General features: G+C 30.5%; 60 protein-coding genes and 1 pseudogene (1 of these 61 running past the window's edge). 40 read left to right on the forward strand and 21 right to left on the reverse strand.

All coding sequences use genetic code 11. From position 1 onward, the window contains the following. Positions 1–448 precede the first annotated feature (448 nt). Positions 449–592, reverse strand: coding sequence for a hypothetical protein (locus LQ609_RS07095; RefSeq protein ID WP_182476958.1), 144 nt, complete (start codon positions 590–592; stop codon positions 449–451). Between the two features lie 505 nt (positions 593–1,097). After that, complete coding sequence (locus tag LQ609_RS07100; RefSeq protein WP_107509494.1) at positions 1,098–3,020, reverse strand: ABC-F family ATP-binding cassette domain-containing protein; 1,923 nt, start codon at positions 3,018–3,020, stop codon at positions 1,098–1,100. Positions 3,021–3,182: 162 nt separating this feature from the next. On the opposite strand from LQ609_RS07100, the gene LQ609_RS07105 reads away from it, so the two are divergent. The 7 genes from LQ609_RS07105 (at position 3,183) to LQ609_RS07135 (ending at position 9,244) form a co-directional block, all read left to right on the forward strand. Then, positions 3,183–3,815: a redox-sensing transcriptional repressor Rex gene (locus LQ609_RS07105; protein WP_078358294.1), complete on the forward strand. Its 633-nt coding sequence runs from the start codon at positions 3,183–3,185 to the stop codon at positions 3,813–3,815. An 11-nt stretch (positions 3,816–3,826) separates the two neighbouring features. Then, complete coding sequence (locus LQ609_RS07110; RefSeq protein WP_239734516.1) at positions 3,827–4,051, forward strand: twin-arginine translocase TatA/TatE family subunit; 225 nt, start codon at positions 3,827–3,829, stop codon at positions 4,049–4,051. 72 nt (positions 4,052–4,123) lie between these two features. Continuing rightward, entirely contained in the window at positions 4,124–4,906 is a 783-nt protein-coding gene (tatC, locus tag LQ609_RS07115) for a twin-arginine translocase subunit TatC (protein WP_078358291.1), read from the forward strand. A 125-nt stretch (positions 4,907–5,031) separates the two neighbouring features. Then, positions 5,032–6,099, forward strand: coding sequence for a YeeE/YedE family protein (locus LQ609_RS07120; protein WP_078358290.1), 1,068 nt, complete (start codon positions 5,032–5,034; stop codon positions 6,097–6,099). Between the two features lie 18 nt (positions 6,100–6,117). Beyond that, a complete protein-coding gene (locus LQ609_RS07125; RefSeq protein WP_239734517.1) occupies positions 6,118–6,342 on the forward strand; it encodes a sulfurtransferase TusA family protein in 225 nt (74 codons plus the stop codon). Between the two features lie 170 nt (positions 6,343–6,512). Further along, positions 6,513–7,994, forward strand: a complete 1,482-nt coding sequence (locus LQ609_RS07130; RefSeq protein ID WP_078358285.1) for a sucrose-6-phosphate hydrolase — start codon at positions 6,513–6,515, stop codon at positions 7,992–7,994. 209 nt (positions 7,995–8,203) lie between these two features. Then, the gene (locus tag LQ609_RS07135) at positions 8,204–9,244 is read left to right on the forward strand and encodes an SdrH family protein (protein ID WP_239734518.1); all 1,041 of its coding nucleotides are present in this window, start codon (positions 8,204–8,206) and stop codon (positions 9,242–9,244) included. A gap of 162 nt (positions 9,245–9,406) precedes the next feature. Here LQ609_RS07135 and LQ609_RS07140 read toward each other — a convergent pair whose 3' ends face one another. Next, the gene (locus LQ609_RS07140; RefSeq protein WP_239734519.1) at positions 9,407–11,107 is read right to left on the reverse strand and encodes a M3 family oligoendopeptidase; all 1,701 of its coding nucleotides are present in this window, start codon (positions 11,105–11,107) and stop codon (positions 9,407–9,409) included. A 112-nt stretch (positions 11,108–11,219) separates the two neighbouring features. Here LQ609_RS07140 and LQ609_RS07145 point away from each other — a divergent pair, with 112 nt between their 5' ends. After that, on the forward strand, positions 11,220–12,650 hold the full coding sequence (locus tag LQ609_RS07145; RefSeq protein WP_078358279.1) for a phosphate--AMP phosphotransferase: 1,431 nt from the start codon (positions 11,220–11,222) through the stop codon (positions 12,648–12,650). Between the two features lie 42 nt (positions 12,651–12,692). Here the strand turns inward: LQ609_RS07145 and mroQ are convergent, their stop codons facing one another. Next, positions 12,693–13,463, reverse strand: coding sequence for an intramembrane glutamic endopeptidase MroQ (gene mroQ, locus LQ609_RS07150; protein ID WP_078358277.1), 771 nt, complete (start codon positions 13,461–13,463; stop codon positions 12,693–12,695). A 174-nt stretch (positions 13,464–13,637) separates the two neighbouring features. Here mroQ and groES point away from each other — a divergent pair, with 174 nt between their 5' ends. The 6 genes and pseudogenes from groES (at position 13,638) to LQ609_RS07180 (ending at position 18,980) form a co-directional block, all read left to right on the forward strand. After that, on the forward strand, positions 13,638–13,922 hold the full coding sequence (groES, locus tag LQ609_RS07155; protein WP_078358274.1) for a co-chaperone GroES: 285 nt from the start codon (positions 13,638–13,640) through the stop codon (positions 13,920–13,922). A gap of 42 nt (positions 13,923–13,964) precedes the next feature. Further along, entirely contained in the window at positions 13,965–15,590 is a 1,626-nt protein-coding gene (gene groL / locus LQ609_RS07160; RefSeq protein ID WP_078358271.1) for a chaperonin GroEL, read from the forward strand. A 212-nt stretch (positions 15,591–15,802) separates the two neighbouring features. Beyond that, positions 15,803–15,982: pseudogene (locus LQ609_RS07165) on the forward strand (Abi family protein); the annotation flags it as partial. A gap of 101 nt (positions 15,983–16,083) precedes the next feature. Further along, complete coding sequence (locus LQ609_RS07170) at positions 16,084–16,818, forward strand: ABC transporter ATP-binding protein (RefSeq protein ID WP_078358270.1); 735 nt, start codon at positions 16,084–16,086, stop codon at positions 16,816–16,818. Beyond that, positions 16,808–17,902, forward strand: coding sequence for an ABC transporter permease (locus LQ609_RS07175; protein ID WP_239734520.1), 1,095 nt, complete (start codon positions 16,808–16,810; stop codon positions 17,900–17,902). The genes LQ609_RS07170 and LQ609_RS07175 overlap by 11 nt, the downstream gene beginning before the upstream one ends. Positions 17,903–18,416: 514 nt before the next feature. Further along, positions 18,417–18,980 carry a GNAT family N-acetyltransferase gene (locus tag LQ609_RS07180; RefSeq protein ID WP_208143666.1) on the forward strand — a complete coding sequence of 188 codons (564 nt, stop codon included), beginning with the start codon at positions 18,417–18,419 and terminating at the stop codon, positions 18,978–18,980. Positions 18,981–19,011: 31 nt separating this feature from the next. Here the strand turns inward: LQ609_RS07180 and LQ609_RS07185 are convergent, their stop codons facing one another. Then, positions 19,012–19,524, reverse strand: coding sequence for a methylated-DNA--[protein]-cysteine S-methyltransferase (locus LQ609_RS07185; RefSeq protein WP_208143667.1), 513 nt, complete (start codon positions 19,522–19,524; stop codon positions 19,012–19,014). 224 nt (positions 19,525–19,748) lie between these two features. Here LQ609_RS07185 and rsgA point away from each other — a divergent pair, with 224 nt between their 5' ends. Continuing rightward, positions 19,749–20,798, forward strand: coding sequence for a ribosome small subunit-dependent GTPase A (gene rsgA, locus LQ609_RS07190; RefSeq protein ID WP_078358265.1), 1,050 nt, complete (start codon positions 19,749–19,751; stop codon positions 20,796–20,798). Positions 20,799–20,832: 34 nt separating this feature from the next. Here rsgA and LQ609_RS07195 read toward each other — a convergent pair whose 3' ends face one another. Beyond that, entirely contained in the window at positions 20,833–21,009 is a 177-nt protein-coding gene (locus tag LQ609_RS07195) for a hypothetical protein (RefSeq protein ID WP_170167693.1), read from the reverse strand. Positions 21,010–21,175: 166 nt separating this feature from the next. Between LQ609_RS07195 and LQ609_RS07200 the strand changes: the two genes are divergently transcribed. The 12 genes from LQ609_RS07200 to LQ609_RS07255 all read left to right on the forward strand — a co-directional run bounded on the left by LQ609_RS07200 (position 21,176) and on the right by LQ609_RS07255 (position 32,245). Beyond that, a complete protein-coding gene (locus tag LQ609_RS07200) occupies positions 21,176–22,459 on the forward strand; it encodes an aminotransferase class I/II-fold pyridoxal phosphate-dependent enzyme (RefSeq protein WP_239734521.1) in 1,284 nt (427 codons plus the stop codon). A gap of 332 nt (positions 22,460–22,791) precedes the next feature. Next, positions 22,792–23,169 (forward strand): PSM export ABC transporter transcriptional regulator PmtR, encoded by a 378-nt coding sequence (pmtR, locus tag LQ609_RS07205; RefSeq protein WP_078358546.1) that lies wholly within the window; start codon positions 22,792–22,794, stop codon positions 23,167–23,169. Next, entirely contained in the window at positions 23,153–24,046 is an 894-nt protein-coding gene (gene pmtA / locus LQ609_RS07210; protein ID WP_107509888.1) for a phenol-soluble modulin export ABC transporter ATP-binding protein PmtA, read from the forward strand. The genes pmtR and pmtA overlap by 17 nt, the downstream gene beginning before the upstream one ends. After that, a complete protein-coding gene (locus LQ609_RS07215) occupies positions 24,047–24,703 on the forward strand; it encodes an ABC-2 transporter permease (RefSeq protein ID WP_078358544.1) in 657 nt (218 codons plus the stop codon). After that, complete coding sequence (gene pmtB / locus LQ609_RS07220) at positions 24,700–25,365, forward strand: phenol-soluble modulin export ABC transporter permease subunit PmtB (protein WP_078358543.1); 666 nt, start codon at positions 24,700–24,702, stop codon at positions 25,363–25,365. The genes LQ609_RS07215 and pmtB overlap by 4 nt, the downstream gene beginning before the upstream one ends. 17 nt (positions 25,366–25,382) lie before the next feature. After that, positions 25,383–26,252 carry a phenol-soluble modulin export ABC transporter ATP-binding protein PmtC gene (pmtC, locus tag LQ609_RS07225; protein ID WP_107509886.1) on the forward strand — a complete coding sequence of 290 codons (870 nt, stop codon included), beginning with the start codon at positions 25,383–25,385 and terminating at the stop codon, positions 26,250–26,252. Next, a complete protein-coding gene (locus LQ609_RS07230; RefSeq protein ID WP_078358541.1) occupies positions 26,252–26,980 on the forward strand; it encodes an ABC transporter permease subunit in 729 nt (242 codons plus the stop codon). Before pmtC ends, LQ609_RS07230 begins: the two co-directional genes overlap by 1 nt. Positions 26,981–27,041: 61 nt before the next feature. Then, positions 27,042–27,245 carry a hypothetical protein gene (locus LQ609_RS07235; RefSeq protein WP_078358540.1) on the forward strand — a complete coding sequence of 68 codons (204 nt, stop codon included), beginning with the start codon at positions 27,042–27,044 and terminating at the stop codon, positions 27,243–27,245. 47 nt (positions 27,246–27,292) lie between these two features. Then, positions 27,293–28,483, forward strand: a complete 1,191-nt coding sequence (locus LQ609_RS07240) for an amidohydrolase (RefSeq protein ID WP_078358539.1) — start codon at positions 27,293–27,295, stop codon at positions 28,481–28,483. Positions 28,484–28,621: 138 nt separating this feature from the next. Continuing rightward, positions 28,622–29,329: a GntR family transcriptional regulator gene (locus tag LQ609_RS07245; protein WP_115337250.1), complete on the forward strand. Its 708-nt coding sequence runs from the start codon at positions 28,622–28,624 to the stop codon at positions 29,327–29,329. Positions 29,330–29,338: 9 nt separating this feature from the next. Then, positions 29,339–30,874: a gluconokinase gene (gntK, locus tag LQ609_RS07250; RefSeq protein ID WP_208143670.1), complete on the forward strand. Its 1,536-nt coding sequence runs from the start codon at positions 29,339–29,341 to the stop codon at positions 30,872–30,874. Between the two features lie 12 nt (positions 30,875–30,886). Continuing rightward, a complete protein-coding gene (locus LQ609_RS07255; RefSeq protein ID WP_078358536.1) occupies positions 30,887–32,245 on the forward strand; it encodes a gluconate:H+ symporter in 1,359 nt (452 codons plus the stop codon). Positions 32,246–33,667: 1,422 nt separating this feature from the next. On the opposite strand, the gene LQ609_RS07260 is transcribed toward LQ609_RS07255, so the two are convergent. Then, positions 33,668–34,219: a thioredoxin family protein gene (locus tag LQ609_RS07260; protein ID WP_078358456.1), complete on the reverse strand. Its 552-nt coding sequence runs from the start codon at positions 34,217–34,219 to the stop codon at positions 33,668–33,670. A gap of 79 nt (positions 34,220–34,298) precedes the next feature. Continuing rightward, positions 34,299–35,336, reverse strand: a complete 1,038-nt coding sequence (locus tag LQ609_RS07265) for a S66 family peptidase (protein WP_078358457.1) — start codon at positions 35,334–35,336, stop codon at positions 34,299–34,301. Between the two features lie 154 nt (positions 35,337–35,490). Here LQ609_RS07265 and LQ609_RS07270 point away from each other — a divergent pair, with 154 nt between their 5' ends. Both LQ609_RS07270 and LQ609_RS07275 read left to right on the forward strand, forming a co-directional pair. Next, on the forward strand, positions 35,491–36,036 hold the full coding sequence (locus LQ609_RS07270; protein ID WP_078358458.1) for an HAAS signaling domain-containing protein: 546 nt from the start codon (positions 35,491–35,493) through the stop codon (positions 36,034–36,036). Then, entirely contained in the window at positions 36,036–36,875 is an 840-nt protein-coding gene (locus LQ609_RS07275; RefSeq protein WP_078358459.1) for a DUF4097 family beta strand repeat-containing protein, read from the forward strand. The genes LQ609_RS07270 and LQ609_RS07275 overlap by 1 nt, the downstream gene beginning before the upstream one ends. Positions 36,876–36,945: 70 nt before the next feature. On the opposite strand, the gene LQ609_RS07280 is transcribed toward LQ609_RS07275, so the two are convergent. Both LQ609_RS07280 and LQ609_RS07285 read right to left on the reverse strand, forming a co-directional pair. Then, positions 36,946–37,983 (reverse strand): C45 family autoproteolytic acyltransferase/hydolase, encoded by a 1,038-nt coding sequence (locus LQ609_RS07280; protein ID WP_481817187.1) that lies wholly within the window; start codon positions 37,981–37,983, stop codon positions 36,946–36,948. A 655-nt stretch (positions 37,984–38,638) separates the two neighbouring features. Further along, on the reverse strand, positions 38,639–39,613 hold the full coding sequence (locus tag LQ609_RS07285; protein ID WP_239734522.1) for a bile acid:sodium symporter family protein: 975 nt from the start codon (positions 39,611–39,613) through the stop codon (positions 38,639–38,641). Between the two features lie 226 nt (positions 39,614–39,839). Between LQ609_RS07285 and LQ609_RS07290 the strand changes: the two genes are divergently transcribed. Together LQ609_RS07290 and LQ609_RS07295 are read left to right on the forward strand one after the other, a co-directional pair. Further along, positions 39,840–40,028, forward strand: coding sequence for a hypothetical protein (locus LQ609_RS07290; RefSeq protein WP_088369014.1), 189 nt, complete (start codon positions 39,840–39,842; stop codon positions 40,026–40,028). Between the two features lie 71 nt (positions 40,029–40,099). Then, the gene (locus LQ609_RS07295) at positions 40,100–40,687 is read left to right on the forward strand and encodes a hypothetical protein (protein ID WP_239734523.1); all 588 of its coding nucleotides are present in this window, start codon (positions 40,100–40,102) and stop codon (positions 40,685–40,687) included. Here LQ609_RS07295 and LQ609_RS07300 read toward each other — a convergent pair. Next, positions 40,656–41,591: an LPXTG cell wall anchor domain-containing protein gene (locus tag LQ609_RS07300; RefSeq protein WP_239734524.1), complete on the reverse strand. Its 936-nt coding sequence runs from the start codon at positions 41,589–41,591 to the stop codon at positions 40,656–40,658. The two genes, LQ609_RS07295 and LQ609_RS07300, sit on opposite strands and share 32 nt — an antisense overlap. 234 nt (positions 41,592–41,825) lie before the next feature. Here LQ609_RS07300 and LQ609_RS07305 point away from each other — a divergent pair, with 234 nt between their 5' ends. After that, positions 41,826–42,044 carry a hypothetical protein gene (locus LQ609_RS07305; RefSeq protein ID WP_078358464.1) on the forward strand — a complete coding sequence of 73 codons (219 nt, stop codon included), beginning with the start codon at positions 41,826–41,828 and terminating at the stop codon, positions 42,042–42,044. Positions 42,045–42,143: 99 nt separating this feature from the next. Here the strand turns inward: LQ609_RS07305 and agrA are convergent, their stop codons facing one another. From agrA to LQ609_RS07325, 4 genes are read right to left on the reverse strand one after another with little or no spacing between them, the layout of a single operon-like run. Then, positions 42,144–42,860, reverse strand: coding sequence for a quorum-sensing response regulator AgrA (gene agrA, locus LQ609_RS07310; protein ID WP_078358465.1), 717 nt, complete (start codon positions 42,858–42,860; stop codon positions 42,144–42,146). Then, entirely contained in the window at positions 42,857–44,173 is a 1,317-nt protein-coding gene (gene agrC / locus LQ609_RS07315) for a quorum-sensing sensor histidine kinase AgrC (protein WP_239734525.1), read from the reverse strand. Before agrC ends, agrA begins: the two co-directional genes overlap by 4 nt. A 24-nt stretch (positions 44,174–44,197) precedes the next feature. Next, positions 44,198–44,338 (reverse strand): cyclic lactone autoinducer peptide AgrD, encoded by a 141-nt coding sequence (gene agrD, locus LQ609_RS07320; RefSeq protein ID WP_239734526.1) that lies wholly within the window; start codon positions 44,336–44,338, stop codon positions 44,198–44,200. Then, positions 44,335–44,910: an accessory gene regulator AgrB gene (locus tag LQ609_RS07325; protein WP_078358468.1), complete on the reverse strand. Its 576-nt coding sequence runs from the start codon at positions 44,908–44,910 to the stop codon at positions 44,335–44,337. Before LQ609_RS07325 ends, agrD begins: the two co-directional genes overlap by 4 nt. Positions 44,911–45,382: 472 nt before the next feature. Here LQ609_RS07325 and pglS point away from each other — a divergent pair, with 472 nt between their 5' ends. The 4 genes from pglS (at position 45,383) to LQ609_RS07345 (ending at position 48,915) form a co-directional block, all read left to right on the forward strand. Continuing rightward, positions 45,383–46,417 (forward strand): 6-phosphogluconolactonase, encoded by a 1,035-nt coding sequence (pglS, locus tag LQ609_RS07330; protein ID WP_239734527.1) that lies wholly within the window; start codon positions 45,383–45,385, stop codon positions 46,415–46,417. Between the two features lie 19 nt (positions 46,418–46,436). Then, the gene (locus LQ609_RS07335; protein ID WP_078358470.1) at positions 46,437–47,213 is read left to right on the forward strand and encodes a carbon-nitrogen family hydrolase; all 777 of its coding nucleotides are present in this window, start codon (positions 46,437–46,439) and stop codon (positions 47,211–47,213) included. 191 nt (positions 47,214–47,404) lie between these two features. Beyond that, positions 47,405–48,160 carry an ABC transporter ATP-binding protein gene (locus LQ609_RS07340; protein WP_239734528.1) on the forward strand — a complete coding sequence of 252 codons (756 nt, stop codon included), beginning with the start codon at positions 47,405–47,407 and terminating at the stop codon, positions 48,158–48,160. Then, on the forward strand, positions 48,157–48,915 hold the full coding sequence (locus LQ609_RS07345) for an ABC transporter permease (RefSeq protein ID WP_078358472.1): 759 nt from the start codon (positions 48,157–48,159) through the stop codon (positions 48,913–48,915). Before LQ609_RS07340 ends, LQ609_RS07345 begins: the two co-directional genes overlap by 4 nt. A 33-nt stretch (positions 48,916–48,948) precedes the next feature. Here the strand turns inward: LQ609_RS07345 and LQ609_RS07350 are convergent, their stop codons facing one another. After that, positions 48,949–50,328: an aldehyde dehydrogenase gene (locus LQ609_RS07350; RefSeq protein ID WP_481817188.1), complete on the reverse strand. Its 1,380-nt coding sequence runs from the start codon at positions 50,326–50,328 to the stop codon at positions 48,949–48,951. A gap of 117 nt (positions 50,329–50,445) precedes the next feature. Here LQ609_RS07350 and LQ609_RS07355 point away from each other — a divergent pair, with 117 nt between their 5' ends. Both LQ609_RS07355 and LQ609_RS07360 read left to right on the forward strand, forming a co-directional pair. Beyond that, positions 50,446–51,420: a Gfo/Idh/MocA family protein gene (locus tag LQ609_RS07355; protein WP_078358474.1), complete on the forward strand. Its 975-nt coding sequence runs from the start codon at positions 50,446–50,448 to the stop codon at positions 51,418–51,420. Then, on the forward strand, positions 51,413–51,715 hold the full coding sequence (locus LQ609_RS07360; RefSeq protein WP_239734530.1) for a hypothetical protein: 303 nt from the start codon (positions 51,413–51,415) through the stop codon (positions 51,713–51,715). The genes LQ609_RS07355 and LQ609_RS07360 overlap by 8 nt, the downstream gene beginning before the upstream one ends. A 681-nt stretch (positions 51,716–52,396) precedes the next feature. On the opposite strand, the gene LQ609_RS07365 is transcribed toward LQ609_RS07360, so the two are convergent. From LQ609_RS07365 to LQ609_RS07375, 3 genes are read right to left on the reverse strand one after another with little or no spacing between them, the layout of a single operon-like run. Beyond that, the gene (locus tag LQ609_RS07365) at positions 52,397–52,672 is read right to left on the reverse strand and encodes a GNAT family N-acetyltransferase (protein WP_078358185.1); all 276 of its coding nucleotides are present in this window, start codon (positions 52,670–52,672) and stop codon (positions 52,397–52,399) included. 21 nt (positions 52,673–52,693) lie between these two features. Next, on the reverse strand, positions 52,694–53,620 hold the full coding sequence (locus LQ609_RS07370; protein ID WP_078358187.1) for a manganese-dependent inorganic pyrophosphatase: 927 nt from the start codon (positions 53,618–53,620) through the stop codon (positions 52,694–52,696). Between the two features lie 59 nt (positions 53,621–53,679). Continuing rightward, positions 53,680–54,228 (reverse strand): cysteine hydrolase family protein, encoded by a 549-nt coding sequence (locus LQ609_RS07375; RefSeq protein ID WP_078358188.1) that lies wholly within the window; start codon positions 54,226–54,228, stop codon positions 53,680–53,682. An 88-nt stretch (positions 54,229–54,316) separates the two neighbouring features. Here LQ609_RS07375 and LQ609_RS07380 point away from each other — a divergent pair, with 88 nt between their 5' ends. Continuing rightward, positions 54,317–55,423 carry a glycosyl hydrolase family 28-related protein gene (locus LQ609_RS07380; protein ID WP_078358190.1) on the forward strand — a complete coding sequence of 369 codons (1,107 nt, stop codon included), beginning with the start codon at positions 54,317–54,319 and terminating at the stop codon, positions 55,421–55,423. 12 nt (positions 55,424–55,435) lie between these two features. Beyond that, positions 55,436–55,885 (forward strand): iron chaperone, encoded by a 450-nt coding sequence (locus tag LQ609_RS07385; protein WP_078358193.1) that lies wholly within the window; start codon positions 55,436–55,438, stop codon positions 55,883–55,885. A gap of 57 nt (positions 55,886–55,942) precedes the next feature. Here LQ609_RS07385 and LQ609_RS07390 read toward each other — a convergent pair whose 3' ends face one another. Both LQ609_RS07390 and LQ609_RS07395 read right to left on the reverse strand, forming a co-directional pair. Beyond that, the gene (locus LQ609_RS07390) at positions 55,943–56,752 is read right to left on the reverse strand and encodes a prephenate dehydratase (protein ID WP_078358196.1); all 810 of its coding nucleotides are present in this window, start codon (positions 56,750–56,752) and stop codon (positions 55,943–55,945) included. 14 nt (positions 56,753–56,766) lie between these two features. Continuing rightward, positions 56,767–57,671 carry the 3' portion of a nitric oxide synthase oxygenase gene (locus LQ609_RS07395; protein ID WP_078358199.1) on the reverse strand. Its footprint extends 154 nt past the window's final position, so the window shows 905 of its 1,059 coding nt (coding positions 155–1,059); its start codon lies beyond the right edge, outside the window; its stop codon occupies positions 56,767–56,769.

Below are 57,671 nucleotides of genomic sequence, written 5' to 3' on the forward strand. Positions count from 1 at the left end.
AGAAGTGTAAGTATGGATGTCTGTATTTACATAAGTAGAGAAAGGTGTGAGCAAGGGTGTCTGTATTCACAAAAGTCAGTAGAAGTGTAAGTAAGGATGTCTATGTTCACACAAGTCAGTAGAAGTGTAAGTATGGATATCTGTATTCACACAAGTAGAGAGAAATGTAAGCATGGGTGTCTGTATTCACAAAAGTCAGTAGAAGTGTAAGTATGGATGTCTGTATTTACATAAGTAGAGAAAGGTGTGAGCAAGGGTGTCTGTATTCACAAAAGTCAGTAGAAGTGTAAGCAAGGGTATCTGTATTCACACAAGTGGAAAGCATGCGCATAAAAAAATGCCAACAAAGTTTTAAACTTTGCGGGCAATCTGATGGTAGTTTTATGAGCTACCAAAATGATTTTTATAAAATTTCTAGGACAATTATGTCTCAGTCATTTTAATGTGTTCATTTTCTAGTGTACTTTCCTTCACTGTTTGTGTAATCAGTGTAGTCTTTAATACGTTGTTCATATTCTTCTTTAGTTATAATCTTATGCTCTAGCAATTCTTTAGCTTTTGTTGTATAACTCTCAATGTTAGCGTTATTCATAAATCATCATCCCTTCTGTATAATACACAAGACCAATTAATCAATGAAATTTAACTCTAAGCACTTACTAAATTTAAATTTAGTAAGCAGTGTTTTCTTACTAAAGTGTACAAGACAAGAAAATTGGTTACATAAATTATAAAACTTTTTCAATATTAAAGCTAGTGAATTAATCTACTAGATTAATAATTTAAGATTAACTTCATTTTGATTTCACAATATTTACAAGTCACCAACAAAATGCATGAGATATTCATAAAGTCAATACAGAACGTTTGTACTTGTGCACAAGTTAATCACAAATTGTGGATAACCTAAGTATATCTTTTGTTTTATTTGTGGATAAGTTTTACGATGAATGGCTTGTTTTTACTTTTTACCTGTGGATAAGTAGGATAACTCTGTGGATGACTGTAAAACAAGTCTTTTTATTGTGAATAAAAGTGTGATTAATATTCGATATAAAAAATCACTAAGGTGTAAAACTTACCTTAGTGATTTATGATTAATTGAGCTTACTTTCTATTTCTTCCCATTTTTCCATGTTTTCTTCGAGCAAACGTTCTGTTTCTATTCTTAGATTATTAATTTCATTACTCTTCTCAATATCATTAAATATTTCTGGCAATGTAAGCTGATGCTCATAGTTTGTAATTTGTTCTTCATATGTAGAAATATTATTTTCAATTTCTTCTAATTGTCGCTCAAGTTTACGTTTTTCTTTTTTATGTTGTTTTTGATTTGTATAAAAATTATCATCTTTAGTTGTTTGAGTAGAGGAACTATCATTTTGTTCATAACTATTGATTGCATCACGTTGTTCTAGTTTTTCTAAATAATATTGATAATCTCCTTGGAAAAGCTCATTACCTTCATAAGTGATATGGAATACTTTATTAGCAAGTTCATTAATAAAATATCGATCATGTGATACAAAGAGTAGTGTGCCTTCATAGTTTTGTAGAGCTTGTTCTAACATTTCTTTAGAATCAATATCTAAATGGTTGGTAGGTTCATCAAGAATAAGAACGTTATTTTTTTCTAGCATTAACAATGCTAGTTGAAGACGTGCTTTTTCTCCACCTGATAAGTCATTAATTACTTTTTTGACTTCATCCTGGGTAAATAAGAATCTGCCTAAAATGGTTCTAATGTCTTTCTCTAGCATATGTGAGTATTGATTCCATACATAATCTAATATTGTCATATTGGATTTAAATTCTGCTTGTTTTTGGTCATAATAACCAATCTGAATATTAGAACCGAATAAGACATCTCCAGCTAATGCAGGAAGCTTTTGTGCGATTGTCTTAATCAAAGTAGATTTACCGATTCCGTTTGGACCGATTATAGCGATGCGATCATGACGTTTTACTTCTAAATTAATTGGTGAAGTTATGCTTTCAGAGTAACCAATTTCTAAATTATTAATTTTTAAAACATCTTCACCAGTAGCTCGGTTTATTTCGAAATTAATTTGTGCACTTTTTGCATCAAGTCTTGGCTTATCGATTCTTTCCATTCGTTCTAAGACTTTACGTCTACTTTTCGCCATACCACTTGTAGATGCGCGTGTTATATTTTTTTCAACAAATGTTTCTAATTTTTTAATCTCACTTTGTTGTCTTTCGTATTCAGCCATTACTTTTTCGTAATGTGCGTCACGTTCTTTCAAAAACTTACTATAGTTACCTACGTATTTTTTTACAGAACCTAAAGCAACATCGTAAACTTGGTTAACTATTTTATCTAAAAAGTATCTATCGTGACTGATTATAACGATAGCGCCTTTGAAATGTGTTAAATAGTTCTCAAGCCATTCTGTTGTATCCATATCTAAATGGTTAGTAGGTTCATCTAGTAATAACAAGTCTGGTTCACTTAATAACATCTGAGCCATCGATAATCTAGTCTTTTGACCACCACTGAATGATTGAATTTGTCTATCAAAGTCAGACTCTATAAAATTCAAACCCGTTAAAACAGTTTTAATTTTACTTTCATATTGATAGCCATCCAATGATTCGTATTGATTTGATAGTGTTTCATATTGAGATAACTTTTCTTGATAAGTATCGCTATCATAGTCATCTGCGTGTTTGCTTAACCAGTCTGTTAAAGATTTCATCTTTTCTTCAATTACTATTACATGTTCAAATGGTTTTTTCATTTCATTCATAACAGTATCATTTGAGTCTAATGTCATTTGTTGTGTTAAATATCCCATAGAAACTTGTTTACCTTTAGACATGTTTCCTGAATCATAACTTTCGACGCCGGCAATAATTTTCATGAGTGTTGTTTTACCTGCACCATTTCTTCCAACTATTGCAATTCTTTCACCTGTTTTAACTTCAAAATCAGCATCTGAAAAAATAACATCGCCATCAAAAGATTTTTCTAAATTATTTATTTGTAAAAGTATCATGTTTACACCTCTCTATTAGTTATTATTCTACATGAAAATGAACGATAATTGTATGTAAATGACATACAATATTTATATAGTTATTTTATGTGAAGTTTGTTATAATAAACCCATTAGATGTGAACGCAATCACATTATTTTATAGTGGAAAAGGTGAGGATTTTGGCAAAGAATGATGTGAAGATCCCTAAAGCAACTTTGAAACGTTTGCCTCTTTATTATAGATTTGTTAGTACACTTCATAATTCAGGCGTAGATCGTGTATCTTCAAAAGAATTAAGTGAAGGTCTTAAAATTGATTCAGCTACAATTCGCCGAGATTTTTCATATTTTGGTGAATTAGGAAAAAAGGGTTACGGATACAATATTAGTTATTTATTAAAATTTTTTAGAACAACCCTTGAACAAGATGATATGACTAAAGTCGCAATCGTTGGTGTTGGTAATTTAGGTACTGCACTTGTGAATTATAATTTTACTGTTAATGATAGAATGCAAATTGTCGCAGCTTTCGATCAATCTGAAAGTATATCTGGAAGTATGGTAGGTAAATTGACAGTTGATAGTATGGATGATTTTGAAAAAGTAGTTGAAGAAGTAGGTATACAAGTTGTAATATTGACAGTACCACAACAAGCAGCACAAAGAGTTGCTGATCGTATAACATCTGCTGGAATTACTGGTATTTTGAATTTTACACCTCAAAGAATAAATGTACCTGAGAAAGTGCAGGTTCATCATATAGATTTAGGAATTGAATTGCAATCTTTAATCTTCTTTATGAAGAATCAATAGGAGGGTATCAAATGGAAGCTTTAACGTTTATTAATACAGTCGGTATTTCAGGACCAGTTAGTTTATTATTTATAGGGGTAGTAGCATTAATTATATTTGGGCCAAAGAAATTACCACAGTTTGGTAGAGCGATGGGATCAACTTTGAAAGAATTTAAAGATGCTACAGATGGCATGACAAACTTTGATGAAAAGAAAAGTAGTCCTGAAGATAGCAAAGATAAAGAAGTTAAATAGAATTTTATTTAACAGATGTTCCCTTAAATGTGGCGGGTTTCCTGCCACATCTTTTTTTAGATTGGAGGTAAGATGGTGGATAAAGACAATTTAACTTTTGTCGAACACTTAGAAGAATTACGTGGTCGTATTATGATTATTGCATATTTTCTAATAGGTGGGCTCATTATTGGATTTTTCATTGCTAAACCAGTGATTTACTATATTACGAATGATGATTTTACCCAAACATTAGAATTGAATGCGTTTAGGATAACAGATCCACTCACAATATACATAGCAATGATTATCATTATTGCATTTATTATTGTATCACCAGTTATATTATATGAAATATGGGCATTTATATCTCCGGGATTACATCCAAAAGAACAAAAAGTTACACTAAGCTATATTCCATTTAGTTTGTTCTTGTTTGTAGGAGGTTTGTTATTTTCATACTTTATCATATTCCCATATTTAATAGCATTTACGATGGGACTAGCAGATGACATGGGTATAAAGCAGACCATTGGTATTAAAGAATATTTTAGTGAATTATTCAAATTTACGATACCTTTTGGTTTCGTATTTCAATTGCCAATTTTATTATTATTCTTAACAAGATTAGGGATTGTAACACCGATGTTCTTAAAGAAAAACAGAAAATATGCATACTTCATATTACTTGTCGTAGCAGCATTAATAGCTCCACCTGATTTTATGACACATATGTTATTTACAATTCCGATGATACTTTTATATGAGATTAGTATCATAATTTCTAAAATAGGTTATAAAAAATATTTAAAAGCAGAACAAAAATTAATGGAAGAAGAACTAGGTATGGATGAAGATGAAACGAAACAACCGTAAAAATTACGGTTGTTTTTTCTTTTTTTGAATTATCAAACTTTTGTAATGAAATGGTAACTTGAAAAAATGTGGAATATCATATATTATTATTCCTATCAAAGTAATAAGAATAAGGAGATGTAAACGTGATTTGGATGGTTATGAGTGGACTTATCGTCGGTATATTACTCGGCTTTGTTATGCAAAGAACACGTTTTTGTTTAACAGGCGGATTTAGAGATATGTATGTACAAAAAAATAATAAAATGTTTTATGCTTTATTAATAGCTATTTCTATTCAAAGTATTGGGTTATTTACTTTAGTAGGATTAGGCGTCTTTAAAATAGAAGCGGAAACATTTCCATTAGTAGGTACGATACTTGGATCATTTGTATTTGGTATTGGTATTATACTAGCTGGTGGGTGTGCAACTGGTACATGGTACAGAGCAGGTGAAGGATTAATAGGAAGCTGGATTGCATTAGTATTGTATGGTGTGACGGCCGCAATTATGAAATCTGGTCCTTTAAATCCTTTACAAGAAAATATAAATTCATATAGTGTAATGAATTCAAATATGTCTGAAACACTTAATATACCTGTTTGGTTATTAATTATAGTGTTAGTAATGATAACAGCATATTTTGTTACAAAAACTTTGAAAAAACCAAAAGTTGCTATACCTCAATTAAAACCGAAATATACGGGAATACGTCATATGTTATTTGAAAAAAGATACCATCCTTTTGTTGCGGCAGTTGCAGTAGGAGTTATTGCTTTAATTGCTTGGCCAATGAGCGCTTCAACTGGTAGAGTTGGAGGACTTGGTATTACAACTCCTTCAGCCAATATCGTTCAGTATTTAGTGACTGGAGATGTTTCATTAATAAACTGGGGTGTATTTTTAGTATTAGGTATTTTCGTAGGTTCATATATTGCAGCTAAAGGCTCAAGAGAATTTAAATGGAGAATGCCAGATACTAAGACAATTAGAAATAGTGTGATTGGTGGTGCTTGTATGGGTGTAGGTGCATCATTAGCAGGCGGTTGTTCAATCGGTAATGGACTAGTATCTACAGCAGCTATGAGTTGGCAAGGTTGGGTTGCCTTACCTTCAATGATTTTTGGTGCTTGGTTTATGAGTTACTTCATTTTTGTTAAACCTAGAAAAGCTAGACAAGCTAAAACACAAGTGAATACACAAAGTATTTAATAAAAGGAGCGTGTAATAATGGTACATGAATTAGGTACTGTTGGAATGGTATGTCCATTTCCATTAATAGAAGCACAAAATAAAATGGATGAAATACAAGTTGGAGAGCAACTAAAAATAGATTTCGATTGTACACAAGCAACAGAAGCACTTCCAAATTGGGCAGCGGATAATGGATATCCTGTTACTAATTATGAACAATTAGGCGATGCTTTATGGACTATAACAGTCGAAAAACAATAATATAAGTATTCAAACTGTCGACAAAACTTAACTTTGTTGGCAGTTTTTTTATTTGAAAGAAATGTGGTTTGAGAACAATCATTTTGAAACGAAGGATAAATTAGCTTATAAAATATGATAAAATAAGTATATTATGTAGCCGGTTAAAATGAGAAGTAAGGAGAATGATAATGGTAAATTGGACACGTGAAGAACAATACAAAAAACTATCAGACATATCTGAAGTTGAATATAATAAACTGCTAGAACAAGTTAACCAATCAAAATGGCGTCAAATCTTTCACATACAACCAAAGTCAGGATTATTAAACGATCCTAATGGAGTTATTTATCATAATGGTACATACCATATATTTCATCAGTGGTTTCCATTAGGAGCTGTACATGGATTGAAGTATTGGTATCACTATACAAGTAAAAACTTAACGAGTTTTAAAGATGAAGGAGTTGCTTTATCACCAGATACAGAATTCGATAGTCATGGAGTTTATTCTGGAAGTGCATTTGATTACGAAGGCAAATTACATTTAATGTACACAGGTAACGTTAGAGATAATGAATGGAATAGAAAATCAACACAAATGATTGCAGTTCAACAAGAAGATGGATCATTTAAGAAATTTGATAAACCTGTGATTCATGATGTTCCAAAAGGCTATACTGAACATTTTAGAGACCCTAAAGTATGGAAAGAAAAAGATAAGTACTATGCTATTTTTGGAATACAAAGAGAAAATGAAACGGGAAGTGCAGTTATTTATGAGTCTGTTAACATTAAAGATTGGACTTTAAAGGGTGAAATACATACTAAATTACAAGATTTCGGTTATATGTGGGAATGCCCAGACTTGTTCAAGCTGGATGAGAAAGATGTATTTATCTTTTCTCCACAGGGTATTGAACCTCAAAATAATCAATTTGAAAACATATATCAATCTGGCTATCTAATTGGTGATTTTAATATCGATACTTTAGAATTTGAGCATCATCATTTTATTGAACTAGATCAAGGCTTTGATTTTTATGCACCACAAACATTTTTAGACAAAAATGGTAAAAGAATTTTAATAGGTTGGATGGGACTTCCTGAAATTGATTATGCAACTGATGAAGAAGGTTGGGCGCACTGTTTAACAATTCCAAGAGAGTTAACAATCGAAAATAATAAACTAGTTCAAAGACCGATTAAAGCTCTAGAAAAATTAAGAACGAATAAAGAAACAGCAGAAGGTTATGCAAACAAACACTCTGTGAAATTACATCCATATGAAGGTAAACAATATGAGTTGATTATAGATATTATTGAAAATGAAGCGACAGAAATATATTTTGATGTAAGAGTTTCAAAAAAATGTTCTACTCAAATAATTTATAATACAAGAACAAAGCAGCTGACATTAGACCGTTTTGAAAGTGGTGTTGTGAGTGAAGCGGTTGATAAAGCAACACGTACAACAACTTTAAATAAGGATTTAGAACAGTTAAGAATTTATAGCGATACCTCAAGTTTAGAAATTTTCGTAAATGATGGAGAATGCGTATTTACAACTAGAATTTTTCCGGATGAAAATGCAGTAAACTTTAGAACTTCAACAGAATCAGGGCAAGTCTATTTGAAATTTACAAAATATAACTTGCAACTAAATAGTTAAAACATTAAAAGTCTCCCTATTCGAAATTCAATTTTTGGATAGGGAGTAATTATTATGTACAACTTATCTTAACCTCTAATTATTAGAAATATGAATAAGTTATTACAAAATATTAATTCTGTGTAACATATGGGGTTAAAGCATAGAAAACAAGATATTTATGATTTATACTTATAATATTGAAAACGTATAGGAGGGGGATAACATTTATGAAGGTACTTAAAAATTCAATTATATCAACTTTATTATTATCTTCGATGGTTATAGGTGTAGCACACGGGAATGATACACTCGCTATTGAACCTTCACAATCAAATGTGAAAGACACTTCTCCTAATACAGCTGAAGAACAAACTAAACAAAAAACAGAGAAGAAAAAAGATTCAAGTACAGAAGAACCGAATACAAGTGAAAAACCAAGTACAGAAGAACCAAACAAAGAACCGAATACAAGTGAAAAACCAAGTACAGAAGAACCAATCAAAGAACCGAACACAAGTGAAAAACCAAGTACAGAGGAACCGAGTACAGAAGAGCCAAATTCAGGTGAGGGAAAACCATCAACTGAAGAACCAAGCACAGAAGAACCTAATACAGGTGAAAAACCAAGTACAGAAGAATCGAGTACGGAAGAGCCAAATTCAGGTGGGGGAAAACCATCAACAGAAGAACCGAGCACAGAAGAACCTAATACAGGTGAAAAGCCAAGTACAGAGGAACCGAGTACGGAAGAACCAAATGGTGGAAATAGCAATAATCAAACACCACCGCCTAATAATTCAGGTGAAGGAAAACCATCAACTGAAGAACCAAAATCAAATGACTCAAATAATAACAACTATAATAGCCAATATATAGATCAATATACACCTACTATGCCATCTTATCCTGATAATTATGAACAACAATATTCTGAAGGAGAAGATCCAAAGTTCATTCCAGGTAACTCTGAAGAATATTATAGTAAATTGGATGAAGATGTTTTAGATTTGGTTACGAGTAAAGTAGGAAGTAGACCTGATTTAGCTCATCCTAAATTTAAAAAAACATCTAATACAACAGCAACTACATCCACAAATGAAGATAATGATACAAAAACAGAATCCACTTCAACAACTACTGAAAGTTTTGATACAGCTTCAGAAAAAAAAGATGTTTCAAAGCCACTAATTATTGGTATTTCGTTAGCGATAGTAGTAATTTTAGGATCTGTAATTGTATTCTTCTTGAGAAAAGTAACTAAATCTTAATAAATTAGATATGAAAAAATAAGGCTGAGACAAGTTAATTGTCTCAGCCTTTCATTTGGCAGAACTCTTCGATTAACGTCCGACTTAATCTACAACTTGGCAGAACTCTTCGATTAACTAGTGACTTAATCTACAACTTGGCAGAACTTAGTAAAGTTGTCTTTAGAATTGGGACTGATCAATATTTTGAATTGCTTTATAAATGTGTTCCACAATTGATTTTACAGTGCCTTTTTCAAATGGTGATTGTAAACCAACTGATTCAATAATATCCACAAATGATTGAGATCCGCCGATTTGACATATTTTTAAATAGTCAGCCCATGCTTGTTCTTTATCATTTTCTTGTTTGATATAAAATTGCATTGCACAAATTGTGGCTAATGTATAATCGATATAATAAAAAGGTGAAGCAAATATATGACCTTGTCTATGCCAAAAAGCGCCATTTTCTAAGTGGTGTATGCCATCATAATCTATAGTTGGTAAGTATTTCTTCTCTATGTTAGACCAAATTTTTCTTCGTTCTTCAACAGAAATACCTGGATTTTCATACACTTTATGTTGAAATTCATCTATCGCTACGCCATATGGTAAAAATTTAATATTATCTTCTAAATGTGATAACTTAAATTTTTCTGTTTCCTCTTTGAAAAATAGTTTCATCCATGGATAAGTTAAATATTCCATACTCATAGAGTGTATTTCACATGCTTCCGAAGTCGGAAAGTAATATTCAGGTACGGAATATTTCAGACTTTCAAAAACTTGAAAAGCGTGACCAGCCTCATGAGTCATGACTTCGATATCACCTTGTGTACCATTAAAGTTGGCGAAGATAAATGGTGATTTGAAATCATTAATAATTGTGCAATAACCACCACTTTCTTTTCCTTTCTTAGCTTCTAAATCAAACAATTCTTTATCTATCATAAAATCAATGAATTTTGCTGTTTCATTAGAGCGTTCATAATACATTGTTCTAGCATTTTCTACAATTTCATCTGTTGTTATTTGTGGTTTAGGTGATCCCGATTTAAACGTGAAATTTTGGTCATATACTTTTAATTGGTTAACATCTATACGTTTAGCATGTTGTGCTTTAATAGTTTCAGCTATAGGAACGATAAATTCTTTTACTTGATCTCTAAAAACTTTAACATCTTGATCACCATATCCAATCCTTTGCATGCGATCATAACCAAGTTGAACAAAATTGTCATATCCTAATTTTATAGCTATTTCATGTCTAACTTTAACAAGCTCATCATAAATTCGATCAAAATCTTCTAAATGAGCGTCGAAAAATTTTTCTTTCGTAATGTATGCATCTCTACGTATATTTCTATCTTTATTTATTAAATATTTGCTAAACTGTGATAAATTTAACTGTTCTCCTTTATATTCAATTTCTGCTGAGGCAACTAATTTATCATATTTACTTACTAACTTATTTTCTTTTACGAGTAATTCATTGATTGAAGGATGATAAGTGTATAAAGCAACTTCAGCTAAAGAAAATAATTGTTGACCAAAATGTTTAATTAGCTCGTCTTTAAATTTAGAATTAAGTAATGATTCATAAAATAGGTTATCTAAATTTTGTATTTTAGGCATATTTTCATCAAAAAAGTCTCTTTCCTTACTATAAAAATCATCGTGACTGTCGATAGATGCTCTAATGTAAGCAATGTTGAAGTATGTATCTGTATGATTTCTTATTTTGTTTATTTTATTTATAGTTTCTATAGCTTCAGCAATTGTTTCAGCGTGATCTAATATTTTTAAAAGTGATTTCGTTTTTTGTTCTTTTTCTTCAATGTTTATTTGTTCATATTGATATTCTTTAAATGTAAGTGTCATAATTTTCCCTCCATATTAAAAGTATTATACCATTATCAATATAATAATTACTTGAAAATTGCGAAAACTGTAATGTGGGCATATAATATTATTTGAAAAGAGGTGTATTGATATGACTAAAAATAATGAACAATTATCTTTAGAAGTAGCAGCTTTAACTAGGGAAACTAAAGAACTTGGAATTCCTATTATGATAGTATTTGAGGGTGTTCCAGCTTCAGGGAAGACAAGACTATCTAACGAACTTTTATTAACACTTGATGCAAAATACACGCGTTTTATACCTACAAAGTCTCCTACAAAGGATGATCTTAGGTACCAATTTTTACAGAAATATTGGAACAGTTTACCTGCTAGAGGAGATATTAACATTTATTTTAGAAGTTGGTATGCATATTTTATTGAATACCAAGAAAATAAAATCAAGAATTCCATTTATAATAAATATCATGTATTAAAAAGACAAATACAGAATTTTGAATCGATGATTAAAGATGATGGGTATGAAATAATTAAGTTTTATATTGAGATTAGTGATAAAAAAAGAAAAGCGCATTTAAAAGAAATGAAGGAAAATCCACTTACAAATTGGAAAGCACAAGAATATGAAAGTGCTATAGCTGATGATGTTTACCATAAAGAGATGCATAAAATTTTAAAAGATGCACCTAAAGATGAATGGAAAATTATTGATTATACAGAAAAAGATGAAGCTATTAAATCAATGAATCAACATATTATAACGCGTTTAAAAAGTGCCATTCAACTACATAAAGAGACTAAGAAAGTAAGTGATGGCAATTTTAGTGATAATTTTAAATCTGAATTACTTAATCAATCTATTGAAAAGATAAACAATAAAACATACAAATCATTAATAGGTGAACTACAAAGCAGGTTAAAAGAGCTGCAATTTGCTTTGTATGAAAGAAAAATACCTTTAATATTGGTGTATGAAGGAATGGATGCTGCCGGTAAAGGTGGAAATATAAAAAGAGTAAGAGAAAAATTAGACCCAACTGGTTATGAGGTCAATGCAATTAGTGCACCTACAGATGTCGAACTTACTCATCATTATTTATGGCGATTTGCAAAAGATATGCCAAGAAGTGGGCATGTTGAAATATTTGATAGAAGTTGGTATGGCAGAGTCTTAGTTGAAAGAGTCGAAGGATTTGCAACTAAAGATGAATGGTCACGTGCGTATCAAGAAATTAATCAATTTGAGAAAATGTGGACGGATGAAGGTGCAATTGTATTAAAATTCTTTTTAACTTTAGATAAAGATGAACAGCTAAAAAGATTTAAAGAAAGAGAAGAAACCCCTGAAAAACAATGGAAAATAACCGATGAAGATTGGCGTAATCGAGAGAAATGGGATTTATATATTGAAGCTAGTCACGATATGATAGAAAAAACAAATACCGATTACGCACCATGGCACATTGTACCAGCTGATAATAAAAAATCAGCAAGAATTGAAGTGTTAAAGTATATCATTAAAAAATGTGAAGAAGCTTTATGGGGCGTTAAACAATATTGAAAAATAAAAGCCAAGGATAAAAATATCCGAGGCTTTTTATTTTTATGAATACATATTAATAAATGTTTGATAAATAAGGTTAGATACTTGTGATTGTTTTTCTATTTGTTCATTAAGTTGATCTTTAAAAACAATTTGACCTAAAACTACGATACCATTCATTCCCATATGGGCAACGATTGGTACGATGATTCTTTTAGTTAAAACATATAGCCCACTAAAAACAGTTCCCATTACTACATAGATTAAAGTATGTTCGGGGTCTGAATGTGCTAGAGAAAAGACAAACGAACTGACTAATACTGCGATTATAAAACTTAACCATTTAGGTGCTTTAATCATATTATATATTTCACCAAAAATTAATTTTCGGAATATCAGTTCTTCAAGTATAGGACCAGCTAATACGATATAAATAATCAATATATGTGATTGTTGTGCAATCTTCATAAGATTTTGCGTGTTACCGCTCTCCATAGGTTGATTAAGAATATAAGTATTGATTAAAGCTGCGATTATTTGTCCGAACATTGCAAGAAATATTCCCGCTATGCACCAAAAAATAACATATACCCATGGTTCTTTTGTTTGTTTCTCAAGACGAGTTGGATTTTTAATATTTGAGTTCATAAACCATAATAGTAACACTGCAATGATAGCTGAAGCAGACATCCAAGTTAAACTAATCTCTAATCTTGTGATTTTAGATAGTCCTGAATCCGCGTATAAGCTATTTGGTATAATTGCTATCGTTTGTACAACGGCAAATAATAGTAATGTAGCAATGTTGACAGTTAGTCGATTAAATTGCATATTTCAATTCCTCCAAAAATAAACATGTACATATTGTACCTTATTTAGTACGAAAAGAGAAAAAATTAAGTTATATTGCTTGTAATTTTGACCAAATTTGATTATTATAAAAATGTAGTTAGCACTTAAGTATTAAGAGTGCTAATATTAATAGCGCCAAGGAGGATTTTATAAATGTTAAAACCATTGGGAGATAGAATTATTATCGAGAAAACAGAAACAGAACAAACTACAGCTAGCGGAATTGTATTAACAGATTCAGCTAAAGAACAGTCTAACGAAGGTAAAGTTGTAGCTGTTGGACCAGGTAAGCGTTTAGAAGATGGCACAAGACTTACTGTAGATGTTGCTGTAGGAGATCAAGTTGTTTATCAACAATATGCAGGAACAGAAGTTAAACGTGATAAAGAGACATATATTATCCTTTCAGAAGAGGATATTTTAGCAGTTATAGAATAATTAATTTAGATTTGTTGAAGATATATTATGGAGGTATTATAAATGGCTAAAGAATTAAAATTTTCAGAAGATGCACGTCGTTCAATGCTCGCTGGTGTTGATAAATTAGCTAATGCAGTTAAAGTTACATTAGGACCAAAAGGACGTAATGTCGTTTTAGATAAAAAATTCACTTCACCATTAATTACTAATGATGGTGTAACAATTGCAAAAGAAATTGAATTAGAAGATGCATACGAAAATATGGGAGCTAAGTTAGTAGCTGAAGTTGCTAACCAAACAAATGATGTTGCTGGTGACGGTACGACTACAGCGACAGTGTTAGCTCAAGCTATGATTCAAGAAGGTTTGAAAAACGTAACAAGTGGTGCTAATCCTGTTGGTATTCGTGAAGGTATCGATAAAGCTGTTAAAGTAGCATTAGAAGAATTACACAGAATTTCACAACCAGTTGAGAAGAAAGAAGAAATTGCTCAAGTTGGTTCTATCTCAGCAGCTGATGAAGAAATAGGTAAATTTATTTCAGAAGCTATGGAGAAAGTCGGTAATGACGGTGTAATTACAATTGAAGAATCAAAAGGATTCAGTACTGAATTAGAAGTCGTGGAAGGTATGCAATTTGATAGAGGATATACTTCTCCATATATGGTTACAGATTCTGATAAAATGACAGCTGAATTAGAAAATCCTTACATTTTAATTACAGATAAAAAAATCTCATCATTCCAAGATATTTTACCTATTTTAGAAAAAATATTACAAACAAACAGACCGATTTTAATCGTTGCTGATGATGTAGATGGTGACGCATTAACTAACTTAGTATTAAATAGATTACGTGGAACATTTACTGCTGTTGCTGTTAAAGCACCAGGATTTGGTGATCGTCGTAAAGCAATGTTAGATGATTTAGCTATTTTAACTGGTGGACAAGTTATTACTGATGATTTAGGTTTAGACTTAAAAGAAACATCATTAGATATGCTTGGAGAAGCAGGTAAAGTTCAAGTAACTAAAGATGATACAACAATAGTTGAAGGTCAAGGAGATTCAGTTAATATAGATGCTCGTGTTGGTCAAATTAAAGCACAAATCGAAGAAACTACTTCAGATTTCGACCGTACAAAATTACAAGAACGCTTAGCTAAATTGGCAGGCGGTGTTGCAGTTATAAAAGTAGGTGCAGCAACTGAAACTGAATTAAAAGAACGTAAATTAAGAATTGAAGATGCATTAAACTCTACACGTGCTGCAGTTGAAGAAGGTATTGTAGCAGGTGGTGGTACTGCACTAGTTTCAATATATAATAAAGTAGCAGAAGTAGATGCTAAAGGCGACGTTCAAACAGGTGTGAATATTGTATTGAAAGCTTTAGAAGCACCATTACGTCAAATAGTTGAAAATGCTGGATTAGAAGGTTCAATTATAGTTGAAAAACTTAAAAATGCAGATGAAGGTATTGGTTTCAATGCAGCAACAGACGAATGGGTAAACATGTTAGATGCAGGTATTGTGGATCCAACAAAAGTTACACGTTCAGCATTACAAAATGCAGCATCAGTAGCAGCAATGTTCTTAACTACTGAAGCGGTAGTAGCAGATATACCAGAAGACGAACCAGCTGCACCAGATATGGGCGGCATGGGCGGTATGCCAGGCATGATGTAAAATAGCCATCAAACGTTGATTTGAAGGCATTTAGCAAATATTAGGGACATAATTTTTATTGACGTTTCCCATTAGGTTACTAAACCTTTGGGAAGCGTCTTTTTTGTATGATTTTGTCGTTGCTTTACTTGGAGAAATAGTGTAATATATACAAATGATCTAGCCATAACTCTACTCGGGTTATGGCTATCTTTTTAGGAGTTATGAATTAAATGAAACCTTTTAAAACACATAATCAACAGTTGAAAATTTTACGAGATAGAGGATTAGAAGTCCCTAGCGAGAAGAAAAGGGATTTAGAAAATGAAAACTACTATAACATAATAAACGGATACAAGGACTTATTTTTATGTTTAGATAGTCAAGAAGTACCTGTAGTTCCAGAAAGATTTACTTTAACACTCACTAACTAGTGGGTGTTTTTTCTTTAAGAGCGTTATAATTGCAATAATAAATAAAATTGAAACTAGATTTTAAAAGGAGTTGTCCAATTATGACAGAGGTTGTAGCAAAATTAGAAAATGCGACTAAGTACTACGATAAAGTAGCAGTTTTAAATAATATAAATATAGAACTCAATTCTGGTACGATATTAGGATTAATTGGTCCTAGTGGATCAGGGAAAACAACTACCATTAAATGTTTGATGGGTATGGAAAGTTTAGAATCAGGTCATGCTATAGTATTTAACAAAGATATACCAAATAGAAAAGTGCTTAACCGTATAGGTTATATGGGCCAAAGTGATGCATTATATGAAAATTTATCTGCTCGAGAAAATTTAGTATTCTTTGGCAATCTAATGGGTTTAAAAGGAGAAAAATTAGAACAAGAAATGGTAACAAATATGAAGTTAGTGAACTTGGAGCAAGATATGGATAAAATTGTTTCTACTTTTTCTGGAGGTATGAAAAGAAGACTTTCTTTAGCTATTACACTCATTTCAAACCCAGACCTTATAATTTTAGATGAACCAACTGTAGGTATTGATCCTAGTTTAAGAAGGGATATTTGGAAGCAGTTGAACAGTTTAACTAATAAAGGTAAATCAGTGATTGTGACAACGCATGTTATGAGTGAAGCGGAAAGATGTGACTATATTGGTTTAATAATTGAAGGTAAACTTTTTGAAATAGGTACACCACAAGCATTGAAAGATAAATTTAATGTTAACACTATTGAAGAGGTGTTTTTACAAGCTGAAGAAGGTGATCATCATGAGGTTTAAAGCTATTTTTATAAGAGTTGTTAAAGAGCTCATTAGAGATAACAGAACACTTGCATTAATGCTATTTGCGCCAATATTAGTATTAACACTTATGTATTTCATATTTAATACAAATTCAGAAACTAATTTAACAATAGGTATAAATGAGAATGTTCCGAGTACAATTACAAAGGAAATACCAAAAGATAAAGTAGATATTAAAAGTTATGAGAATACACATTCGATTAGAAAAACGATAGAAAAATCAGAATTAGATGCATATATAGAAAAAAGAGGTTCGGATTTGTATGTCACATATACAAATGAAGATCCAAGTAAGTCTAGTGCGACTAAGCAAATAATAAGTACCGTATTACAAAAAAATAAAATGCAAGATGTGGTTAATGTTATTGAGAAACTGCCCAATAATCTGAAACAAAGTAACTCAAAAGCTTCTGAAGAATTGAAATTAGACAATCATTATTTATATGGAGATTCAGATAGTACTTATTTTGATAAAATGTTTCCTATACTAATTGGATTCTTTGTATTCTTCTTTGTATTTTTAATATCTGGTATTGCTTTATTAAGAGAGAGAACAAATGGTACTTTAGAACGTTTGCTTGCAACATCAGTTAAAAGAAGTGAAATAGTATTTGGATACTTAGCAGGATATGGCTTATTTGCTATTTTTCAAACAATCATTATCGTTTTTTATGCAATTTACTTATTGAAAATAGATTTAGCTGGGAGTATTTGGTTGGTAATATTAATTAATATTTTAACTGCTCTTTCAGCTTTAGCAATGGGAATATTTGTTTCTACATTTGCAAATTCTGAATTCCAAATGATTCAATTTATTCCTATAGTAGTGATACCACAAGTATTCTTCTCTGGTATTATTCCGTTAGAAAATGTTGCAAGTTGGATTAGCGTAATTGGTTATTTATTCCCATTAAGATATGCCGGTGATGCTTTGACGAATATAATGATTAAAGGACAAGGATTTGAATACATTTGGTTTGATATGTGTATATTACTTGTATTTATAATAGGATTTACAATTTTGAATATAGTGGGATTGAAGAGATATAGAAAAGTATAAAAAAATGTCATATTTTTATTAGGAAAGTGAATAAAAGGCTTGAATTTATCTAGACAGGTCCAACATGATAAATAGAGTGTCTGAATTTATCAAGACAGAGCAAACATGATAAATAGAGCGTTTGAATTTATCAAGACGTGGTCAACATGATAAATAGAGCGGCTGAATATTGCAAGACGAGACAAACATGATAAATAGAGCGGCTGAATATTGCAAGACGTGGCCAACATGATAAATAGAGCGGCTGAATATTGCAAGACGAGGCCAACATGATAAATAGAGCGGCTGAATTTATCAAGACAGGCCAAACATGATAAATAGAAAGGCTGAATATTGCAAGACGAGGCCAACATGATAAATAGAGCGGCTGAATTTATCAAGACAGGCCAAACATGATAAATAGAGCGGCTGAATTTATCAAGACGAGGCAAACATGATAAATAGAGCGTTTGAATTTATCAAGACAGAGCAAACATGATAAAATAGACATAATTTGTAATAAAGGGGAATAGCTATGATTAGAGCTGCTCAGAAGAAAGATGCAAAACAGTTAAGTGAGTTAATGTATATTATATGGAATGATATGGAACTGCCTTTAGTTGTTAATAATGACAAAGTTACAGTGTTGAAAGTCATTGAACAAAGTATAGTTGAAGGAAATTACAGAAATAACTATAAACATATCCATGTATTCGAAGTTGATGATGAATTAGCAGGATTTATAAATTGTTATGCTGGCGATGATGAAGCACAACTTGAAAACAATTGGTTAGAGATAGATTTTAACGAATCATTTAATTTAGAAAGTACACCTTTACCTGAACATGAAACAGACAATGGAGATTTTTATATAGAATCTGTTGCAGTATTTACGAAATATAGAGGAAAAGGGATTGCATCTAAACTAATAGAATTTACTTTTGAAAATGCTAAAAAATTAGGATTTAAACAAGTTTCATTAAATTGTGATTTTGATAATAAAGGTGCATTGAAATTGTATAATAAACTCGGCTTTGAACCTTTAACTGATAGAGTTCTAAGTGGACATGATTATAAATATATGGTGAAGAAAGTTTAATAGAGAAAAACTAACACTTGATTAGCGCTAATCAAGTGTTAGTTTTTTTCTCTATTTCAAGTAGTAATTCTTTTCTTTCTATACCACTAGAATATCCTCCTAATGAACCATCTGCTGCGATCACTCTATGACAAGGGACTATAATCGTAATGAAATTTTTGCCATTTGCATTTGCAACTGCACGAAAGGCAGTCGGCTTACCTATATTTTCTGCAAGTTGTTTATAAGAAATGGTTTCTCCATATGGTATTTCACATAATGCAGTCCAAACTTTTTGTTGAAAAGGTGTGCCAAAATTAAACTTAATCGGCGTTGAAAATGAATCTAATTTACCATCGAAGTAGCTATTTAATTCTTGTTCAAGATTATCTAATACTTTATTACTTTGTAAAAGTACATCAGTCTTAAGTTGTTGTTTAACAATTTGTAATTCTTCTTCAAGAGAAGGCTTATTAATAAAATGCAACATTAATAAATGCGTTTCATCAGCAATTGCTAACATTTCACCGGCTTTGGTATGAATAAACTTTTGATATAAAGTCATAATTATCACTCCTATTGAAATTTTAACATATTTAAACTGTACGTACTTATTTATCTTAAGTGACTAATTACTAAGAAATATTGCTTATAATAAAGTATTCCCTTACAATAATGTTAATAAAGTTGAAAGGATGATGTTTTATGATGGTATTAAATAACTTGTTTCAAGATAACTTAAGAATGGGTGGCCATAATTCCTAATATATAAATTATAAGGGGAATTAAATGAATTTATACCAACTAGGCATCAAAAAAGAACAGCTAGATTTTTTCGAAGAATACTTTACAAGTGACTTTCAACTTGGAAGAATATCATTTGTTGCTCAAAATCATTTTAGAATTTTAACAACAAAAGGTGAATGTAAAGGAGAAATTACACAAAAATTAGTTCAAAATAATTCTATTCCTGCAATAGGAGATTGGGTAATAGTTAACGAATTAGCTGATTTTCAATTAATTATTGATATATTACCGAGAATTAGTGAATTAAAACGTCAATCAAAAAAACATGAATCATTAAATCAATATATTGCGACAAATTTAGATGAAGTATTTGTCGTAATGGGTTTGGACAACGATTTCAATTTAAATCGATTAGAAAGATATATAATTCAAATAAATGAGAGTAAAGCTAACCCAGTCATTATATTGAATAAAATGGATACAATAGAGGATTATAAAGATAAGGTAAAGCTTGTAGAAGATAGAGTGAAAGATATACCAATTATCGTAACAAGTGTAACTAAAGGTATCAATTTAGAACAAATAAAAAATAGATTTCATGAAGGTATGACGGCTACTTTAGTCGGTTCTTCTGGAGTGGGTAAATCCAGTATTGCTAATTACTTGATAGGCAATGATACATTAAAAGTAAATTCAACGAGAGATGCAGACAGTAAAGGTCGTCATACAACTACTCATAGAGGATTATATTTCATTGAACCTAATGGGATTATAATAGATACGCCGGGTATGAGAAGTCTTTCGATATCAGCTGATAAAGAAGTTATTGAGAATAGTTTTGAAGATATTATGGATTTAGCAAAATATTGTAAATTCAAAGATTGTTCTCATGATAATGAACCAGAATGTAGGGTTCAAGAAGCTATAAAAAGTGGTGAATTAGATCAAAGTAGATACGACAATTATTTAAAGCTACTCAGAGAAGTAGCGTTTAATGAATCTAAGGTATCAAAGAAAGCAGCTTCAGAGAAGAAACAAGAATGGAAAAGTATTACAAAATCTAATCGCAAACGAAATAAAGTGAAATATTAAAATAACAGGCTGAGACATTTAATTGTCCAGCCTGTTATTTCTTTTTATTGCTCTTTTTACGATCACTACTTCTACTAATGAAGGCAGCAACTAAAAATAAAATGGATGCTAATGTAAATTGAATACCAGATTGTCCGCTAATTTCAAAACCTAATCCAATAATTAATGAGACAATCGCTAATCCTAATAGAGCTTTTGTAATTGTAGACATAAAATTGACTCCTTTTCTTAATTTATATTATATCAATTTTTATATTGTAGTCCAAAAGGATAAGTACTTTTAAAAATAAATTATGAAATTTAGTAAACATGCTTTTAATTTTTATAATTCTCGTCTAGTATAGAGGTATCATAACAATGAAAGAGGATGACTTTCTATGAACCCACTAGCTATAGAATTGAACGAACAATTGAAAAAGGAATATCCAGTATTATTAGATATGCTTTCTGATTTAGGTAAATCAATTTATTATCCAAAAGGTATATTATCACAATCTGGTGAAGCAAAAGGCACTAAATATAATGCTACGATTGGTATGGCTACAACTGACGAAGGTATCATGTACGCAGATGCTTTATATAATCAGTTTGGTGATCAAGATCCAAGTGATATTTTCCCTTATTCTCCACCACAGGGTGATGAGAGATTACGTACACTTTGGGAAAAGAAAATTTTAAAAGATAATCCTGATTTAAGTTCTAATGACATTTCTAAGCCAATAGTCACTAATGCATTAACACATGGTTTATCATTAGCTGGTGATTTATTTGTAAATGCTCAAGATACAATTTTGTTACCAGAACATAACTGGGGTAACTATAAACTAGCATTTGGTGTAAGACATAGTGCTAATATTGAAACTTATCAAGCTTTTGAGGAAGATGGAAGCTTTACATTAGAATATTTCAAAAATGTTCTTGAGAATTATAATAAAGAAAAAGTAGTATTAGTATTAAATTTCCCTAATAATCCAACAGGTTATACGCCAGTGGTTAAAGAAGTTGAGGAAATGGTAGCATCAATTAAAAAATTAGCAGATAAAGGCACACAAGTTATTACATTAGTAGATGATGCCTATTATGGCTTGTTCTTTGAGGATGTATATAAACAATCTGTGTTTACAGCTTTAACACAGTTAGACCATGAAAATGTTATGCCAGTCAAAATAGATGGTGCAACAAAAGAGTATTTCGCTTGGGGATTCCGAGTAGGGTTCCTAACTTTTGGTAGCAAGAACGAGAAAGTTAAAGACGTATTAGTAGCAAAATTAAAAGGATTAATTAGAAGTAATTTATCTAGTTGTTCTTTACCTAGCCAAACAGCAATTGTTCATGCAATGGAAGATCCTTCATTCCAATCACAAATTGATCAAAACATTAATATTTTGAAAGAAAGATATGAAGTAACTAAAGAAGTTGCATATCGTGATGCATATAAAGAATTGTGGACACCGTATGCATTTAATTCAGGCTACTTTATGGCTGTTAAAGTAAAAGATGTAGACCCAGAAGAATTAAGATTACATCTCATTAATAACTATAGCATTGGTATTATTGCTTTAAACAAAACAGACATTAGAATTGCATTTAGTTGTATCGAAAAATCAGATATTGAACATGTATTTGAATCAATCGCTAACGCAATTCACGACTTAAAATAATAAATTCAAAGTAGTCCGGATACAAAAGTTCTGGAAAATTAATAAGAGCAAAAATTCAATGTTAACATTGAATTTTTGCTCTTATTTTTTCTGACTTGTGAGAATAAAGGTATTCTGTGACTAAGTGGTATCAGTAAAAGCAGTTCTCAGCAAAATTGCTGATAAGGGGTTTGTTAAAAGCAATTCTAGGCAAAATTGCTGATAAGAGGTGTGTTAAAAGCAATTCTAGGCAAAATTGCTGATAAGTGTGGCCACAAAAGATGGTTAATTGACAACTATGTATATAGTGTATATACTGTTTATACACACTTTGAAATGTCGGGAGGTTTCATATGAAGATTCTTTTACAGAATAGTAGCAATCAACCAATATACGAACAAATTAAAGAACAAATTAAAGCTCATATCCTTCAAGGTAATCTAGAACCTGGTGAATCATTACCTTCTATGAGAGAGTTAGCAAGTGATTTAGGTGTAAGTTTAATCACGACTAAACGTGCTTATGTTGATTTGGAGCAAGAACAATTTGTTACAACCATAAGAGGAAAAGGTACTTTCGTTAAATCACAAGACCCATCCATTATGAAAGAAAAGCAGTTTATTGTTATTGAAGATTTAGCTAAAGAATTAACAAAGCAAGCTAAATTAATAGGGATGGATGTTAAAGAAATAAATGAAATTATTACTTTGATATATGAGGAAGGTGAATAAAGTGGCTAATGCAATAGAAGTTAATCAATTAAATTATAAAGTTGAAAATCTTCAACTAAAAAATATTAGTTTTGAAGTAAAAAAAGGTTATGTTACAGGTTTTATTGGAGCTAATGGATCAGGTAAAACAACTATCATCCGCATAATAATGGGCTTATTAAAAGAACAAAGCGGAGATTTAAAGTTATTAGGTGAGTATTTAACAGCTAACCCAGTTGAAATTAAAAACAAAATTGGTTTTGTATATTCTGAACTTTACATGTATGAGAATTGGAACATAAAAACAATAGAATCTGTTGTAAGCAAATACTATAAAAATTGGGACCACGATATGTTTCAAAAATATATGAACCAATTTCAACTTCCATATAAGCAAAAGATAAAACAATTTTCCACAGGAATGAAGATGAAACTTTCATTAGCAATCGCTTTAAGTCATCATGCTGAGCTTTATATATTAGATGAACCAACAGCAGGACTTGATCCTGTTGTGAGGAATGAAGTACTAGAAATTTTACAAAAAGAATTAATTGATGAAGATAAAACAATTTTCTTTTCAACTCATATAATTTCAGATTTAGAAAAAATAGCCGACTACATTGTGTACTTAAAAGATGGCTCAATCGTTATTAATGAAAGTGTTGATGAACTTATAGAAGGTTATAAAATTATTAAAGGTGATTCTGCTATACTCGATGATGAATTAAGAGAACTGTTAATAAGTATTAAAGAAACTCACACTGGGTTTTCTGGATTAACAAACCAAAGCTCTGTATTTGTAGAGTTATTTGGAAACGACATCGTTGTTGAAACACCATCTATTGAAGATATCATGGTAAGAATTGAAAAGGATAAATTCAATAAGGAAGTGGTTTAAATGAAAGCACTATTTTATCGGAATTTTCAATATGAAAAGGGCTATTACTTATTATATTTATTGTGCTTTATTTTGACTTTCTTTTCTGAATTTACATTTTCAGTTAATGGAAATGGACTGTTTAATTTCGTTCCTATTTATTTTATAGCAGTTGTTTCGGTTCACTGTATTAATAATGCAATATTCTTGAATAAACAAAGTAGTCAAATATTTTATAATAGTTTACCCATTTCCAAAATAGATATCGTAAAAGCACATTATTTATATAATTTATTATTGACGACTATTTCATTTGTTATGGTAACCATTATTGCAATATATAAACAAGACACGATATTTATACAAGCAGCAATATTTATTGTAGCCACAAATTTATTTACATTAAGTATTGTGTATCCTACAATTGCACAAGTTAATCACAATCAGTTTGGAGCTTGGATATTGGTTGGAATGTATGTGGTTTTTACAATGTTTTATTTTGGAATTTATTCAAACCGTTCTTATCCATTTGCTGATGTACTTGGATGGAAAATATACTTGTATTTCCTGCCAACTATATTATTAATTATCGCTATGACAACTTGGATAATACAGTTCAACAAGGCTATCCATAAAGCTAAAAATGACAAAATAAATATTTATGGAGGTATAAAATGAAAGCAATATTATATAGAAACTTAGTTTTATTAAAGCCATATTTATTTATATTGTTAGGCATTACATTGATGTCACCATTGTTGATTGTTATTCCAATACAGAATTTCTTTAAAATTGCTATTTTAGGTGTATTAGTCATAACAATCCATATTGTGTTCTTAGTTTGGTCATATTATCTCTATTTAAGAATTAGTAAAAATCATTCTGAGCTTACATTTTTAAGCTTACCAGTAAAGCAATCAACAGTAATTAATGCTCATTATTTCACAGCAATAATATTGATTCTATTAACACTAGTTACGTTAGCAATATTATCAGCAACAGCTTTATTATTTAAAGGATCTGGAATGGAAGTCACAATTGACTTTACAAGTGTGTTCATGAATATATCTGCTAATTTGTTAACGGTTAGTTTGATATTACCATTGGCTGAATATAAAAGATTGCTGAAAATCCCACTTATATTTTGGATTATTATAGTGGGTGCTATTATCCCAAACATGATTCAATATATAGATAATTTGATTGGCGTGTTCTATATCCATACAGAAGTATTTTCTCAATATGATATGGAAATATATTTAGGCTGTTCAATTATATTATTTGTTATAACTTATATCTTAGCTATTAATAAAGCACGTAAAAATACTATTACAATTTAAAGAAGAGGTGAGTAGTTGTGAAATTAACTCAAATACAGAAACATTACGGAAAACAACATGTCCTAAAAAATATAGATTTTGAATTTGGTGAAAGCCAAATTGTAGGTTTAATCGGAAAAAATGGTGTTGGTAAAACAACATTAATGAAAATTATGAATGAAAATATTGTTAAATATGATGGTACTTTTAGTAAAGAAAGCAATACTAAAGTCGGCTATTTAATAGAAAATCCTAAATTATATTTGAACAAAACTGGCTATTATAACTTAAACTTTTTTAGAAATGTTTTGGGTACACAAGTTGATGATCAATATATCAATCAATTAATAGAATCATTTGGTATAAAACCATATATCAATAAAAAAGTTAAAAAGTATTCTATGGGAATGAAACAGAAGTTATCAATAGCAGTTGCTTTAATGAACAAACCACAATACTTAATTTTAGATGAGCCTACAAATGGAATGGATCCAGATGGTTCTATCGATGTATTGAAGACGTTAGAAAGAGTTAGTAAAGAATTGAATATTAAAATTTTAATTTCTAGTCATAAATTAGAAGATATAGAGCTAATATGTGACAGAACAGTGTTTATGAAAGATGGCGCGATTGTTGAAGATTACAATATGAAAGATCAATCAACGGATGTAACGAAGTTTACTTTTGTACAAGAAGTTTATAATGAAGCACTTAACATACTTACTATGAAGTACAAAGTAGTAGCAAGCAATAAGCAAGAATCAATAATCTCTGTTGAAGCATTACAAGATTATCAAGACGTATTAAAAGAGCTTGGCAATAAAAATATTTATCCGAAATTTATCGAAAATAATAAAACAACGTTGAGAGATCAATACTTTAATATTAATAAAGGAGTTGAAGCATAATGAATATTGGACAACATGTAAAATATGATTTAACAAGAATTTTCAAGAGTCCTTTAGGATATTTAGGATTTTTACTATCAATTATACCTGCAGTAGGTGTTATTATTTCAGTTAAAACTTTAGATGCACCTTTCAATGCACAAGTTGTTTTATCAATGTTCATTATGTTTGGTGGACTTGTTGCACTTATGTTTGCTATTAGAACGATTGTACGTGATATGCAATTCGGTACAATACAGTTATTTTTAAATTCGAAAACTAATCGAATTAAGTATTTATATGCTAAATTACTATCTGTAGTTGGTGTAGTCATTATATTTGCTGTTTTTGGTACACTATTTACATTGTTATCATCGACAATGATAGATGCAGGGAATTTAAGTTTCACTGATTTTCTAAAAATGTTAGGCGTATTAATGTTAATCATTGTTTTCTATGTCACATTATTAAATATATTAAATTTATTAACAGGTAAATCTGCCATTGTTTATACGGCTGCAATACTTTGTATGATTTTATTACCTAATATATTTGAGGCATTCATATTTATACCAAAAATTGGCGAAGATTTAGCAAACATGATGAAATATAATCCTTTAGACTTTTTACCTAAAATATTAAATCAAGGTATGATATCAATGAAGGTATATCAAATTTGGATTTCAATTGCATGTATAGTTATTTTCACAGCAATTAATCACTACATTATAAGAAATAAGAATATATAATGGTTTATCCCTCATTTCTATGTTAAATTTAACTTATTAGATATATGAATGAGGGATATTTTTGGGTAAAAAATTTATAAAACATTATATCATAATAGGTGTATTGTGTATTATCGGGAGTTTCTTTTTCGAAGGAACACCTAAATCATTAATGATTGGTGCAGGTCTAGGATTTTTCCTTACAGCAATTTTAGCTATTTTTGAAAAAGAAGATAAAGTAGATGAGCATCCAGATAAAACTAAAAGTGAAGAAGATAAAAAGTAACTGCTACTTCGTGTAGTAGTTACTTTTTATGAAATTGGGGTGAACATATGTTACGAAGTTTATTATTTAAAAAGTTAGAACAAAAAGAGCAAAGTATGATAAAACATTATAAACACTTGCATCAGTACCCAGAACCATCATTTAACGAAATCATAACATCACAATATATTGAGTCATTCTATAAAGATAAAGATGTTAAAATACATAATCGTATTGGTGGAAATTATGGATTAATAGTAGAAATAGAAGGTAGTAAACCAGGTAGAACGATCGCTTTAAGAGCAGACTTTGATGCTTTGAATATTACTGAAGATACCGGTCTACCATTTTCTTCTAAACATGAAGGTTGGATGCATGCATGTGGTCATGATGCACATACTGCTTATTTAATGGTGCTTGCAGAAAGTTTAATTGAGTTGAAGGATCATTTACCAGGTAAAATAGTTATTGTTCATCAACATGCTGAGGAATTAGCACCCGGTGGAGCAATTGATATGATAAACTCGGGATATTTAAATGATGTTGATGAGATATATGGTATACACTTATTCCCAGATTACACACCAGATGTTATTTCATATAGAAAAGGTCCAACAATGGGAGGACGATCATTATTCCATTTAAAAGTTAAAGGTAAAGGTGGGCATGGTTCCAGTCCTCATTTAGCAAATGATGCTATTATGGCAGCGAGTACTTTTGTTACTAATGTTCAAACGGTAGTTTCAAGAAGATTAAATCCTTTTGATATGGGTGTAGTAACTATAAGTTCATTTAATGGCTTAGGTTCATTAAATGTAATACAAGAAAGTGTGGAACTAGCAGGTGATGTACGGTATATGGAAAGCCGTATTGGCCACCAAATACATGACGAAATAGTACAATTAATTGAGGGATTAGAAGAAACATTTGGTGTATCTTGCGAATTTAAATATGAATTAGATTGTATACCTTTAATCAATCATTATAAACAAACTGATTATTTAGTTGATATTTTAGCAACTAGCCAAGGTGATTATTTTGAATCGTTAAAAGAGCATGAGCAACTTACGAGTTCAGAAGACTTCGCGAGTTATTTAGAAAAAATCCCTGGCACATTTTTCTTTATAGGTTGCAAACCATATGATATTGATGAAGCATTTTATAATCATAGTCCTAAATTTATCGTTAACGAAGATGCTTTATTAACTGCAAGTAAAGCATTAGGAGAAGTTGTTTTAAACAGATTATATATTGAATGAATTTTAATTTAAACACACACTAACAATTTGTTAGTGTGTGTTTTTACTTTAAAAAACTAATCGTAACCGTTTACAAATATGTAGAAAACGTTTACAATAACTTGTATACAAGTATACGGATGATTTTGGAGGGATTTTATGAAGCATCATTATCACTATCCTAGCGATTGGTTAAAACATCGTTCTACTGGAGAACAAGTGGCGAGTGAACTTAGATTAGCTATTATAAGTAAAGAAATTGCAGAAGGTGACAAGCTAAGCGAAAACAAAATTGCTCAACAGTTTGAAGTCAGCCGTTCACCCGTGAGAGATGCACTTAAACTACTTCAACAAGATGGTCTAATTTCTCTTGAAAGAATGGGAGCTGTTGTTATTGGTTTGTCTAATACTAATCAAAAAGAAATTTATGATATTAGGTTAATGTTAGAATCGTTCGTTTTTGAAAGACTACAGTTAGAAAATAATACAGAAGTCATCAAACAATTAAATAAAATCTTGAAAATGATGTCAGTTGCAGTTGAATTTGAAGATGCAGACGAATTTACAAGACTGGATCTACAGTTCCACGAATCTATGATTACAGCAATTAATCATCAATATATTGAAATGATATGGCATAACTTAACCCCTGTTATGGAATGTTTAATTTTAGTTTCGATGAGGCAAAGAATGAAAAATGATTTAGATGACTTTAAGCGAGTTATTCATAATCATAAAGTATATATAGAAGCTATTGAAACTAAGGACAGAAATAAGATGAAAGAAGCATTTCACTTAAACTTTGATGATGTAGATGAACAAATAGATGTTCTATGGAATTCGCAAATAAATATAGATAGAAAGTAGGATTATAAAATGAAATACATGATTGGTATTGATATCGGTACAACGAGCACGAAAGCTGTTATATATGATGAAGAAGGCAATTTTTTAAATAAACATAGTATTGAATACCCTATGTCAACAAAAGAAATTGGTGTTGCTGAGGAAAATCCTGAAGAAATATTCGATGCTGTCATATTCACAGTTAAAAAGGTGATTAGAGATACTGGAGCAGAACCAAAAAATATTAAATTGTTAAGTTTTAGTAGTGCTATGCATAGTTTAATAGCTATGGATAAAGACAACAAACCTTTAACTGAATGTATAACTTGGGCTGATAATAGAGCAAGTAAATATGCAAATATGATAAATGAAAAACATGATGGACTTGAAATATATAAAAGAACGGGAACACCAATTCATCCAATGTCTCCTTTGTCTAAAATATTTTGGTTAAAGCATGAACACGCTGATATTTATGACAAAACTGCAAAATGGATTGATATAAAATCTTATATATTTTATCAGTTATTCGAAGAGTACGTAATGGATCATTCAATAGGTTCTGCAACGGGTATGATGAACCTTAAGTCATTAGCTTGGGATAAAGAAGTAATGTCTTTACTTGGAATTAATGAAAGTCAATTGCCAAATTTAGTTTCCACTACACATATTATGAAGAACGTTAATAAAAAATATGCAGATATAATGGGCATTGATGAAAATACACCTATTGTAATCGGTGCATCTGATGGTGTACTTTCTAATTTAGGCGTGAATAGTTACCGCGAAGGTGAAGTTGCTGTAACAATTGGTACAAGTGGCGCTATAAGAACAATTATAGATAAGCCTAAGACAGACGAAAAGGGAAGAATATTTTGCTATGTATTAACTGAAGATCACTATTGTATTGGTGGACCAGTTAATAATGGTGGTGTTGTACTTAGATGGTTAAGGGATGAATTATTAGCTAGTGAGGTAGAAACAGCTAAGCGATTAGGTGTTGATTCATATGATGTCTTAACTAAAATTGCGAGCAGAGTAAAACCTGGCGCAAACGGATTAATTTTCCACCCTTATTTAGCAGGAGAGCGTGCACCGTTATGGAATGCTAATGCAAGAGGTAGTTATTTCGGTCTGACATTATCACATAAAAAAGAGCATATGATTAGAGCAGCATTAGAAGGCGTACTTCTAAACTTATATACAGTATATCTTGCATTAATCGAAGTTATGGAGAAATCACCAGAACAAATTAAAGCGACAGGTGGATTTGCTAAAAGTGAAGTTTGGAGACAAATGATGGCAGATATCTTTGATACTTCAGTTGAAGTTCCTGAAAGTTATGAAAGTTCTTGCTTAGGCGCTTGTGTTTTAGGATTAAAAGCACTAGGAGAAATTGAAGATTTTGAAGTATTGGACAAAATGGTAGGTAAGACGTATCAACACGAACCAGAACAAGAAAATGTTGATATTTATCAATCACTTATACCAATTTATATAAATTTAAGCCGTAAATTAACTGAAGAGTACGATTTGATTTCAGAATTTCAAGCAACACATTCATAAGGAGATGTTAATATGTTTTCAGATATTGCACCATTATTAATAGTAGCAGTAGCAATTATATTATTATTAGGTTTAATTATGTGGTTAAAACTTAACACTTTTGTATCGTTAATTATAACTGCGATGGTAACAGGCATAATGTTAGGAATGCCATTAAACAAAATTATTGGAACAATTGAAACAGGTATGGGATCTACACTTGGTCACATTGCATTAATATTTGGTTTAGGAGCGATGTTAGGTAAGTTATTAGCAGATGGTGGTGGTGCAACAAGAATTGCACACACACTAATTAATAAATTTGGTCAAAAACGAATTCAATGGGCAGTTGTTACTGCATCATTTATTATCGGTATAGCATTATTCTTTGAAGTAGGATTAGTATTATTAATTCCTATAGTATTTACAATAGCTAAAGAATCTAAAGTTTCTACATTATACTTAGGTATTCCAATGACAGCAGCATTATCAGTAACTCACGGATTTTTACCACCACATCCAGGTCCAGTTATGATTGCTAAGGAATTTGGAGCGGAAATTGGTCAAGTTTTAATATTTGGTATCATTGTAGCAATACCCGTTACAATAATTGCTGGACCAATTTTCACTAAATTTGCTAGAAAGATTATACCAGAAGCATTTACAAAATCGGGCGACCTAGCATCTCTAGGTAAACAAAAATCTTTCAAAATTGAAGAAACACCAGGATTTGCAATTTCAGCATTAACGGCTTTATTACCAGTATTTATAATGCTTGTTTCAACAGTTGTAGATTTAGTAACAGGTTCACCAGAGAATCCAGAAGGCATATTAGGTTTTATTAGTTTTATAGGTGAAGCGGGTACAGCAATGTTAATTTCAGTATTGTTTGCTATTTATTCAATGGGAATTAACAGAGGATATAAAGTTAATCAAGTTATGGATACATTAACTAATGCCATATATCCAATTGGTATGATGTTACTAATCATTGGTGGTGGCGGTGCATTCAAACAAATATTAATCGACGGTGGAGTAGGTAAAACTGTCGAAGAACTATTTACAGGTTCAGCAATGTCACCAATATTACTAGCTTGGATTGTAGCAGCTGTATTAAGAATATCACTAGGTTCAGCGACAGTAGCAGCAATTTCAACAGTAGGTATTGTAATGCCATTATTAGAATCATCAGACGTTAACCTTGCTTTAGTAGTATTAGCAACAGGTGCTGGTAGTGTAATAGCATCACATGTAAATGATGCAGGTTTCTGGATGTTTAAAGAGTATTTCGGATTAACAATGAAAGAAACATTCTTATCATGGACATTATTAGAAACAGTTATATCAGTATCAGGTATCATATTCATACTATTTATTAGTTTATTTGTTTAATAGAAAAACTTGTGACATAAATGTCATAGAAATTTTATAAGAGCAGAAATTCAATTTTAATAATGAATTTCTGCTCTTATTTTTTATAAAAATCATTTTGGCAACTCTTAGAACTACCATCAGATTGCCCGCAAAGTCCAAGACTTTGTTGGTATTTTTTATGCGCATGCTTTCCTCTTTTGTGAATACAGACATCCTTACTTACACTTCAACTGACTTGTGTTAACATAGGCATCCTTACTTACACTTCTCTCCACTTATGTGAATACAGATATCCATATTTAAATTTCTCTCTACTTGTGTAAATATAGACATCTTTACTTACACTTCACTCGACTTGTGTGAATACAGACATCCTTAGTTACACTTCTCTCAACTTATGTGAATATAGACATCCTTACTTACACTTCACTCGACTTGTGTGAATATAGAGATCCATACTTACACTTCACTCGACTTGTGTGAATACAGACATCCTTAGTTACACTTCTCTCAACTTGTGTGAATACAGATATCCTTGCTTACACTTCAACTGACTTGTGTTAACATAGGCATCCTTACTTACACTTTTCTCTACTTGTGTAAATATAGTCACTTAAGATTAATTGCCTTTAACATAAATGACCTATTATTTTAATGAGAATCATTTAGCTAACTCTTAGAGACACCATTTTTCTATATAAATATGGATATTGAGAGCGATTTTGTAAGTGCTGACGCCTGAGGGAATAGTATGCGTGAGAGACTACAGGCTCGAGCCATACCCCTAGGCAGGCATGCACGAACAAAATCGTAAGATTGTTATAAAAATAGTTATAGGTAATGATTTTATAAAAAACAAACATATAATTGTGTATTTAAAAAGTCAATATTAACAATGGTTTTAACAGTTAGGCATGCCTAACTGTTAAAAAATCTTTCAATAAATACACTTAAGAAATGAAATATTTGAGTTAAGAATGAATGCACAAAAAGTCATACTGTACTGATATACTTTAATCATAGATAACACAACACGAAGCACAATACATTCAATTCCTCAAAACTTATTTCGTATATGTTTTTCATAATTGCAAATGACTTTGTGTAGAACGTGTTTAGATAGTTATCTGTAATTGTAACGTTGAAATGGATCATAAAATGATTCAAGTTATTTATACGAGGTTTCCCGGCTTTGTATAAATACATGTTTCCTTAATTAATAACCCTTCCCCGAAAAGCGCTCGTTAATTCCCGGACGAGCGCTTTTCACTTGCAGATTTTTATATGTGAACTTAAATAACATAGATTTTTAGATTAAAGAAAATTAGTGTAAAATGAATTTATCGAGCCATGGGGATGGTGAGAAATCCTACTATGAGTAATAGGGGACTTATACATAATTAAGAGGCTGAGACAATATTTGTCTCAGCCTCTTATCATTTATGAAATTGAACTTACGATTGATTCGTATACGTCATCCCAAAATTGTGTATTATTTTGATAAGTTTCATGAATTTTATGATGAACATCTTTTTCTTTTTCAGCGTATGTTGGGTCATCTTTGCTTGGTAAGTCTTTACGTAATTCTTCTACTTGTTTTTGTACACTTATAGCTCTTGGTCCCCATACATGTTCTTGCTCATGATGTTCATTTAAAAATACGAAAATAGGTATTGATCTTGCTGTACCGTTTGTTAAATATTGATCAATTAGGTTTGTATCTTCATCACGGTGAAATGCTTTTACTTCAATATTCGTATAATCAGCAATGTTCAATAATACTGGTATGTTCATCATGGCATCTCCACACCAATCTTCAGTAATGACAAGTACTTTATAATTTTTATCTTTAATTTTATCTAAACGGTCATCATTTTTAGGTAATTTAAAAGATTGATAAATATCGAGCAATTGTTCTTTATTTGTAGTCATTTCGTTTACGTATTCTTTAATTGGTTGTGCTTGTTCAAAATATGTAACTAACTTAGTCATTTTGTTAATCCCCCTTCAATATATTAAATATTATAACAATTCTGAAATAAATCGCAAAGAACTAATCTCGAAAAAATATTTATTTAACAGCGTTATCTAATATTTTGAAAGTTTTATTTTCAACATCCAACTCTGCTTGTGCCCCATAAGGTATGACACATTTAGGTTCGTTATGTCCAAAACTAGCATTATAAAAGACAGGCATATCTTCTTGATCCCATTCTTTCAACATTTTAACCCAAACTTCTTTGTATTCTTCGTAATATGCATCATCTTGTGGACGTCCAATAATCACGCCATTTATTTTATCAAAGATTCCCATTGAACCAAAAGCACGTACGTAATCTTCCATTAACCAAGGAGGTGCTTGAACTTCTGCTGTTTCAATGAATAAAATTGCGCCATCAAAAACTTCTTTATTTGGAAAAACATCTGTTGCTTTTAATGAATGGAAAAGTTCCATACATCCACCAATTAAATGTCCTGTAGCTTTTCCTTTACCATTTAAAATTTCATATCCTTGACTGTCAAATGATGGTCTATTAATGTCTTTATTTTTCTCTTCCCATGATAAACCATATTTTCTGAATTGTGGTGAGGCGGGTACATTTCCAATTGGACCATTTTGGAACCATGTTTGGTTAATTGAATCAACTGTATAATCATCCATAGCAACATTTTCAGCAAAGTCTGTTAAAAGTGCTGGACCATAAAAACTTGATACACCTGCTTGATAGAACATAAAATGTATTGCAGTTGTATCTGAATAGCCGCTTAATATTTTTGGATTATTTTTAATGATATTTAAGTCGATATATGGCCATAAACGAACAGAATCATCTCCACCTAAAGTACAAATAATTGCTTTTACTTCAGGATCTTCAAGTGCTTGGTGTAAGTCTTCTACACGTTTTTTTGGATTGTTATATGTAAAGTCTGCTCCTTTAAGTGCATGTGGCATAACTTTCACTTTTAAACCGAATACTTCTTTCAATCGTTGAATACCAACTTCTGTTCTCCAAATTACTTCTTCTTCACCGGCGTAACCTGAGGATGGTGAAACGATTGCGACAGTGTCCCCTTTAGAAAGTTTGTTGGGTTTGATTAATTCTTTCATTCTTAATGCCCCCTTATTTATATATTTAAGTTAGTATATCACAGTGGTATCACTTGAAATCAAATATTTCAAATGATAGTATAATGTTGTTTGTAAAAGAATGGTAATATAATAAAGATGTAAGGTTAATATCACAATAAAAGGGGCAAAACCAATGGATAAAATAACCTTCCTTAATTACCTTGAGGATGAATTGTCTCGTTTGCCTAAAGTTGAGCGAGATAAAATAATGTATGAATATGAAACAAAATTTTTTGAAGCAAAAAATGAAAATGAATTAATGAATGAATTAGGTGAGCCTAAGGAAATTGCAAAGAAAGTTTATGCAACGAGCGCCATTCATGATGCTGAAATAGCACCAAACTTTAAAAATGTTTTTCAAGCAATTATGGCAACATTAGGCTTAAGCTTTTTTAATATATTTTTTATTATTATACCGTTTCTAATTATTGCGTTTATACTTTTAATTGTTGTAGTGGTTGGCGCATTGATGATGTTAGGACCTATAGTAAGTGTTATAAATATTATATTGTATGGATTTTATTGGATTGATATTACAAACATAATTTTTTCTATATCATTTTTAGGATTAGGGTTAATGTTGCTCATTACTGGATTAAAATTAATAGAACTGAGTTACAAAGGCATCTTAAAATATTTAAAATGGTGTGTAAAAGTCATTAGGGGGCATGCTGAATAATGAAAAAGTTATTTTTGATAGGATTAGGCATCTTCTTAATTTTTGGCTTAATAGGTACAATTCTTTGGTTTACGGTTAATAATAAATTTGAGAAGAATGAAACTTATGAAAAAGTTTTTGAGGATGATCAAGTTGAACAAGTCATCGTGAATGGACAAAATACAAATGTTGAAGTGAAAAAGGGTAAGACTTTAGGGATAAAGTATAACGGCAAACAACATGTAAATGCGAACATAGAAAACAATTTACTACATTTCACAGAACAAGATAGTAAGTATCAATTCAATGCCAATTTTATACCTTTTAGAAAAACGACAAATCATTTAGTAATCACTTTACCAGAGAAACAATATCAATCATTTAATATAACAACAAATACGGGAGATATATTAATTAAAGATGTCAGTAGTAACAACAGCAATATGATTACTGATACAGGGGATATTTCTTATAATAATGTGAATTTAAAATACGCTAAAGCAATGTCTAGTTTAGGAAGTGTTCAAGTTAAAAATTCAGCACTATCAGAATTTAATGGTGAAATTGAAACAGGAAATATAACAATAGCGAAAAGTAGCCTCATTAATAGTGAATTGATTACTTCGTTGGGTAACATAGATATTAGCCAACTTAAAAATGAATGCGATATTAAATCATCTACAGAAGATGGAGACATCACTTTATCTTACGAAGAACCTCCTAAAAATACTTTATTACAATTACAAGCTGAATCAGGCAGTACACATATAAAAAATAAAGCATTTAAAGGAGAAAAAGTAGGTAACGGTAAACACGTAATTGAAAGTTATACGGATAATGGCGATATTATAATTAAGTAATACAAAAAGGCACGATAAGCTAGGAGCTTATCGTGCTTTTTTGCTTACTATCAAGTTGTGTTAAGATTTTTTATTCACTTGCGAACAAGATGTCTGTATCAATTTGTCCTGAAATTGAATTTAAATCTATAGGCTTTCCATCTAACCAATCTTGGAAGTTAAATGTATGTAACATACCATTTTCTCCAAGAACAATTTTCATTTGTAATTGATCAGGTATATAAGCTGAAGTGTGAATGGTACCGGACCAGCTTTTAAAAAGCTTACTATAAATTTCATATTGTGGGTCGTTAAAATAACGAATAGCATCTTCTAAAGACATATGCTCGTTTGTAATATGTTCGATTCTATTGTATCTTTCTATAGATTCTTTTATATAATTTCGGTTCTCATGTGTTAATACTTCAAAGTGATTCGTACATAAATTATTTTGTTTCGTAACAACTGAACGAGGGGTAGCTTCTACCGTTATTCTTCTGTTTTGCTTATCCATTAAAATATAGCTGAAAGAAGTACGATGAGGTATCTCTTTTAATAAAGCTACTGCTTCATCAATATTTTTACAGGTTTCTAAAATTAGTCTTCCAATCATATAACATACAAAGCCGTCACCAGGTTTTTTTCTATGCATAAAATTATATCCCATAGATAAGCCATGTTCATTCATACCATCCATACGTCCGGTAACTCTCGATGTTGGACCAATTTGCGCATATCCACCATCATTTGGTTGAAATAAACTAAATCGACCATCATAAGTGGCAGGGTTATAATCATAATTTCTCACCATATAATCAGTACCTAAAAATATAGAACAACCACTATCTTTTGCATAAACTCTGTAATGTCCATAATTTAATAGAATCTGTTCGAGTGGATACTTTAATGTATCTTGTAATCCCATAAGTTCATCCCATATTGGTGGTGCAAATTCTTGATAGATTTTCTTAGTTTCATCTATATCTATGTCAAAGCGCGGTCTTCTGATTTTCCATTCTTTATCTCTATTCTCTAACATTTTGGTAGATTTTAACCATTCAGCTTGTGCGACGCCGTGATCATAATGGTTACCTCTAAATTCAAATGTCTGCATATTAACATTTTGCAACATAATCACTCCTATTAAATACATTTTGATTGAAATATTGCATTTTGTCACGCAAATTAGATTAAGAATATTAAGACTGGAAATGTGATATTAAAGAAACTGTAATAATGCTTTAACCTATGTAATTTCTCACCATGTTATATTTAGGGTACCAAATATCTCACAAATAATGTGAGAAGGAGGTATGTATAATGTGGAATCAAGGATATATCTACGTAAAAAAAATATGGCAAGAGTGGTATAGAAGATAATATAAATTTATTAAATGACACTTATAAACAACTAGAATATATATTTTTGAAATTAAAAGAGCTAATCCATATTTTCGGATTAGCTCTTTTTTCTTTATTTATAAAATCTACGATTTTGTTCGTGCATGCTTGCCAGGGGGCATGGTTCGAGCCTGTAGTCTCTCACGCATACTATTCCCTCAGGCGTCAGCACTTTACAAAATCGTGACAAAATATCCATTCTTATACAAAAAAAATAAAGCACTTTCGTATAATTTAATTAATAACCACAAAAAATAAATTAACGAGGTGCTTTATGCATAAAAATTATAACATGTCTCAATTAACACTACCACTAGATATTGAAGTTTTAATTCCAAAAAATGATATTGCGCATTTTGTAAATCAAATTGTATTATTATGATTTAGAATGCTTGATCGGTTGCAGTAGAATATTGTTTTTTGCGTTCAGTTCGTTTCGTTTGGTTAGACCAAATAATTGCAATGGTTGGACCAGTTAATAGGTGAATAAAACTGAATATAGCTCCTGGAACTGCAGATAAAGGATTAAAATGGGCTGTTGCAAGTGATACAGCTAGTCCAGAATTCTGCATACCTACCTCTATGGAAACAGCACGTTTATCAGGTCTGTCTAGTTTAAAGAGTTTAGCTAATAAATATCCAATCGTTAAACCACTTACGTTATGAAGCAATACAACGCCAAACATAATCAAACCTGTTTCTATAATTTGAGCTTTATTACCTGCTACCACACTCGAAAGAATTAATGAAATTGAAATTACAGAAATAATTGGTAATATATCAATTGATTTTTCGGCAACTGGTTTGAAAAATCTTTGTACTATAAAGCCTAAAATAATAGGAATTAATACAACTTGTACGACTGATATAAACATAGATGAGAAGGATACTTGTAACCATTCTCTTGCAAACAAATAAATTAAAGTTGGTGTAATGATGGGTGCTAATAATGTAGATACTGTAGTGATGGATACTGACAATGCAGTATTTGCTTTAGCTAAGTAACTGATAACATTTGAAGCAGTACCACCAGGACAACAACCGACCAATATTACACCTAATGCAATATCAGAATTTAAGTTAAACCCTTTTGCAATTAAATATGCTGTTACTGGCATTATTGTATATTGTAGAATTACGCCAATGAATACACTTTTCGGTGATTTAAACACTTCTTTAAAATCATTTGTTGAAATTGTCATCCCCATACCAAACATTACAATTCCTAATAAGTAAGGGATATAAGGTGCTACTTGAGAGATGACATTAGGGAAACTAAAACCTAATATTGCAGCTAATAACATCCAAAGAACGAATGTTTTATTAATGAACTGACTAAACTTTTTAATATTGTACATATATACACCTTCTAATTTTATAATAATCAGAATATTAACAATAATACAAAAATATTTCAATAGCTTTATGGAAATAAGTGGGGCTTCGCATTTTTAAATGAGAATTGATACATATAATGAGTTATTTTATACTTTTATACATAAAAATTTAACTATATATACAGCAGTATAAGCGTAATATCTTTTATGTATTTTAAAAATTATGTTATGATGAAAGAGGTAGAAAATGATGATAGAGGTGACTTCAATGGATTGTATTAAAGGGATATTCAAATTCTTTTTCATCTTAATTGCTATAACAACAGTTGCTGTTGGGGCAGGTATTGCTGTCTTAGCATTTGTATTTAAAAAAGATTTTGAAGAATTAGAACAAAAGACTAAAGAAATTGTATCTGAGATCGAATCTAATAATTAAAATAAAGGAGCAATCACTATAATTATGTGATTGCTCCCTTTTTTTAAAATAATATTAGGAGGGTATATATTTTGCAATATGAAAGCAATGTGTTAATATCTCCAAGATTAGATTATCGTATGACCAATCAATTAAAGGATTTATCAAGAAGTTTGGAAGTGACTAGTGTAAGAGAACTTCAAGCCTTAATTGAGACTATAGAATATGATCAGCCATTTTTAAAATCTATAACTATTGGTACGAGTAATGAAAATGAGATGGTTAACGCTGCATTTCATTTAAAGTCTTTGATTGAATCTACATGGTATGAAAATAAGCAGTCCGAAGTGTATGTTAATGTTGTGATTTGGAAGAATCATGTAGGTTCTTCTAAAAAGTATGTTAATAAGTTTGTATCAAACTCACCTGATGTTTGGATTACGCTCGGTTCACATATAGGGTTTTGTAATGTATTAAAGCGATTGTATCGCACTGAAAAATGGGATTCGAAAAGAACCTATTGTTTGAGTTCATTGTTATCTCAGGCGATGATAAATATAGTAGGAGCAAAATATTTCGAGGGTATAAATGGTATAAATTACCATGAGGAAATTGTTAAAGTTGAAAATGGATACATTACATCAAATCCTAATTGTTTTGCTGAGCCTTCTTTTTTCTAATGATAATAAATAAAATAGTGGTAATACATATGAGTAATGAACTCATAACATACTTAAAATAATTTGTTGATTTTTGACCAGTTTCAGGAAGCTTTTTTGTTTCTAAGTTGGTCTTTTTTTCTTTTTCAGAAGTGGATTGGTTAGAATGGTTAGGAATTAAAAAATCTTTAACTACTGATATTTGATAAGACTGTGGGTTGTTTTGATTATGATTTAAGCTATTAGTATTAGGTGGGGATTGTTGATTCTCGTGGTTATTATCTAATTGATTGTGTTGTACGGAATCTTGAATAAAAGGTGATACAGAGTTGTTGTCAGAATTGAATGTATAATATTTATCATCTCCTATTGAAATTGATGAATGAGTATCTATTCCGTTAATTTTTACATCGAATGCGGTGTCTCTAGGAATATTTGAAGGAATGTTAATTGTAGTTGAACCCTCATTGTTAGTCTTACCTATAAATTCTTGGTTCTGTGCTAAAAGTTTAACTTCTACATTACTTAAAGGTTGATATGTTTTGGAAAGTACTTCGATTGTAATATTTTGATTATTTATAGAAGGTGTATTACGAATTTGAGAATCAGAAGAAGTTAATTGATATAACTTATTAGGTTCAACAGTAAAAGTCTGTTGATTTGAAGTAGTTAAAGTATAATGAGGTTTAATATTCTTATTTGGAATTTCAACAAAAGCCAGTCCATCTGATCTAGTTGTTAGATGCTTAACTTCATTATCTAACTGAAGCTGAAACGTTTCATTAGATATAGGCATATTGCTCGCAGTTAAGAATTGAAATCCAATCGGAGTCATATCAGTACTTGCGTAAGTGACATGAGTCATATTGAGTGATGTAGCTACAAAACAAACAATACTGTAAAGAAAGATTGAAAACGTCTTCATCGGGTCCTCCTTTCTTGCTTATTTAACTATTATCATATGATAGCTATATTATTGCATAACTCGCTTTAATATTCAAGTATTATTTTATTATTTTTTTATAAGAATTTATTTTTATCTAAAGATGAGTTAAATACGTGCTTTTAACAAAATTGTATAACCTATATTATCTTCTGTTTTGCAAGAGAAATAAAAAAAGCGTAAAATAAAAGCATAATTTAAAAGGGGATGTTAAATATGAAATGTGTAAGTTGTAATCAAGAAATGATAAATGACCTTCGTATAAACGTTCCAGGAACTTTAGTAGATGTGAGATTAATTAAAGAAGAAGAAAATGAAGACATATTAAAAAAAGCGATTGCTATACCTAAAGCTGCAGTTTGTTTAAAATGTGGCGAAGTCAAATATTACATAGAGGATATAGAGTCGTTTAGAAATGCTTTAGATCAAGTGTAAATCAATTAAATAATCCTTATAAATAAAAACAGAGAGAACTTTTATACACTAAAAGTTCTCTCTGTTTTCTATTATTAAAAAGCATATCTCAATATTTAATTATATCTTTTTGATGTTTCTAACTGATGCATAACAATGTTCACCATTATTAAAGTAAACAGTACGATCTTTCGTATCAATTGTATCAACGTTATTTCGATTAATAACATAACTGTTATGACATCTAAAGAATCTATCATCTAAATTCGATAAATCCTTTAAACTACCATAAAACTCAATTTGTCTATTATCAAGATGAGCAATTAGTCTGTGCGATTTTGTTGAAGATTCAAAAAACATGACATCATCATATTCGACGTAAACTGAATTACTACCTCTAGTTAATTCTATTTTTTCAACATTAGTATTTTTAGATAACATACCTAAACGAATATAAGCAGTATCTAAACAGTCTAATACTCTTGTCTTTAATTGATCAGGATCATCTTTAAAGATGAAATCCATGGCTGCTACTTTATAAACGAACGTTAAATATGTTAATTCACTATGACTCGTTACAAAAACGATATTACCAATCGGATCATATTTACGTATGTTGCTCGCTAAAGTAATACCATTTATGTCAGCATCAAGTTGAATATCTAGAAAATAACAACCTATATCATTCGCTGTTTTGACATACTCTAAAAGTTCGTAAGGATCATGAGTAGCAAGTTCAATAGACATTTCTTTTTCTTCAATCATAATGTAATTATTTATAATCGTTTGCATACGTTCTAATTGTTTCGGGTCATCTTCACAAATGACGATTTTCATCGAATCACTTCCTCAGTGCTATCATTTAAAATTTCAAGCTTTTGAATAAAGTATTGATTGTTGATAAAAGTGTCTAAGAAAACATGATCCGTTTTCTCAGTAATTTCTTTCAACGTCGTTAAACCAATACCACGTTTACGACCTTTAGTAGAATAGTGATCTTCAAATAACTTATGTACTTTTGGAGTATCTTTAGAACATTTATTCATGAATACAAGTAATATAGATTCATCATTTTTAATAAAAGCAATTTGAATTGTAGGATTATCTACAAACTCAGAAGCTTCAATCGCATTATCCATAATGATTCCAATACAGCGACTCAATTCAACAATGTTCATATTTATATGATCAATCTGTTCAGTAATCTCAACACTAATATTGATATTCTGTTCCTGAGATTGAATAATTTTTGTCGTTAATAAACCTTTAATTTCTCTCACATGTAAATTTTGTAGCCCATTAATTTTAATCGCATTTACTTTCATATCATCATGAAGATGCGCTATATTTTGATCAAAATAAACCCTTAATCCTTCCATATCATCTTCTCTAATATAATCAGATAATGTAGCTAAAATATTCACATAATCATGACGAAACTTACGCATTTCATTATTAATTTGTTCAATCTGCAACGTATATTTATAATATTGATTAATCTCTTTTTTAGTACGCTGTAAAGCCATTTCCCGAATGATCGTGAAAGAAATTAAAATTATAAAAATAGCAGCAACACACACATAAATCACATAGAATAATGTCTGGAATTCAAATTCTTTTTCAGTATTATATGATTTAGGCATGTATACGTAGAAGACAGTAAAGGAAAGACCTAAAAATGCAGCTAATAATAATAAATAAATACGATTATTATATAAATAAGTTAATTTAAATCTATTCATTAGTTGTCTTATTAATAATGCTATAGAAATGGATATTAATGAATGTATAATTGTGTAAATCACAAAAAATAACATAAATGTATCTATACCATCAATAATATACTTAGTTATTAAAATAGATAAGTAATCAGATACAACAGAAATAATAATTACTAATAGTGTATTAATTACACCGAGTAATTTAAATTTTTTATAAAAGAACACAAAATAAAAAAGACATACATATATTATGGCACCAACACCAAATATATAATAAAAACTAAGTGAAGGGATTATGAAACCTATAATTAAGGTAGCATAATCCCTTTTTTTATATCGATAATTTTGTGTTATGGATAGCAAAATCGTGAATAATACTACTTGTAGTAATCCAAAAGGTAAAGATTCTATACTGGAAAGCGAGTCCATATATTACACTTCCTTAATGATAACTTAATGTTTTTCTTTTAATAATTCAGCGGGTACTTCTGTTTCATCTAAAAATGCTGTACAACCTCTAATTACCGCTTTTTCACCAATTGCTGAAAGGATATTTGATACTGATTTTGAAAATAAACTAGTTAATAAATTCATGATAATGTTTCCTCCTCTTTGTAAAATATAGGTAATAGTGATACTGCTTCAAAGATCAATCCTAAGCATACTAATTGTTGATACGGTTCTTTTATGAATAATGAAAGAACTATCAATATAGTAGCGACTATGATTGATCTTAGTTTAAGTCCTTTTTTCCATTTGCCTAATATGGGATGTTTCTTTGTTTGCATTGGTGCGTACTTTATTATAATAAGATAACCAATTAGTGCTAGGGCAAGGAATGCCCAATACGACAAGTTAGTATTTATTATAATAAGTGGCGCCAATACAAACATTATGATGCTTTGTATTGTGCATAAAAAAGTGGACTTAGCGTGTGCACCAAACGCGAAATATCTAACGGCAAAATAACTAAGATGAACAATAAGTGTGTATAAAAATATATGGCATAGAAGGGCGGCACCATATATGACTACAGTCTTCATGATATTCCCTACAAATACTTCTAGTCCATACTTTACCTTTAAATAACTAACATGATCTAGGTTATTTGAATTTTGAAGATTTGCTGCAATCTTATCTATTTGTGTTTGTACAGGCTGATACATAGCGGCCCTCCTTCATTATGATTATAGAACAAATTGATTTACATTTTACTTCTTTTGCCTAACTGTATTATTTTAATGCCTAACTGTTTGAATTACGAATATATTTGTATTTTAACATAATATCAATGCAGTTAAGAACTTAAAATAATGACTTAGGGAAAATATTAAAAACACTTATCAAAATAATATAAGATAATATATGACTATTATATTTTATAGATTAATTTATAAATCTCAAATATAAAGGGGGATACTTTATGGCAGGCGATATCGTAAATGCTATTGGTAGTATTTTTAATTGGTTTCTAGAAATTTTCAGTGATATAAGCAGTTAAACTTCTAAAGTCTTATATATGAATTTAGAATATTAAATTATACAACGTGTACCATTAGGTATGCGTTTTTATTATAGTTATTGAGCGTTTTCATGTAGAATGATATTAAAGATAAATTTAGGGAGGATTTTAATTTTATGAAAACGAAAGGTTATATTGGTAGTTACACTAAGAAGGATGGTAAAGGGATATATAGATTTGATGTAAATGAAAATGATCAAACTATTGAAAAGGTAGAAGTAGGCTATGAAGTTGAAGCATCTACATATATTACACAACATAATCAGTTTTTATATGCTATTAAAAAAGATGGTGAAGATTGTGGGGTTGCCAGCTTTTTAATTAATGAAGATGGTAGTTTAACTTTTATAAATGATTGCTTAGCTTCTCAAGAAGGTACAGGTTGTCATATTTCAGTTTCTAATGACGGTAAATACTTATTTGAAGCTGTATATGGAGCAGGTCTTGTTAGAATTTATAAACTTAATCCTGATACTGGAGAATTAGTTGAGTTAATTGATTTTTATCGTGGAGAAGGACAAGGGCCAAATGAAGCGAGACAAGAAAGTAGTCATATTCATTATGCTCAACAAACACCAGATTTAGATTTTATTGCTACAGTTGATTTAGGGGCAGATGTTGTTAGGACATTTAAGTTTTCTGATGAAGGACTAGAATTAGTTGAAACATTAGAAGTACAAGCAGGTAGTGGACCAAGACATTTAGCGTTCCATCCAAGTGGTGATTATGCATATTTAGTAAGTGAAATGAGCAATACAATTCAAGTGTTATCTTATAAGAACGGTGTATTTGCTGAGATTAGTCCAAGATTAATGACTATACCTGAAGATTTTGATTTAAATTCACAAGTTGGTGCAGTTAGATTAAGTCATGATGGTCAATTTATTTATGTTTCAAATAGAGGTCATAACAGTATAGCGGTATTTAAAATATTAGGTGATGGCGCCAATATTGAAAGTGTAGAAATAGTTACAAGTGGTGGAACATGGCCAAGAGATTTTAATATCACACCAAGTGATACTTTCTTAGTAGTGGCACATGAACATTCATATAATTTAGTTTTGTTTACTAGAAATAAAGAAACAGGTAAATTAACAGAAATAGAAAATGAACAAAAAGCTTCAGAAGGCGTATGTGTTCAATTTATATAACAATGGTAGGTGATTAGCTTTGAAAATTGCATTATATCAAATGCATGTTATACCAGGTAAACCAGAAGAAAACATTCAGAAAATAGATCAATGGTTCGATCAACTTGATGAAGATATCGATATAGCGGTATTACCTGAAATGTGGAATACGTCATATCGATTAAAAGATTTAAATGAACTTGCTGATAATGATGGTGAAGTTATCCTTCCTTTTTTACAAAAGAAAGCTAAAGCGCTCAAAAAACATATTGTTGCTGGGTCTATTGCTTATAAAAAAGATCAAGAAATTTATAATAGAGCCATTGTCATCAATAAAGAAGGTAGTTGCATTAACACTTATGACAAGGCACATTTAGTACCGATGTTAAATGAACATCATTATTTAACTTCAGGTGAAAAAAAGCCTACAGTTTATAAATTAGATGAAGTCGATATGGGTACAATTATATGCTATGACTTAAGATTTCCGGAATTATCTCGCTCTTTAGCATTAGAAGATGCAAAGGTTATATTTGTACCAGCACAATGGCCAAAGTCAAGAATCGATCATTGGAAAGCATTACTACGTGCTAGAGCAATTGAAAATCAAGTTTATGTCATTGCGTGTAATAGTGTAGGACTTTGTGATGAAAATGAATTTGGTGGTAACAGCTTAGTATATGGTCCAGATGGCACATTAATGGATAATTTATATTATGAAGAAGATACTTTAATTGTTGAAATAGACTTTGAAAAACAAGAACAAATTAGAGAAGCAATTCCAATATTTAATAGTCTAAGAACTGATTTATATTAAGAAGAATGAGGCTGAGACAATAATTTGTCCAGCCTCATTGTATAGTTAAAACTATTTTCATAACCTGCTTGCCTATGGTACAGTCTCAGCCTGTAGTCTTCGATTTGTACTGTTTCCACAGTCGTGTCGGCTATGAAAGTGTCTTATAGTGGTTATATTATATAAGCAAGTTTATAGAAACCTGCTTATAAATGTTAGTTGAAGTGAATGGAGATGATTGTTTGGAAAGTAATATATCAGTTCAATTTAAAAATGTTGAATATGAAATTGAAAACTCTAAAATTTTAAAAGAAATAAATGCTGAAGTTTATAAAGGTAAGTTGACATCTATTATAGGTCCTTCTGGTGCTGGGAAATCTACTTTATTATCTTTAATAAATTTATTAAAATCTCCTTCTAAAGGTGACATTTTGATCAATGATGAAACAATTAATTCATATAATCCGATGGAATTAAGGAGAAAAGTACAATTAGTTTCACAAGAAGCCACTATGATTAAAGGGACTGTTAAAGATAATTTAGAGCTTCCTTTAACACTTCAAAATAAAAAGATGACAGATGAAGAAGCGAAATACTTTTTAGAAAGAGTGGATTTATCAGTAACTTTTTTGAATAAAAATAGTAAAGAGTTATCTGGAGGAGAAAAACAAAAATTATCTTTAGCACGTGCACTTGTTAATAAACCAGAAGTTATTTTATTAGATGAGGTAACATCTGCACTTGATAGAAATTCTAAACAAGCGATAGAATTGTTACTCAAAAAAATTAATAAAGAGCATAATGTAACGATGATTTGGGTGACGCATGATATTAATCAGGCTTTACGATTGAGCGATTATGTTTGGGTTATGATTGATGGAGAAGTAGTTGAAGCTGATAGTGTCGAAAATATTAAACATACTAAAAATTCTGAGGTCAGAAATTTTATAGGAGATAAAGTATTATGAGCATAACATCTATAATATTAATGTTTATTTTTATCATCATTCCGATAGTTTTATCTAAGAGTTTTAATTTAGGATTAGAAAAAGATACTACAGTCGCTGCAATACGATCTTTCGTTCAGCTATTAATTGTAGGTTATATATTACAATTTATATTTGACCAAGATAGTTATATATTTATTGTATTAATGGTCATACTCATAATTGGTGCAGCAACTCAAAATGCAAGGAAAAAAGGGTTGGAAATACCAGGCATTACATGGAAATTATTATTAGCTTTTATATCCATTGAAATCATTACGCAAGGGATATTAATAGGTTTTAATATAACACCTGCTACAGCACAATATATCATTCCTATAAGTGGAATGATAATAGGGAATTCTATGGTGCTAAGTATATTATTTTTAAATAGATTTATGTCTGAAATAAAACAAAACGATAACATAATAGAGCTTATTTTATGTTTAGGCGGAACACCTAAACAAGCAATTCATAAGCAGTTAATCACATCTATTCAATCAAGCGTTATACCTACAATAGAACAACAAAAAACAATTGGTTTAGTACAGTTGCCAGGCATGATGAGTGGTCAAATTATTGCTGGAGCTGATCCTTTAGAAGCTGTGCTCTTTCAAATATTAATTGTATTTATGCTATTAACGGCAGCTACTATGACAAGTGTAATACTAGGGTTTTTATCGTATCCAACTTTGTTTAATAAGAAGCAGCAATTAATAGAAAAGCATTTCAAATAAAAAAGCTAGGACAATTAAATTGTCCCAGCTTTTTTATTTTTTAAACATTGCTCTTACATATTTACCTTTTCCTTTATAAGGCGGGAAAAGTACACCGGTTTCAAGTTTAGTTGTTTTAAACATTATGCCTTTTTCATTACTAAATAATTCAAATGAGGCTTTACCATGGTATTTACCTATTCCTGATAGTCCAACTCCACCAAATGGCAAGTTATGATTACCTACATGTAAAAGGGTGTCATTTATGCAACCACCGCCAAATGAAATTCTTCTTACGACTTCATCAGTATGATTCTCATCTTCACTAAATAAGTATAAGGATAATGGTTTTGGTTTGTTCTTAATGAATTGTATTGCGTCTCCAAAGGCTTCATAAGTCATGATTGGAAGGATTGGACCGAATATTTCATCTTCCATTAAAATGTCATCGAATTTAACATTATCAATGACAGTTGGCTCGATATAGCAATGATCTAAATCAGAATTGCCACCATAAACGATATCACCATTTGTATTTTCTAAAAGATGTATTAATCTGTCAGTATGTCTTTCATTAACAACTCTACCAAAATCTTCACTGTCTTGAGCATTTTTGCTGTAAAATTCTTGGATTGTAGACTGTAATGCTTTTACAAATTGTTGTTTTATAGAAGCATCGATAATGACGTAATCAGGTGCTACACAAGTTTGACCAGCATTAATGAATTTACCAAAAGCAATTCTTTCAGCAGCTACTTTAATATTGGCAGTCTTATCAACTATAGCTGGGCTTTTTCCACCTAATTCAAGTGCTACAGGAATCAACTGTTTACTAGCTTGCTCGTATACATTTTGACCAATTTTTGTTGAACCTGTAAAGAACACAAAATCAAATGGAAAAGTTAACAATTCTTCTGTAACCGTTTTGTCACCAGTAACACAAGAAACGAAAGAAGGATCAAATGATTCTTCAATTATTTTTCGAACGATTGCACTGACATTAGGTGTTAATTCTGAAGGTTTTACGACAGCACAATTACCGGCTGCTATAGCCCCAATTAAAGGTTCAATGACAAGTTGGAAAGGGTAATTAAATGGACCAATAATTAGAACTGTACCATATGGTTCATATACTGTATAACTTTTACTAGGGAAAAGAAAAACAGGTGTATTAGCATTGTTTTTACTGGCTAAACCCTTGACTTCTTTTAACATGAAAGAGATACTTTTATAAATATAACCGATTTCTGTTGCATAAGATTCAACTGCATTTTTGCCTAAATCGTGTTGCAAAGCTTCTATTAATTGACTCTCATTTGATTTAATAGATTTTTTTAGTAATCTTAATTGTTTTTTTCTAAATTTAATATCTTTGGTAATATCGCTATCGAAGAACGATTGGATATTTTCAAATTGATTTGCTATAGACAAGATTGATAACCCCTTTATACTTCTGTTGTTTATATTTTAACAATAGTTATAATTAAAAGCGAAGTCTTTATTTATTAAAGACCATTTTATTAAGAATATATTATGAAAAGGTGAAACTATATGAAATTTGGATTTATAGGTACGAACTGGATTAGTGACAAATTCATTGAAAATGGTAGTCAAGTAGAAGGTTTTGAGCCATATGCTGTATTTTCACGTACAGATGAAAGAGCAAACTATTATAAAGAAAAGCACCAACTAATTGAAACATTTACAAATCTAGAACAATTTTGTGAATCACCAAACTTTGAAGCGGTATATATTGCTTCGCCTAATGCATTTCATTTTGAGCAGGCAGCATTAGCCATAAAAAATAAAAAGCATGTCATAATCGAAAAACCAGCAACTATAATCCAAGCACAATTTGAGACCCTTTCAAAACTTGCTAGTGAATATAATGTTACTGTTATGGAAGCAATGAAGTCAACATTATTATCTCCATTTGTAGAATTTACAAATGCAAAAATTGATATTGGTGAAATACGATATGCAGATTTTCATTATCATCAATATTCATCAAGATATGATAAATATAAGAATGGTATTGTTGAAAATGCATTTAAACCAGAACTTGGTAATGGTGCATTAATGGATCTTGGAGTTTATACTGTAGCGCCAATTATACATTTGTTTGGTATGCCTGAAAATATTCGAGCAAATGGATTTAAACTTGATACCGGAGCAGACGGACAAGGAAATGCAATACTCGATTTTAATACATTCCAAGCAACAATTAGTTATTCTAAAATATGCGATAGAGTTAGCCCTTCAGAAATTATTGGAGAAAATGGTTATGTGATGATAGATAAAATTAGTGCCCCGTCTAATATAAAAGTGTTTAATAGAGATGGAGAGCTGTTGAACGAGTTTACAGGGGACGAAACATATACAATGAAAGAAGAAATTATAGAATTTATGAAATGTGTCAAAGAAAATAAAATAGAATCAACTATTAACACACATGAAAGAACATTAAACACTATAAAAGTATTAGATGAAATAAGAAAGCAAATAGGGGTAGAATTTAATGTCTAAAAAAGTTTTTGCGATTGTAAGTATTCTATGTATAGTTATATTATTAATGGTTACATTAGTTCCATTTAAACAAGAACCATCTTCAACAACAAGAGTTGTCGTTGATCATTTTAATCATAAATATGCTTTTCCAAGCTGTTATGATTATGAAGAAGCATCAAATTACATAGATGAAGTTACTTTAAAAGACGCACAAGACTTAAAATATCCACCTATAAATAAATGTACAACAGAGAAAGCTAAGCCACAGTACAAATCAATGTTAAAGAGAGTGCTGGAAAGTACCGAAATATAATATTCTGGAATTAATACTTCAATATATAGTGAAAATGTTTTGAGAGTTATGCTTTAAATTTTTATAAATTCATATAAGTAACTTGTAGAGCTACCATCAGAGTACCAGCAAAGTCTTAGAACTTTGTTGGTATTTTTTATGCGCATGCTTTCCGTGGGCATGTTCTCAGCCTGTAGTCTTCGAATCATGCTTTTCCCCAGGAGTCAGCGCTAAAAAATTCCAAATATCAACAAACTGAACCTATAAATTTAAGCTCAATTTGTTTACAGTCCATAGTATTTCCTAAGCCACTATTTTTATCCTCATGCATTACCCGGCGCACTTTTAAGAGTACCAGTATAAGCAAGTTTCAGCAAAATTGCTGATAAGAGGTGTAGTAAAAGCAAGTTTCAGCAAAATTGCTGATAAGAGGTGTAGTAAAAGCAAGTTTCAGCAAAATTGCTGATAAGAGTATCAGTAAAAGCAGGTTTAAGAGAAATTGCTGATAAGAGTATCAGTAAAAGCAAGTTTCAGTAAAATAGCTGATAAGAGTACCAGTATAAGCAGGTTACAGAGAAATTGCTGATAAGAGGTGCAGTATAAGCAGATTTAAAAAATAAGCATATCACTGTAAAACTGAAAAATTCAGTTACGTGATATGCTTATTTTTTTGAGTTAGGAATTATATCCGGACTCTTATCATTATTTTTTTAATACGTCGTGTGTGCTTTGGTCTTTAGTCATAACATCTTGAACGTAAGGGCATACTGGATCAATAACTTTACCTTCTGATCGTGCTTTATCAATTACAATATCAACTAGCTTTCTAGCCATTCCGTGACCTCTTAAAGAAGGGTCAACAAATGTATGATCTACAACGAGCGTCTTACCATCCAAATCTTGATACGTAATTTCTGCCTCAAAATCATTTTCCGAGTTACCTACATAAAACTTGTTTGTACCTTGTTTGATTTCCATTGCAATCACACTCCTTATAAATTATTTACCTAATAATTCATCGATTGGTGGTACAACTTGTTTCTTACGTGACACAACGCCAGGTAATACTGCTACATTACCATTTAATTCAGTATTAAATGCTTTTGCAACTGCTTGTTGTTCTTTACCTAAAGCAATCACTGTTGAATCACTGTTTAATATATCAGTAATAACAAATACGAATAAATCGTATTGTTCATTTGCAATTATTGCGTTGATTTCATTTTCAACATCTTCTTGAATTTCAAGAACTTCTTTTACATCTACAGTGTTAACTTGAGCGATACGTACAAGTTTGTCACCCATGTTGAATGATTTAGCATCCATATTTAATAAAAATTCTGGTGTTTTACCTTTAACTGAAGCACCAGCTTTAAGCATTTCTAATCCATATTCATTTAAATCAACATTGGCAATTTCAGCTAATTCTTCACAAGCTTTTTTATCTTGGTCTGTACATGTTGGTGATTTAAATAGAAGTGTGTCAGAAATAATAGCTGAAATCATTAATCCAGCAATTTCAGGTTTAATTTCTATACTGTTTTCATTGTACATTTTTTTAAGGATTGTAGTTGTACAACCAACTGGCTCAGCTCTGTAATATAATGGGGCACCAGTTTCAAAATTACTAATACGATGATGATCAACTACCATTGTTATAGTCGCATCTGTAATATCATCGGCACTTTGTTGGAATTCGTTATGGTCAACTAAAATAACGTCTTTACCTTTTAAAGGTGTTTCTAATAATGCAGGTGCATCAACTTTGAAATAATCTAATGCGTATTGTGTTTCGTCAGAAATTTCTCCAAGTCTAACTGCTTGAACATCATTTCCAAGTTCTTTTTGTAAATCTTCCATTACTAATGCTGAAGCAATAGTATCTGTGTCTGGATTCTTATGTCCAAATATAAATGTGTTTACCAATGTAAATTCTCCTTTAGCTTTGAATATTCTGTCACTTTATTTTACCACGAACATCTTGTCTATTCTACAAACGCGCCTATACTATTTTCAAAATGTGTAAGTGCCCAATCATGCCCAGCTTGATTAAATGAGGCTACACAATTTTTAGGAATATGAATTTTATAATTCAGATTATAAGCGTCTATAGCAGTATGGAGTACACAAATATCAGTACAGACACCAACTATCTCAACAGTATCAACTGCTCTTTCTCTTAACAAACTATCTAGATTCGTACCGAAAAATGCACTATATCTTGTTTTATCTAACCAAAATACATTTTTGGAATTTTGGATTTCTTCGTATTGAGATTTTAATGTGTTGTATAATTCTCTACCGTTCGTTCCCTTAATATTATGAGGTGGAAAGAGTTTCGTTTCAGGATGATAAGGATCATTTTCAAAATGGTAATCCATTAAATAAAAAATTAAATCTTGATTAGTATTATAATCTTCAATTTTGTTATATATATTTTTTTCGATTTTTTGACCAGGTTCACCACAAGTTAGTTTCCCATCAGTAGCAACAAAATCATTTGAATAATCTACAACTATTAATGCTTTCTTCAATTAAATTCCCCCTAATTGTCTATAATTTAATTTCAGTGTAATATGAATATATATGAAAGTATACGCTATATTAAGGTGGTTATGAAGTATGAAGAATATAGTTAACGTGAAAAATTATGGTGCTAAAGGTGGGTGTGGGTTAACCGATACAATTGGTATCCAATTAGCATTGTTACAAGCAAGAAAAGGACCAGTAACTGTTTATATCCCAAAAGGTGTTTACCATATCATTTATGAATTAGTTATTTATGAAAATACAACACTTATTCTAGATGATGAGGCAACTCTTATAAGAAAATCATCTAATGCAATGTTGAAAAATGGTCATAAATTTAAAAAATACTATGGATATAACGGCCATAGTAATATAAATATTATTGGTGGAACTTTCGATGCGTATGGACATACTAATAATACTAACAACACGATTATGTCGATTGGTCATGCTAGCAATATTCAAATTCATAACGTAACTTTTAAAAATGTTGTAGGTGGACATGCAATTGATGCGTGTGGTTTAGATGGTTTTTATGTGAGTAAGTGTAAATTTTTAGGATTTCGAGATGATAGTGGTAAGAGACTATTTAGTGAAGCGGTACAGATAGACATACAAACTAAGGGTGCATTTCCTAAGTTTGGAGCACCTGATGGTACGATTACTAAAAATGTCTTAATAGAAAATTGTTATTTTGGAAACTCTGGAGATCCAAATATGTCAGCATGGAACAGGGCGGTTGGTTCACATGCAAGTATGTATAATGCGTTTTATGAAAATATTCATATTCAAAATAATACATTTGAAGGCTTAGGAGATTTTGCGGTTACACTTTTAAAATCAAAAGAAACAACAGTAACAAATAATACATTTATTGATTGTGAAGGTGGCGTCCGGTATTTAGCAGTACCGACCGGTAAATATTCATTAGATATTAATCAGTTTGATAGAGGTGGACAAGCAGGTTCAACATTATTAATTGGAGAAAATACATTTAAAAACATTAAAAGTAAACAAAGTATTCTCGTTAAGAGTTATGAAAAAGTTAAGAATAAAGATATTTATATTTTCAATAATCATTTTGAAGGAGACACTTCAAATAACATTAAATTCATAAAATCAACTGATATATATTTGATGAATAATAAGCATTTAACGCGCATTGACAAAGATAAAGTAGATAGACTAATACAAATATAAGAGGTGTATCTAATGAATGAAATAGAAAGTTATATTGATCAAATCGATGCAAAAAGAAAAGAAGCTTATATTAAATTGTATGAAGTAATTCAAGAACATCTTCCAATTGGATTTGAACCAGTATTACAATATGGCATGCCTACATTTGTAGTACCACTTAATACTTATCCAAAAGGTTACTTAAATAGAACTGACGAACCACTGCCATTTATTAGTATAGGCGTTCAAAAAAATCATATTGCCTTATATCATATGGGATTGTATGGAATGGAAGAACTCAAAGAATGGTTTGAACGTGAATATGCAGAACGAGTTCCAACGAAATTAAACATGGGTAAAAGTTGCATCAGATTTACAAATACAAAAACGATTCCCTATGATTTGATTGGTGAGTTGAGTGAAAAAGTTACAGTAAAAGAATGGATAAATAAATACGAAACGGGTCATAGAAATAGTAAATAAATAAAAGAGTGGGACGAAGAAATCTTTTAATAAAATCAGATTTCTGTCCCACTCTTTTTATATATGTTTATCAAAATTACCTAGTACTTTCACATTAAATTCTAAGGTTTTCAATATCGTAATAACTTTTTTCATTTCTACATCATCTGCACTACAATCAGCTTGTACAAAGAAATGATACATTCCAAGTTGAGTCTTTAGTGGACGTGATTCAATCCATGAAAGGTTAATGTTAAATAGTGCAAATGTATTTAATATACTTGCTAGTAGACCAGGTTTATCTTGATCTGGAGTGATCAATAATATACTGTCTGTTGCTTTTTTAACTGGTTTTTCTTGAGCAGATAGTACTAAAAACCTTGTTGTGTTATGTGGATAGTCTTCAATATGTTGGTGTAGAGCGATTATTTCATTATTAGTTTCTTCTAAACCAATTGGTGCAATTGCAGCAGTATGGTCATCTATCTCATCTAAACTTTGTACTGTACTGTCTGAATACCGATATGTAAAGTTATGATTCTTAATGAATTTTGAAGTCTGATTAATAGCTGGTGCGATTGAAACGACTTCATTTATATCTTCTAATTTTGTTCCCTTTTTAACATAAAGTGAAAAGGAAATGTCTAAATGTAATTCATCTATAACATGAATTTTTTGTTCTGTTAATGAGTCTGCAATAATGTTAATCGTTCCTTCTATAGAATTTTCTATAGGAGCAATTGCTATATTTTGTGGATCTGTTTCTATTGCTTTAACAACTTCGTATAAATTTGATTTTGGTATATATTCTTCTATTTCATTTTGTTTATATTTTAATGCAGCCATATGTGAAAATGTTCCTAATGGCCCTAAATAATATAATTTCATAAAAGACTTCCTTTCTAATGGAATGGACAACCTTGTTCTGTTTGTTTATATAAAAAGTTAGGACTTCTCATTTCATTATCATAGCCTTTATGATAATTATGTACAAGTGAGGGTGAAAGGGGGGGAGCTAGCCAACTCCATTTACCTGTAACTTTTCTATTAACATTATTTTCATTGTCTTCGAACTTTTTAAACTGCTTTGATGCGTTGTAATGATCTACTATTGAAACTCCAGATTGTTTAAACGAATGAAAAACAGCGTAGTTAAATTCTACTAAAGCTTTATCTCTCCAATAACTTGATGTTGTTGATGTATCTAAATTAAAAGCTTCAGCTATATCTTTCAATTTGTCATAACGATATTCATCTGTAAAGTTTCTAACCCCAATTTCAGTTTCCATATACCAACCATTAAATGGAGCAGTATGATAATAAAGCCCACCAATTTCTAAATCCATATTAGATATGATAGGTACTGCATACCATTTTAATTGCAACTTTTCTAAAGCAGGAAATTGCTCATGTTTGATTGATACTTCTTTAATTAATCCTTCAGTATAAGAGTGGAATTGCAGCGGTTGTTTATTAATACGATAAATAAGTGGGAGTATATCAAAGTCAGAATGCTTACCTTGCCAATTTAGGTGTTGAGCGAGTTGAGTGGTTTCTCTCGACTTAGGATCACCATAATTTTCATACCCAGCATATCGGATAAGCTGTTCATTCTTAATTTCAATTTGATTAGAGTATATACTAATCATAGGTTTAATTTTGCCATTATTTGTAGCTTGTTCAATATGTTCTTCAATAGAGTGTAGAAATTGTTTTTCACTATTGATATGTCTTAAATCTCTGACAGTTAATTTGTCCCAAAAAAGGCGTCCTATACATCTATTAGAATTTCTCCACGCTACTTTAG

The organism is Mammaliicoccus sp. G-M28 (genome assembly GCF_022386595.1).
Taxonomy (GTDB): Bacteria; Bacillota; Bacilli; order Staphylococcales; family Staphylococcaceae; genus Mammaliicoccus; species Mammaliicoccus fleurettii.

Coding starts and splice junctions, on each gene's coding strand:
- LQ609_RS07095 (WP_182476958.1), bottom strand. CDS start 592: ATGAATAACGCTAACATTGAGAGTTATACAACAAAAGCTAAAGAATTG.
- LQ609_RS07100 (WP_107509494.1), bottom strand. CDS start 3,020: ATGATACTTTTACAAATAAATAATTTAGAAAAATCTTTTGATGGCGAT.
- LQ609_RS07110 (WP_239734516.1), top strand. CDS start 3,827: ATGGAAGCTTTAACGTTTATTAATACAGTCGGTATTTCAGGACCAGTT.
- tatC (WP_078358291.1), top strand. CDS start 4,124: ATGGTGGATAAAGACAATTTAACTTTTGTCGAACACTTAGAAGAATTA.
- LQ609_RS07125 (WP_239734517.1), top strand. CDS start 6,118: ATGGTACATGAATTAGGTACTGTTGGAATGGTATGTCCATTTCCATTA.
- LQ609_RS07130 (WP_078358285.1), top strand. CDS start 6,513: ATGGTAAATTGGACACGTGAAGAACAATACAAAAAACTATCAGACATA.
- LQ609_RS07135 (WP_239734518.1), top strand. CDS start 8,204: ATGAAGGTACTTAAAAATTCAATTATATCAACTTTATTATTATCTTCG.
- LQ609_RS07140 (WP_239734519.1), bottom strand. CDS start 11,107: ATGACACTTACATTTAAAGAATATCAATATGAACAAATAAACATTGAA.
- LQ609_RS07145 (WP_078358279.1), top strand. CDS start 11,220: ATGACTAAAAATAATGAACAATTATCTTTAGAAGTAGCAGCTTTAACT.
- mroQ (WP_078358277.1), bottom strand. CDS start 13,463: ATGCAATTTAATCGACTAACTGTCAACATTGCTACATTACTATTATTT.
- groES (WP_078358274.1), top strand. CDS start 13,638: ATGTTAAAACCATTGGGAGATAGAATTATTATCGAGAAAACAGAAACA.
- groL (WP_078358271.1), top strand. CDS start 13,965: ATGGCTAAAGAATTAAAATTTTCAGAAGATGCACGTCGTTCAATGCTC.
- LQ609_RS07170 (WP_078358270.1), top strand. CDS start 16,084: ATGACAGAGGTTGTAGCAAAATTAGAAAATGCGACTAAGTACTACGAT.
- LQ609_RS07175 (WP_239734520.1), top strand. CDS start 16,808: ATGAGGTTTAAAGCTATTTTTATAAGAGTTGTTAAAGAGCTCATTAGA.
- LQ609_RS07180 (WP_208143666.1), top strand. CDS start 18,417: ATGATTAGAGCTGCTCAGAAGAAAGATGCAAAACAGTTAAGTGAGTTA.
- LQ609_RS07185 (WP_208143667.1), bottom strand. CDS start 19,524: ATGACTTTATATCAAAAGTTTATTCATACCAAAGCCGGTGAAATGTTA.
- rsgA (WP_078358265.1), top strand. CDS start 19,749: ATGAATTTATACCAACTAGGCATCAAAAAAGAACAGCTAGATTTTTTC.
- LQ609_RS07195 (WP_170167693.1), bottom strand. CDS start 21,009: ATGTCTACAATTACAAAAGCTCTATTAGGATTAGCGATTGTCTCATTA.
- LQ609_RS07200 (WP_239734521.1), top strand. CDS start 21,176: ATGAACCCACTAGCTATAGAATTGAACGAACAATTGAAAAAGGAATAT.
- pmtR (WP_078358546.1), top strand. CDS start 22,792: ATGAAGATTCTTTTACAGAATAGTAGCAATCAACCAATATACGAACAA.
- pmtA (WP_107509888.1), top strand. CDS start 23,153: ATGAGGAAGGTGAATAAAGTGGCTAATGCAATAGAAGTTAATCAATTA.
- LQ609_RS07215 (WP_078358544.1), top strand. CDS start 24,047: ATGAAAGCACTATTTTATCGGAATTTTCAATATGAAAAGGGCTATTAC.
- pmtB (WP_078358543.1), top strand. CDS start 24,700: ATGAAAGCAATATTATATAGAAACTTAGTTTTATTAAAGCCATATTTA.
- LQ609_RS07230 (WP_078358541.1), top strand. CDS start 26,252: ATGAATATTGGACAACATGTAAAATATGATTTAACAAGAATTTTCAAG.
- LQ609_RS07240 (WP_078358539.1), top strand. CDS start 27,293: ATGTTACGAAGTTTATTATTTAAAAAGTTAGAACAAAAAGAGCAAAGT.
- LQ609_RS07245 (WP_115337250.1), top strand. CDS start 28,622: ATGAAGCATCATTATCACTATCCTAGCGATTGGTTAAAACATCGTTCT.
- gntK (WP_208143670.1), top strand. CDS start 29,339: ATGAAATACATGATTGGTATTGATATCGGTACAACGAGCACGAAAGCT.
- LQ609_RS07255 (WP_078358536.1), top strand. CDS start 30,887: ATGTTTTCAGATATTGCACCATTATTAATAGTAGCAGTAGCAATTATA.
- LQ609_RS07260 (WP_078358456.1), bottom strand. CDS start 34,219: ATGACTAAGTTAGTTACATATTTTGAACAAGCACAACCAATTAAAGAA.
- LQ609_RS07265 (WP_078358457.1), bottom strand. CDS start 35,336: ATGAAAGAATTAATCAAACCCAACAAACTTTCTAAAGGGGACACTGTC.
- LQ609_RS07270 (WP_078358458.1), top strand. CDS start 35,491: ATGGATAAAATAACCTTCCTTAATTACCTTGAGGATGAATTGTCTCGT.
- LQ609_RS07275 (WP_078358459.1), top strand. CDS start 36,036: ATGAAAAAGTTATTTTTGATAGGATTAGGCATCTTCTTAATTTTTGGC.
- LQ609_RS07285 (WP_239734522.1), bottom strand. CDS start 39,613: ATGTACAATATTAAAAAGTTTAGTCAGTTCATTAATAAAACATTCGTT.
- LQ609_RS07290 (WP_088369014.1), top strand. CDS start 39,840: ATGATGATAGAGGTGACTTCAATGGATTGTATTAAAGGGATATTCAAA.
- LQ609_RS07300 (WP_239734524.1), bottom strand. CDS start 41,591: ATGAAGACGTTTTCAATCTTTCTTTACAGTATTGTTTGTTTTGTAGCT.
- LQ609_RS07305 (WP_078358464.1), top strand. CDS start 41,826: ATGAAATGTGTAAGTTGTAATCAAGAAATGATAAATGACCTTCGTATA.
- agrA (WP_078358465.1), bottom strand. CDS start 42,860: ATGAAAATCGTCATTTGTGAAGATGACCCGAAACAATTAGAACGTATG.
- agrC (WP_239734525.1), bottom strand. CDS start 44,173: ATGGACTCGCTTTCCAGTATAGAATCTTTACCTTTTGGATTACTACAA.
- agrD (WP_239734526.1), bottom strand. CDS start 44,338: ATGAATTTATTAACTAGTTTATTTTCAAAATCAGTATCAAATATCCTT.
- LQ609_RS07325 (WP_078358468.1), bottom strand. CDS start 44,910: ATGTATCAGCCTGTACAAACACAAATAGATAAGATTGCAGCAAATCTT.
- pglS (WP_239734527.1), top strand. CDS start 45,383: ATGAAAACGAAAGGTTATATTGGTAGTTACACTAAGAAGGATGGTAAA.
- LQ609_RS07340 (WP_239734528.1), top strand. CDS start 47,405: ATGTTAGTTGAAGTGAATGGAGATGATTGTTTGGAAAGTAATATATCA.
- LQ609_RS07345 (WP_078358472.1), top strand. CDS start 48,157: ATGAGCATAACATCTATAATATTAATGTTTATTTTTATCATCATTCCG.
- LQ609_RS07355 (WP_078358474.1), top strand. CDS start 50,446: ATGAAATTTGGATTTATAGGTACGAACTGGATTAGTGACAAATTCATT.
- LQ609_RS07360 (WP_239734530.1), top strand. CDS start 51,413: ATGTCTAAAAAAGTTTTTGCGATTGTAAGTATTCTATGTATAGTTATA.
- LQ609_RS07365 (WP_078358185.1), bottom strand. CDS start 52,672: ATGGAAATCAAACAAGGTACAAACAAGTTTTATGTAGGTAACTCGGAA.
- LQ609_RS07380 (WP_078358190.1), top strand. CDS start 54,317: ATGAAGAATATAGTTAACGTGAAAAATTATGGTGCTAAAGGTGGGTGT.
- LQ609_RS07385 (WP_078358193.1), top strand. CDS start 55,436: ATGAATGAAATAGAAAGTTATATTGATCAAATCGATGCAAAAAGAAAA.
- LQ609_RS07390 (WP_078358196.1), bottom strand. CDS start 56,752: ATGAAATTATATTATTTAGGGCCATTAGGAACATTTTCACATATGGCT.